The 54,853-nt window shown below is 65.4% G+C and carries 62 protein-coding genes and 2 pseudogenes (2 of these 64 only partly in view); 54 read left to right on the top strand and 10 right to left on the bottom strand.

Going from position 1 to position 54,853, the window contains the following annotated elements; genetic code table 11:
• Positions 1-1,436 carry the 3' end of a DEAD/DEAH box helicase gene (locus tag AUL31_RS17120; RefSeq protein WP_050475054.1) on the top strand. It extends 1,978 nt beyond the left edge of the window, so only the last 1,436 of its 3,414 coding nucleotides appear in the window; its start codon lies off the left edge, out of view; it ends in the stop codon at positions 1,434-1,436.
• 94 nt (positions 1,437-1,530) lie between these two features.
• On the opposite strand, the gene AUL31_RS17115 is transcribed toward AUL31_RS17120, so the two are convergent.
• Positions 1,531-1,893, bottom strand: a complete 363-nt coding sequence (locus tag AUL31_RS17115; protein WP_039194905.1) for a hypothetical protein — start codon at positions 1,891-1,893, stop codon at positions 1,531-1,533.
• 20 nt (positions 1,894-1,913) lie between these two features.
• The gene (locus tag AUL31_RS17110) at positions 1,914-2,603 is read right to left on the bottom strand and encodes an SOS response-associated peptidase (RefSeq protein ID WP_039194724.1); all 690 of its coding nucleotides are present in this window, start codon (positions 2,601-2,603) and stop codon (positions 1,914-1,916) included.
• A 163-nt stretch (positions 2,604-2,766) separates the two neighbouring features.
• On the opposite strand from AUL31_RS17110, the gene AUL31_RS17105 reads away from it, so the two are divergent.
• Genes AUL31_RS17105 through AUL31_RS17095 form a run of 3 tightly spaced genes read left to right on the top strand, consistent with a single transcriptional unit; the run spans position 2,767 to position 8,142 of the window.
• The gene (locus tag AUL31_RS17105; RefSeq protein ID WP_039194725.1) at positions 2,767-3,528 is read left to right on the top strand and encodes an ImuA family protein; all 762 of its coding nucleotides are present in this window, start codon (positions 2,767-2,769) and stop codon (positions 3,526-3,528) included.
• Positions 3,443-4,966 (top strand): Y-family DNA polymerase, encoded by a 1,524-nt coding sequence (locus AUL31_RS17100; protein ID WP_039194726.1) that lies wholly within the window; start codon positions 3,443-3,445, stop codon positions 4,964-4,966. The genes AUL31_RS17105 and AUL31_RS17100 overlap by 86 nt, the downstream gene beginning before the upstream one ends.
• Positions 4,963-8,142 carry an error-prone DNA polymerase gene (locus AUL31_RS17095; RefSeq protein ID WP_039194727.1) on the top strand — a complete coding sequence of 1,060 codons (3,180 nt, stop codon included), beginning with the start codon at positions 4,963-4,965 and terminating at the stop codon, positions 8,140-8,142. The genes AUL31_RS17100 and AUL31_RS17095 overlap by 4 nt, the downstream gene beginning before the upstream one ends.
• Positions 8,143-8,206: 64 nt before the next feature.
• Here AUL31_RS17095 and AUL31_RS17090 read toward each other — a convergent pair whose 3' ends face one another.
• From AUL31_RS17090 to AUL31_RS17075, 5 genes are all read right to left on the bottom strand, one after another.
• Positions 8,207-9,094, bottom strand: a complete 888-nt coding sequence (locus AUL31_RS17090) for an AbiU2 domain-containing protein (RefSeq protein WP_199259163.1) — start codon at positions 9,092-9,094, stop codon at positions 8,207-8,209.
• 725 nt (positions 9,095-9,819) lie between these two features.
• Entirely contained in the window at positions 9,820-9,987 is a 168-nt protein-coding gene (locus AUL31_RS20410) for a hypothetical protein (protein WP_094513308.1), read from the bottom strand.
• A 67-nt stretch (positions 9,988-10,054) separates the two neighbouring features.
• Complete coding sequence (locus AUL31_RS17085; RefSeq protein WP_039194731.1) at positions 10,055-10,447, bottom strand: hypothetical protein; 393 nt, start codon at positions 10,445-10,447, stop codon at positions 10,055-10,057.
• Positions 10,448-10,517: 70 nt separating this feature from the next.
• A complete protein-coding gene (gene groL, locus AUL31_RS17080; RefSeq protein ID WP_039194732.1) occupies positions 10,518-12,152 on the bottom strand; it encodes a chaperonin GroEL in 1,635 nt (544 codons plus the stop codon).
• A 42-nt stretch (positions 12,153-12,194) separates the two neighbouring features.
• Positions 12,195-12,512, bottom strand: a complete 318-nt coding sequence (locus AUL31_RS17075) for a co-chaperone GroES (RefSeq protein WP_050475053.1) — start codon at positions 12,510-12,512, stop codon at positions 12,195-12,197.
• 505 nt (positions 12,513-13,017) lie between these two features.
• On the opposite strand from AUL31_RS17075, the gene AUL31_RS17070 reads away from it, so the two are divergent.
• The 14 genes and pseudogenes from AUL31_RS17070 (at position 13,018) to AUL31_RS17010 (ending at position 25,505) form a co-directional block, all read left to right on the top strand.
• Entirely contained in the window at positions 13,018-13,281 is a 264-nt protein-coding gene (locus AUL31_RS17070; RefSeq protein ID WP_039194734.1) for a hypothetical protein, read from the top strand.
• Positions 13,278-13,580, top strand: a complete 303-nt coding sequence (locus tag AUL31_RS20845; RefSeq protein WP_039194736.1) for a hypothetical protein — start codon at positions 13,278-13,280, stop codon at positions 13,578-13,580. Before AUL31_RS17070 ends, AUL31_RS20845 begins: the two co-directional genes overlap by 4 nt.
• Positions 13,573-13,719 (top strand): hypothetical protein, encoded by a 147-nt coding sequence (locus tag AUL31_RS20550; protein ID WP_167387076.1) that lies wholly within the window; start codon positions 13,573-13,575, stop codon positions 13,717-13,719. Before AUL31_RS20845 ends, AUL31_RS20550 begins: the two co-directional genes overlap by 8 nt.
• Positions 13,720-13,755: 36 nt before the next feature.
• Positions 13,756-13,998: a hypothetical protein gene (locus tag AUL31_RS17060; RefSeq protein WP_039194737.1), complete on the top strand. Its 243-nt coding sequence runs from the start codon at positions 13,756-13,758 to the stop codon at positions 13,996-13,998.
• Positions 13,995-14,324 carry a hypothetical protein gene (locus AUL31_RS17055; RefSeq protein ID WP_039194738.1) on the top strand — a complete coding sequence of 110 codons (330 nt, stop codon included), beginning with the start codon at positions 13,995-13,997 and terminating at the stop codon, positions 14,322-14,324. Before AUL31_RS17060 ends, AUL31_RS17055 begins: the two co-directional genes overlap by 4 nt.
• Positions 14,321-14,596, top strand: a complete 276-nt coding sequence (locus tag AUL31_RS17050; protein WP_009452373.1) for a DUF1488 family protein — start codon at positions 14,321-14,323, stop codon at positions 14,594-14,596. Before AUL31_RS17055 ends, AUL31_RS17050 begins: the two co-directional genes overlap by 4 nt.
• A gap of 12 nt (positions 14,597-14,608) precedes the next feature.
• The gene (locus AUL31_RS17045) at positions 14,609-15,442 is read left to right on the top strand and encodes a transglutaminase-like domain-containing protein (protein ID WP_039194740.1); all 834 of its coding nucleotides are present in this window, start codon (positions 14,609-14,611) and stop codon (positions 15,440-15,442) included.
• Positions 15,443-15,911: 469 nt separating this feature from the next.
• On the top strand, positions 15,912-17,330 hold the full coding sequence (locus AUL31_RS17040) for an IS1182 family transposase (RefSeq protein ID WP_039194741.1): 1,419 nt from the start codon (positions 15,912-15,914) through the stop codon (positions 17,328-17,330).
• 175 nt (positions 17,331-17,505) lie between these two features.
• A pseudogene (locus AUL31_RS17035) lies at positions 17,506-18,240 on the top strand (ArdC family protein); the annotation flags it as partial.
• Positions 18,241-18,506: 266 nt separating this feature from the next.
• Positions 18,507-19,925, top strand: coding sequence for a tyrosine-type recombinase/integrase (locus AUL31_RS17030; protein ID WP_012112823.1), 1,419 nt, complete (start codon positions 18,507-18,509; stop codon positions 19,923-19,925).
• Complete coding sequence (locus AUL31_RS17025; protein WP_012112822.1) at positions 19,922-21,763, top strand: hypothetical protein; 1,842 nt, start codon at positions 19,922-19,924, stop codon at positions 21,761-21,763. The genes AUL31_RS17030 and AUL31_RS17025 overlap by 4 nt, the downstream gene beginning before the upstream one ends.
• Complete coding sequence (locus AUL31_RS17020) at positions 21,760-23,925, top strand: hypothetical protein (protein WP_012112821.1); 2,166 nt, start codon at positions 21,760-21,762, stop codon at positions 23,923-23,925. Before AUL31_RS17025 ends, AUL31_RS17020 begins: the two co-directional genes overlap by 4 nt.
• The gene (locus tag AUL31_RS17015; RefSeq protein WP_012112820.1) at positions 23,922-24,362 is read left to right on the top strand and encodes a hypothetical protein; all 441 of its coding nucleotides are present in this window, start codon (positions 23,922-23,924) and stop codon (positions 24,360-24,362) included. The genes AUL31_RS17020 and AUL31_RS17015 overlap by 4 nt, the downstream gene beginning before the upstream one ends.
• A 216-nt stretch (positions 24,363-24,578) precedes the next feature.
• On the top strand, positions 24,579-25,505 hold the full coding sequence (locus AUL31_RS17010) for an ArdC family protein (RefSeq protein WP_012112819.1): 927 nt from the start codon (positions 24,579-24,581) through the stop codon (positions 25,503-25,505).
• Between the two features lie 16 nt (positions 25,506-25,521).
• Here the strand turns inward: AUL31_RS17010 and AUL31_RS17005 are convergent, their stop codons facing one another.
• A complete protein-coding gene (locus tag AUL31_RS17005) occupies positions 25,522-25,950 on the bottom strand; it encodes a MerR family transcriptional regulator (protein ID WP_012112818.1) in 429 nt (142 codons plus the stop codon).
• A gap of 86 nt (positions 25,951-26,036) precedes the next feature.
• Between AUL31_RS17005 and AUL31_RS17000 the strand changes: the two genes are divergently transcribed.
• From AUL31_RS17000 to AUL31_RS16920, 18 genes and pseudogenes are all read left to right on the top strand, one after another.
• Positions 26,037-26,462, top strand: a complete 426-nt coding sequence (locus tag AUL31_RS17000) for a mercuric transporter MerT family protein (protein ID WP_039194744.1) — start codon at positions 26,037-26,039, stop codon at positions 26,460-26,462.
• 21 nt (positions 26,463-26,483) lie between these two features.
• Positions 26,484-26,780 (top strand): heavy-metal-associated domain-containing protein, encoded by a 297-nt coding sequence (locus tag AUL31_RS16995; RefSeq protein ID WP_012112816.1) that lies wholly within the window; start codon positions 26,484-26,486, stop codon positions 26,778-26,780.
• A gap of 1 nt (position 26,781) precedes the next feature.
• Entirely contained in the window at positions 26,782-27,030 is a 249-nt protein-coding gene (locus AUL31_RS16990; RefSeq protein ID WP_036742955.1) for a hypothetical protein, read from the top strand.
• On the top strand, positions 27,027-29,330 hold the full coding sequence (gene merBA, locus AUL31_RS16985; protein ID WP_012112815.1) for a bifunctional organomercurial lyase/mercury(II) reductase MerBA: 2,304 nt from the start codon (positions 27,027-27,029) through the stop codon (positions 29,328-29,330). The genes AUL31_RS16990 and merBA overlap by 4 nt, the downstream gene beginning before the upstream one ends.
• Positions 29,315-30,724 carry a dihydrolipoyl dehydrogenase family protein gene (locus tag AUL31_RS16980; RefSeq protein ID WP_285292715.1) on the top strand — a complete coding sequence of 470 codons (1,410 nt, stop codon included), beginning with the start codon at positions 29,315-29,317 and terminating at the stop codon, positions 30,722-30,724. Before merBA ends, AUL31_RS16980 begins: the two co-directional genes overlap by 16 nt.
• Positions 30,725-30,956: 232 nt before the next feature.
• Positions 30,957-31,187 (top strand): annotated as a pseudogene (locus AUL31_RS16975) (zincin-like metallopeptidase domain-containing protein); the annotation flags it as partial.
• Positions 31,184-31,579 carry a DUF2958 domain-containing protein gene (locus AUL31_RS16970; RefSeq protein WP_039194750.1) on the top strand — a complete coding sequence of 132 codons (396 nt, stop codon included), beginning with the start codon at positions 31,184-31,186 and terminating at the stop codon, positions 31,577-31,579. The pseudogene AUL31_RS16975 and the gene AUL31_RS16970, both read left to right, overlap by 4 nt.
• Positions 31,580-31,702: 123 nt before the next feature.
• Positions 31,703-33,853, top strand: coding sequence for a ParB/RepB/Spo0J family partition protein (locus tag AUL31_RS16965; RefSeq protein ID WP_039194752.1), 2,151 nt, complete (start codon positions 31,703-31,705; stop codon positions 33,851-33,853).
• A gap of 98 nt (positions 33,854-33,951) precedes the next feature.
• The gene (locus AUL31_RS16960; protein ID WP_012092595.1) at positions 33,952-34,428 is read left to right on the top strand and encodes a hypothetical protein; all 477 of its coding nucleotides are present in this window, start codon (positions 33,952-33,954) and stop codon (positions 34,426-34,428) included.
• A gap of 71 nt (positions 34,429-34,499) precedes the next feature.
• Positions 34,500-34,766 carry a DUF6117 family protein gene (locus AUL31_RS16955; protein WP_012092596.1) on the top strand — a complete coding sequence of 89 codons (267 nt, stop codon included), beginning with the start codon at positions 34,500-34,502 and terminating at the stop codon, positions 34,764-34,766.
• On the top strand, positions 34,763-35,059 hold the full coding sequence (locus AUL31_RS16950) for a hypothetical protein (protein ID WP_012092597.1): 297 nt from the start codon (positions 34,763-34,765) through the stop codon (positions 35,057-35,059). Before AUL31_RS16955 ends, AUL31_RS16950 begins: the two co-directional genes overlap by 4 nt.
• Before the next feature lie 424 nt (positions 35,060-35,483).
• Positions 35,484-35,648 carry a hypothetical protein gene (locus AUL31_RS20405; RefSeq protein WP_166507195.1) on the top strand — a complete coding sequence of 55 codons (165 nt, stop codon included), beginning with the start codon at positions 35,484-35,486 and terminating at the stop codon, positions 35,646-35,648.
• Between the two features lie 210 nt (positions 35,649-35,858).
• A complete protein-coding gene (locus AUL31_RS16945; protein ID WP_012092608.1) occupies positions 35,859-36,347 on the top strand; it encodes a DUF6878 family protein in 489 nt (162 codons plus the stop codon).
• Between the two features lie 10 nt (positions 36,348-36,357).
• The gene (locus AUL31_RS16940) at positions 36,358-36,738 is read left to right on the top strand and encodes a DUF6915 family protein (RefSeq protein WP_012092609.1); all 381 of its coding nucleotides are present in this window, start codon (positions 36,358-36,360) and stop codon (positions 36,736-36,738) included.
• A gap of 39 nt (positions 36,739-36,777) precedes the next feature.
• Positions 36,778-37,146, top strand: coding sequence for a thermonuclease family protein (locus tag AUL31_RS16935; RefSeq protein WP_012092610.1), 369 nt, complete (start codon positions 36,778-36,780; stop codon positions 37,144-37,146).
• 131 nt (positions 37,147-37,277) lie between these two features.
• Entirely contained in the window at positions 37,278-37,835 is a 558-nt protein-coding gene (locus AUL31_RS16930; protein WP_039194755.1) for a hypothetical protein, read from the top strand.
• Between the two features lie 66 nt (positions 37,836-37,901).
• Positions 37,902-38,318: a hypothetical protein gene (locus tag AUL31_RS16925; protein WP_012092612.1), complete on the top strand. Its 417-nt coding sequence runs from the start codon at positions 37,902-37,904 to the stop codon at positions 38,316-38,318.
• Entirely contained in the window at positions 38,311-38,955 is a 645-nt protein-coding gene (locus AUL31_RS16920; RefSeq protein WP_039194756.1) for an antitoxin, read from the top strand. The genes AUL31_RS16925 and AUL31_RS16920 overlap by 8 nt, the downstream gene beginning before the upstream one ends.
• Positions 38,956-38,972: 17 nt before the next feature.
• Here the strand turns inward: AUL31_RS16920 and AUL31_RS16915 are convergent, their stop codons facing one another.
• Both AUL31_RS16915 and AUL31_RS16910 read right to left on the bottom strand, forming a co-directional pair.
• Positions 38,973-39,356, bottom strand: a complete 384-nt coding sequence (locus tag AUL31_RS16915) for a type II toxin-antitoxin system VapC family toxin (RefSeq protein ID WP_012092614.1) — start codon at positions 39,354-39,356, stop codon at positions 38,973-38,975.
• Positions 39,353-39,610, bottom strand: coding sequence for a type II toxin-antitoxin system Phd/YefM family antitoxin (locus AUL31_RS16910; RefSeq protein ID WP_028034381.1), 258 nt, complete (start codon positions 39,608-39,610; stop codon positions 39,353-39,355). Before AUL31_RS16910 ends, AUL31_RS16915 begins: the two co-directional genes overlap by 4 nt.
• 161 nt (positions 39,611-39,771) lie before the next feature.
• Between AUL31_RS16910 and AUL31_RS16905 the strand changes: the two genes are divergently transcribed.
• The 18 genes from AUL31_RS16905 to AUL31_RS16825 form a co-directional block, all read left to right on the top strand.
• Positions 39,772-40,194 (top strand): antirestriction protein, encoded by a 423-nt coding sequence (locus tag AUL31_RS16905; RefSeq protein ID WP_012092616.1) that lies wholly within the window; start codon positions 39,772-39,774, stop codon positions 40,192-40,194.
• A gap of 158 nt (positions 40,195-40,352) precedes the next feature.
• Positions 40,353-44,708: a strawberry notch-like NTP hydrolase domain-containing protein gene (locus AUL31_RS16900; RefSeq protein WP_060609304.1), complete on the top strand. Its 4,356-nt coding sequence runs from the start codon at positions 40,353-40,355 to the stop codon at positions 44,706-44,708.
• On the top strand, positions 44,708-45,751 hold the full coding sequence (locus AUL31_RS16895) for a DUF7146 domain-containing protein (RefSeq protein WP_039194763.1): 1,044 nt from the start codon (positions 44,708-44,710) through the stop codon (positions 45,749-45,751). Before AUL31_RS16900 ends, AUL31_RS16895 begins: the two co-directional genes overlap by 1 nt.
• A gap of 338 nt (positions 45,752-46,089) precedes the next feature.
• A complete protein-coding gene (locus AUL31_RS16890; RefSeq protein ID WP_012092619.1) occupies positions 46,090-47,025 on the top strand; it encodes a DUF2493 domain-containing protein in 936 nt (311 codons plus the stop codon).
• A 160-nt stretch (positions 47,026-47,185) separates the two neighbouring features.
• Positions 47,186-47,602 carry a hypothetical protein gene (locus AUL31_RS16885; protein WP_039194765.1) on the top strand — a complete coding sequence of 139 codons (417 nt, stop codon included), beginning with the start codon at positions 47,186-47,188 and terminating at the stop codon, positions 47,600-47,602.
• A gap of 703 nt (positions 47,603-48,305) precedes the next feature.
• Complete coding sequence (locus AUL31_RS16880; RefSeq protein WP_012092621.1) at positions 48,306-48,707, top strand: single-stranded DNA-binding protein; 402 nt, start codon at positions 48,306-48,308, stop codon at positions 48,705-48,707.
• Positions 48,708-48,939: 232 nt separating this feature from the next.
• Positions 48,940-49,191: a helix-turn-helix domain-containing protein gene (locus tag AUL31_RS16875; protein ID WP_012092622.1), complete on the top strand. Its 252-nt coding sequence runs from the start codon at positions 48,940-48,942 to the stop codon at positions 49,189-49,191.
• Positions 49,192-49,287: 96 nt separating this feature from the next.
• A complete protein-coding gene (locus tag AUL31_RS16870; protein WP_039194909.1) occupies positions 49,288-49,563 on the top strand; it encodes a DNA -binding domain-containing protein in 276 nt (91 codons plus the stop codon).
• A gap of 112 nt (positions 49,564-49,675) precedes the next feature.
• Complete coding sequence (locus AUL31_RS20745; RefSeq protein ID WP_073469400.1) at positions 49,676-49,984, top strand: transcriptional regulator domain-containing protein; 309 nt, start codon at positions 49,676-49,678, stop codon at positions 49,982-49,984.
• Positions 49,938-50,447: a DUF2285 domain-containing protein gene (locus AUL31_RS16865; protein ID WP_197057540.1), complete on the top strand. Its 510-nt coding sequence runs from the start codon at positions 49,938-49,940 to the stop codon at positions 50,445-50,447. Before AUL31_RS20745 ends, AUL31_RS16865 begins: the two co-directional genes overlap by 47 nt.
• A 139-nt stretch (positions 50,448-50,586) precedes the next feature.
• Positions 50,587-50,868, top strand: coding sequence for a helix-turn-helix transcriptional regulator (locus AUL31_RS16860; protein ID WP_039194768.1), 282 nt, complete (start codon positions 50,587-50,589; stop codon positions 50,866-50,868).
• An 18-nt stretch (positions 50,869-50,886) separates the two neighbouring features.
• The gene (locus AUL31_RS16855) at positions 50,887-52,062 is read left to right on the top strand and encodes a replication initiator protein A (protein WP_039194769.1); all 1,176 of its coding nucleotides are present in this window, start codon (positions 50,887-50,889) and stop codon (positions 52,060-52,062) included.
• Positions 52,059-52,712 (top strand): ParA family partition ATPase, encoded by a 654-nt coding sequence (gene parA / locus AUL31_RS16850; RefSeq protein WP_012092628.1) that lies wholly within the window; start codon positions 52,059-52,061, stop codon positions 52,710-52,712. Before AUL31_RS16855 ends, parA begins: the two co-directional genes overlap by 4 nt.
• Positions 52,709-53,452 (top strand): DNA-methyltransferase, encoded by a 744-nt coding sequence (locus AUL31_RS16845; protein ID WP_039194770.1) that lies wholly within the window; start codon positions 52,709-52,711, stop codon positions 53,450-53,452. Before parA ends, AUL31_RS16845 begins: the two co-directional genes overlap by 4 nt.
• Positions 53,449-53,703: a hypothetical protein gene (locus tag AUL31_RS16840; protein ID WP_039194771.1), complete on the top strand. Its 255-nt coding sequence runs from the start codon at positions 53,449-53,451 to the stop codon at positions 53,701-53,703. Before AUL31_RS16845 ends, AUL31_RS16840 begins: the two co-directional genes overlap by 4 nt.
• Positions 53,700-54,185: a DUF2840 domain-containing protein gene (locus tag AUL31_RS16835; protein ID WP_012092631.1), complete on the top strand. Its 486-nt coding sequence runs from the start codon at positions 53,700-53,702 to the stop codon at positions 54,183-54,185. Before AUL31_RS16840 ends, AUL31_RS16835 begins: the two co-directional genes overlap by 4 nt.
• Positions 54,182-54,727, top strand: a complete 546-nt coding sequence (locus AUL31_RS16830) for a S26 family signal peptidase (protein ID WP_012092632.1) — start codon at positions 54,182-54,184, stop codon at positions 54,725-54,727. The genes AUL31_RS16835 and AUL31_RS16830 overlap by 4 nt, the downstream gene beginning before the upstream one ends.
• Before the next feature lie 68 nt (positions 54,728-54,795).
• On the top strand, positions 54,796-54,853 hold the 5' end (the start) of the coding sequence (locus AUL31_RS16825; RefSeq protein ID WP_012092633.1) for a DUF736 domain-containing protein. 278 nt of this gene lie beyond the right edge of the window; only the first 58 of its 336 coding nucleotides appear in the window; its start codon is at positions 54,796-54,798; the stop codon falls past the right edge of the window.

Genomic DNA, 54,853 nt, shown 5'->3' with positions numbered 1-54,853 from the left:
TGTATCGCGCGGGAACTCCCCTCACCGGCGAGGAATTTGCGAACGTCGCGGGGCGCGCCGGACGCGCCTTCGTCGATCTCGAAGGGCTTGTGATCCACGTAATGTTCGAACCGCTGCGTTGGCGCAGGCAGGCATGGCGCGAGCTTGTGAACGCATCAAGGGCCCGGACGCTTGAGAGCGGGCTTATTCAGATCGCCAGCGAAATTCTCAATCGTCTGGCGCGCAGCGGGACGCTAAGTCGAGACGACGCCTTTGAGTATCTCGCCAACAACCGAGATGCCTGGAACATCCATGTCGACGAGGAAGACGACGAGCCTTTCGAGCTTCTGCTAGAGAAACTCGATCACGCGATCCTTGGTCTTGTCGAAGCGCTGGATGCTGATGATGCGGACTTGCCGCGGCTCATCGACGAGTCGCTGAACGGTTCGCTTTGGGCGCGGCAGCTTGCCCGCCGTGGCGATGACCTGCGTGAGCGCCAGCTTGAATTGTTCAGGGCGCGCTCGGGGCTGATCTGGTCGCAGACGAACGCCGATCAAAGGCGCGGTCATTTTGCGATGGGTGTTGGGCTTGAGTCCGGATTGACACTCGACGCGATGGCCGACGAGCTCGCCGTGTTGCTCGACCAAGCCGACGAGGCAGCGTTGCCCGGCGATAGCGAGGTGCTCGTTGCATCGCTTACCACGCTTGCGGAGCGCTTACTCGCTATCCGCCCCTTTGTTCCTGACGATCCTCTGCCGGGCAATTGGCGCGAGATCCTGGCCGCGTGGGTTTCCGGAACGCCAGTGCACGAGATCGGGCCGGACAACATGCGTTTCATCGAGGACGTATTTACGTATCGGCTCGTCTGGGCGCTGGAGGCACTTCGTACCCGAAGGGTTGCGCTTGGCTGGCAACCCGAGATCATTGCCGGCACAGCCGCTGCCTGTCTTGAGGCCGGGCTGCCGCGCTACACGATGGCGATGCTTGTGCGCGCCGGACTTCCTTCAAGAGCCGCGGCCCTCGCCGCAATTAATGATCAGGATCCGATTTTCATCGATAACGATGGTCTCGTTGTCTGGCTCGAAACCAATGAAGTTGTCGCGATGACAGATGCCGGAGACTGGCCAACGCCAGCGACCAACGACATTTGGAAAGCATTCAGGGCCGAGATGCTGAACCGCATCAGCCAGCGTTGGACCTCGCGCGACTGGCGTATAAATATCGAACCGGCGACGCGGCAGATCGTTCCGGTTCCGGCCAGTCCATATCGGGTCGAGGTCGACGAAACAGACAATGCCGTGTGGGTTCTTACGCCTGACTTCAAAGTGGTAGCCATGCTTGGGCAAAGTATGGTTGACGCCGCTCCAAGTGTGCTGACTGCTCGCTTTGATGAAGGCAGCCCTCAGGCGATCATTCGCCGGCATGGTCGCTCCCACGCGTCTTGGTCTGAGCCCTAAGCGCGCGAATGCTTCAAGGATTACGGAGGGCCGCTTTGGGAAATCGCGCTGCGGCTATCACCTCAGCCGTCCCACCGACAGTCCGTACGATCGGCTAGCTGGGCCTTCCCGCGAGGCGCTCGTCGATGACCGGCTCGTCCCAGTGGCGCGCAACATCGAGCCACTTGTCGATCAACGCCTGAAACTGCGGCTCGGCGAAGCAGGTCTGGAACGTGTAGAGCCGATTGACCACCTGGCGCATCAGGTCGCGCATCTCGTCATCGTCGAACCTCGACACGGTTCTCCAGGGAATGCGATTGCCGTCGGCGTCGATGACGAAGACATCGGAATAGTCGCCGGTCTTCGTGACCGGGACCGGGCCGGCATGCAGGTCCTCCAGCATGCTGTTGCGGACGCAGATCATCGCCATCGCCTTGGCGAGCGTCGCCGCTAACTGTTCTTCTTCCTTCCGGCCCATGTTCGTCCTCCGGATCATTGTCAGATGCCCGGCAACATGCCATCGGCGGCTGTATTGGCTGGCGTTTCCAGGATCACCAACCGATCATCGGGCAGCGGCCGCTGCAGCGTCTTGGCTTCGTTCCAGTCGGCGGTCAGCCAGGTCTCGACTTCTTCGTGGCTCGTCAGAATGACGGGCATGGCCTTCGGATGGATCGGCTTCACCACGCCATTGGCCTCGGTCGTCAGGAAGGCGAACAGTTGATGATCGCCCGGACGCGGGGTCCGGTTCGAGCCGCGGGTTCCGCGCCACGGCGTCCAGATTCCCGCGAAGAAGAACAGGGGCTGGGTCTCATCGAGGGCGAACCAGTGCAGCGGTTTGCGCTTCGTGACTGGATCGGGCTTTTGCCCATATTCGGAAAAGGCGGTGGCCGGGACCACGCAGCGATTCTCGAGCCCGAGCCATTTGCGCCAGTGAGGGCTGGCCGTGTTGCGGATATTGGTGACGCCGGTGTCCGGCGCGTCGCGGGATTTCAGATATTCGACGGGCGTGGGCATACCCCAGGTCAATGAGGCCAGTTCCCGCCCGCCGTCGGTGTTGCGCACCACCGGCGCCGGCCGGTCGGGATAGACGTCCATCGACGGTTCGAGATTGCCGATACTGTCATGGGTGGCTGCCACGAAATCCCGGATCGCCTGCTGATTGGTCGTAATGCGATAGAGATTGCACATCGCCCCGCCACTCTCCTTGCGAATACTTTACGTCACCATAGGGCATTGCACCCCGTCGATCACTTCCGGGATGGCCGAGATTGACTCTCGACCTGTAAGAGAACAAATAAAGAACATAGCAACGGAATCGACCAGTGCAAAGCCCCGGAGACGCCATCCTCATATGCCCAGCCGTGCCGACAGCCCAGCCATTGCCGACCTTCGGGCGCGCATCGCGCGGCTCGAAGGCGATGGCGCGCATCCGCACGAGGTGCTGCCCTTCGGGATCGCGCCGCTGGATCGCAAGCTGCCCGGTGGCGGGCTGGCGCTCGGATGCCTCCATGAAGTCGCCGGAGGCGGCAACGGGGCGGTGGATGGCGCGGCTGCGGCCTGTTTCACGGCCGGGATCGCCGCCCGCACCACCGGGCAGGTGCTCTGGTGCGTGGCGCTACAGGATCTCTTCGCACCGGGGCTGGAGCAGGCCGGACTGCCGCCCGGCCGGGTGATCTTCGTCGAAGCCGGAGACGACAAGGCCGTTCTGGCCTGTATGGAGGAAGGGCTGCGGCATGGCGGGCTGGGGGCGGTCGTGGGCGACGTCGCGCGCCTGCCGATGACCGCCTCGCGGCGGCTGCATCTGGCCGCGAAAGGCTCGGCGACGATCTGCATCGCGTTGCGCCGCTGGCGGCGACAGGCGGAGGCCAGCGATTTCGGGCAGCCGACGGCGGCGATGACCCGCTGGCGGATCTCGGCGCTGCCGTCCTCGTCCCTTCCAGTTCCCGGCGTCGGGCGGCCGCGCTGGCTGGTCGAGCTGATCCGGGCGCGGGCGGGCGAATGTCTCGATATCGAACTGGAGGCGTGCGATGGCTCGGGTCATCTCTGTCTTCCTGCCGAACTGGCCGACAGACCGGTTGCGGCGGAAGGCGGGCGACGCAGCGCCGCCCGGTGAGGCGCCGCTGGTCATCGCCGGAAGGGAGAAGAACCGCCGGGTGGTGACGGCGGCCGATCCGGCCGCGCGGGCGCTCGGCCTGCGCGCCGGAATGCCTGTCACCAAGGCCCAGGCGATGGTGCCCGGCCTCCACATCGAGCCCGCCGACCCGCGGGCCGACCTGGACAGCCTCGAACGCCTCGCGCTCTGGGTGCTGCAACGCTTCTCACCTATCGCCGCCGCCGACGCGCCGGACGGGATCGTCATCGACGCGACCGGCGCCGACCATCTGCATGGCGGTGAGGCGGCCATGCTGGAGGCGCTGACCGGGCGGCTTGTCATGTCCGGCGTCACCGCCCGCGCAGCCATCGCCGATAGCTGGGGCGCGGCCCATGCGCTGGCGCGCTACGCGGCCGATCCGCTGTTTGTCACTCCTCCCGGCGAAACCATCCCAGGACTCGCACCGCTGCCGCTGCAAGCCCTGCGCCTGCCACCCGCGATCGCGGCGGGGCTGAACGACCTCGGCTTTGTCCGCATCGGCGACCTGATCGGGCAGCCGCGCGCGCCTCTGACCCGGCGCTTCGGCCCGGAGCTCTGCCGGCGTCTCGATCAGGCCCTGGGCGAGATCGCCGAACCCATCGAACCGATCCGGCCCGAGGAGCTGGTCTCGGTTCGCCGCGTCTTCGCAGAGCCCATCGGCGCCGCCGAGACCATCGCGCGCTATATTCGCAAGCTGGTCATGGCGCTCTGCGAGGCGCTCGAGGGGCGGGGTCTTGGCGCGCGCCGTCTCGACCTGCTCTGCCACCGGGTCGACAACCGGATCGAGACGGTGCGCATCGGCCTGGCCATGCCGGTGCGGGATTCCGCGCGCCTGACCCGGCTTCTCTGCGACAGGATCGAGACCATCGCGCCGGGCTTCGGCATCGAGATCATGTCGCTGACCGCCACCCTTGCCGAACCCCTGCCTTTGCGGCAGGCGGCCAGCAGCCTGATCGAGGAGGGCGCGCCGGATCTGTCCGGCCTGATCGACACGCTGGCCAATCGGGTCGGCGCGCGGGCGGTCTATCGTTTCGCGCCGGTGGCGAGCGATGTGCCCGAGCGCTCGGTCCGTCGTCTGCCGGCACTCGCCGAGGATACGGGTGCGGGCTGGCCCGACCATTGGCCGCGCCCTTCGCGGCTGCTCTCCCGGCCGGAGCCGATCGAGACCATGGCGCTCCTGCCGGACCATCCGCCGAACTGGTTCTCCTGGAAGGGCGTGCGTCGCCGGGTCCGACGGGCCGACGGACCGGAGCGCATCTTCGGGGAATGGTGGAAGCGCGATGCCGAGCTGATCGCGGTGCGGGACTATTTCCGGGTCGAGGACGATGCCGGCGAACGCTTCTGGATCTTCCGCTCCGGCGATGGCGAGGATGCCGCCACCGGCTCGCATCGCTGGTTCCTGCACGGGATTTTCGGATGAGCGCGCCCGCCTACGCCGAATTGCAGGTGACGTCGAATTTCTCCTTCCTGCGCGGAGCCTCCGCGGCCGAGGAGCTGCTCGCTGCCGCCGCGGCGATGGGGATCGAGGCCATGGCCGTGACCGATCGCAACACGCTGGCCGGTATCGTGCGCGCCCATGAGGCGGCGAAGGAGGCGGGCGTGCGGCTGATCGTCGGCTGCCGCCTCGATCTCGTCTGCGGCATGTCGGCGCTGGTCTATCCGACCGACCGGGCGGCCTGGTCGCGGCTCTGCCGACTCCTGTCGCTGGGCAAGGGGCGGGCGGGCAAGGCGCGCTGTCATCTCGAATGGGACGATCTCACCGCCTATGGCGAAGGGCTGATCGCGGTCCTCGTGCCGGACCTTGCCGACGAGACCTGCGGTTTGCGCCTGAGGCGCCTGCGCGACTCTTTCGGCGATCGCGCCTATCTCGGCCTGACGCTGCGGCGGCGGCCCAATGACCAGATGCGCCTCTGGGAGCTGTCGACGCTCGCCGCGCGGATCGGCGTGCCCACCGTGGTGACCAATGACGTGCTCTTCCACGAACCCGGCCGCCGCATCCTGCAGGATGTCGTCACCGCGATCCGCCACAATGTCACCGTCGATGCGCTCGGCGCCCGGCGCGAGCGCCATGCCGACCGCTATCTGAAGCCGCCCGCCGAAATGCACCGGCTCTTCGCGCGCTGGCCCGAGGCTTTGGCCCGGACGCGTGAGATCGCGGATCGCTGCCGCTTCTCGCTCGACGAGCTGCGCTATCAATATCCCGAAGAGCGCGACGACCAGGCGCTGACCCCGCAGGAAACCCTGGAGCGGCTGACCTGGGAGGGCGCCGCACACCGCTATCCCGAGGGCGTGCCCGAGGAGGTGACCGCCGCGCTGGAGCATGAGCTGGCCCTGATCGGCAAGCTCGATTACGCGCCCTACTTCCTCACGGTGAACAGCATCGTCCGCTTCGCCCGGTCGCGCGGCATCCTCTGCCAGGGGCGCGGATCGGCGGCGAACTCGGCCGTCTGCTATGTGCTCGGCATCACCGCGATCGATCCCGGCCGCAACGATCTCCTGTTCGAGCGCTTCGTCTCCGAGGAGCGCCGCGAGCCGCCCGATATCGACGTGGATTTCGAGCATGAGCGGCGCGAGGAGGTGATCCAGTGGGTCTATGAGCATTACGGCCGCGAGCGCGCCGCTCTGACCGCCACCGTCATCCGCTATCGCTCCAAGGGCGCGCTGCGGGACGTGGGCAAGGCCCTGGGGCTTCCCGAAGACCTGATCCAGACGCTGTCCGGCCAGCTCTGGGGCGGGTCCGAGGCTGGTGTCACCGAGCAGCAGCTCCGCGATCTCAACCTCAATCCGGAGGATCGCCGGTTGCGCCTGACGCTCGAACTGGCCGCCCAGCTTCGCGGCGCGCCGCGGCATCTGTCGCAGCATCCGGGCGGTTTCGTGCTGACCCATGACCGGCTCGACGATCTCGTGCCCATCGAGCCCGCGGCGATGGAGGGGCGCCAGATCATCGAATGGGACAAGGACGATATCGACGCGCTGCGCTTCATGAAGGTCGATGTCCTGGCGCTCGGCATGCTGAGTTGCATGCGCCGGGGGCTGGACCTGTTGGCCGAGCACAAGGATATCCACCTCGATCTGGCGTCGATCCCGGCCGAGGATCCGCGCACCTATGCGATGATCCGCAAAGCCGATACGCTCGGCACCTTCCAGATCGAGAGCCGGGCGCAGATGTCGATGCTGCCGCGCTTGAAACCCCGGACCTATTACGACCTGGTGGTGCAGGTCGCGATCGTGCGGCCGGGGCCGATCCAGGGCGATATGGTTCATCCCTATCTGCGCCGGCGCGAGGGCCTGGAAGAGGTCGATTATCCCCGGCCCGAGCTGGAGAAGGTGCTGGGAAAGACGCTCGGCGTGCCGCTGTTCCAGGAACAGGCGATGCGCGTCGCCATCGAATGCGCGGGCTTTACCGCGGGCGAGGCCGATCTCCTGCGCAAGAGCATGGCGACCTTCAAACATACCGGCGGCGTCTCGAAGTTCCGCGACCGGCTGATCTCGGGGATGATCGCGCGCGGCTATGAGGAGCCGTTCGCGGCCCGGACCTTCCAGCAGCTCGAAGGCTTCGGCTCCTATGGTTTTCCCGAAAGCCATGCGGCGAGCTTCGCGCTGATCGCTTATGCCTCGGCCTGGCTCAAATGCTGGCACCCGGATGTCTTCTGCGCCGCGCTCCTCAACGCCCAGCCCATGGGCTTTTATGCGCCGGCCCAGATCGTGCGCGACGCCCGCGAGCATGGGGTGGAGGTCCGCCCGGTCTGCATCAATGCCTCCCGCTGGGATTGCACGCTGGAGCCGACCGGCGACGAAAGCCGTCTCGCGGTCCGTCTTGGACTGCGAATGGTCAAGGGCCTCGCCAATGCCCATGCCGCCGCCATCGTGGCGGCGCGGGGCGATGAGAATTTCACCTCGATCGCCGATCTCTGGCGGCGGGCCGGCGTTCCCGTCGCGGCGCTCGATCAGATCGCCGCGGCCGATGGATTCCGTCCGGCTTTCGGCCTCGCCCGGCGCGAGGCGCAATGGGCCATCAAGGGGCTGCGCGACGAGGAACTGCCGCTCTTCGCCGCCGCCTCGGACCGTGAGGGGCGGACCGTTCCGGAACTCGACGAGCCTGCGATCGCGCTGAGAGCGATGCCCGCCGGTCGCGAGGTGGTCGAGGATTACGGGCATATCGGCCTGTCGCTGCGCCGCCATCCGGTCTCCTTCCTGCGCGAGGACCTGGCGAAGCGCCGGATCGTCAGCTGCGCCGAGGCGATGGCGGCGCGCGACCGGCGCTGGCTGGAGGCGGCAGGGATCGTCCTGGTGCGCCAACGCCCCGGCTCGGCTAATGGCGTCATGTTCGTCACGCTCGAGGACGAGACCGGCATCGCCAATCTCGTCGTGTGGCAAAAGGTCTTCGAGCGCTATCGGCGGGTCATTCTCTCATCGAGCATGATCGCCGTGAGGGGCCGCGTTCAGCGCGAGGGCGAGGTCGTGCATCTTGTCGCCCATCGGATCGTCGATCTGTCGCGGGATCTGGCGAGTGTCGGGCAGCGCGAGGCGGCTGCGGCCGAGAAGCAGGGGCCGGTGGCCGGCGGCATCAGGGTGAAGGCGCGGGATTTCCGGTAAAGCCGGTGGCTTTGACAGAAGGCGGTATCGGTTCGAACCAAGGAATCGGCTTGCCTCTCGGGGATCACAGATCTTCTGGCCCGATCGACCATTCTGCGATTTCTCTATCGATCAATCGCCATTGTTCTGCAAGGTCGGCAAGGTCGGCGGTGTCTACAACAGGATGATCGAGGCCCTCGAATTGGTCACCGAGATATGTGGCGAGGCCCGCACCGCCTTCGTTGGCGAACCACACTCCGACCAGATCCGCGATTTCCTTCAACTGCCTGAGAGTCTTTTCAGCATCGCGAATGTCGAAATCACCAAGCTCCCTGTCCTGCCGACTTTGCTTGTTCCCGGCATGGGCAACATGCGAGTTAACGTGCTCGGCAATTCGATCAAGGCGGGCAAGCCGAGTTTCGATCTTCTCGAAGACCGTGTCCGAGATCAGATTGCTCGGGTTACGCTCTGACGCAGAAACGCCGCTCAAAACATCGAAATGCCGATGCGCGGCCTCACTTTTCATGAGCTCTGGATCGCCCCACACCGGACGCCCCTTCGCGGCGACGAGGTGGTCATGTTGTTCTTGATGCAGGCGATCGAGATCGTATTGCGCGTCAAGCACTTTCTCGACGTAGATTCTCCTGGTCAACCAGTTTTGGCTCGCTTTCACGTCGTTGACGACAGATCGGATCGAGTAAACTCCCTTGGGGCCTTTTATCGGGGCCTTATCGAGAAGTCGGCGAGTGCCGAGAAGCAGGCTTGACCAGTATCCCTCGGAAACGAGATTGAACATCATCTGGTTAAGCGGGGGTCTCGAGCCTCTCTTCTCATTTGCAAGACGGACGATCCGAACCGTCGTGCGAAAGGCGGCGTAGTTCCAGAGCAGATCCTGAATGGCTCTGTGGATGCCCGTTGTCTCGTCGCGAAAAGCATCCCGCCACGCGGCGATGTGCTGGTCATGCTGCGTCATTAGTTTTCCAAGCCTGAGCGCCAAACTCACCTCATCATACCGGGAGACGCCAACACCGGCGACGGCTATTCGCTTCTGATTCTTCCTTCGCGCGGGCTCGTTTTATTGTTCCCGCGAATAAACGCGCATCTTGCCGTGGGCCTGAAGGGGGAAGGCCTTCCCCCCTGGCCGGCACTATCGTTGCCGGCGCACCCCCTTCAGCGGGGAGACCCCCAGGCTGTGCTAAAACCCACCAATCGTGCGAGCGCAGCGAATGATTTTGCCCGCTCTATGGAATATGAGCGTTTGGCTGCTTAAGACCTCTTTGTCATCATCGGCTATGAGATCGCAAAATCCCGAAAGCTGCCGTTGAGCCGCTGCGGCTGACCGCTGCTTGGCCCTTATTGGTCCGCCTCGGAGGAACTATTCCGCACCCAAGTCGGACAGCCTCGGCATGTCAGCCTGCTCCTTCCCTTAATGCCTCTGCGATCAGCAGAGCAAGCTCCCCAGGCGGCTGGATACCGGAGATACGCTGATCGCATCCCCATGCCCATCCATCATCCCAACGTCGGATCGGTGAAGCTGGCTTGCACTTCACTCAATAGGTGATGCTAGTCAGAACCACGTAAAGGATCGTGGCGGCCAAGCCACCGACCATCAGTATCAGGAGCCAGAGGGACGGTTCCGTTCTTATTCGATCAAGATATCGCATCGGATGCTGCCTTTTCGAGTAGAGCACATGCATCTCAGATCAGCCTGTTGTCCTCGGCCTTCTGGCGGGCGCGGCGGCGGGTGCCGTCGGTATCCGATTTGCGGTGCCGTTCAGCCGCCGCCTTGCGGATCTGCTCGAAGCGATTTTCTTCGACCTGCTTGAGCGTCGGATGCGTATCTGTCTTCTTCACAAACGAGATCATTGCTGAAGTTCCTTCCTGTGGCGGGTGGAAACGCCCTGGCGCCTGCCTGAGCGCTTTAAACGGGGTATTATGCGCCAAGCCCGGTGACACAGCCTTGGACTCCAAGCCGGTCGGCAGTCGTCTGCCCCGGCATCGTCGCCCAGCCGCCGGCTTCCACGAACTGACGCTTCTTGTAGCTGTCGGGTATCGCCTTGAACTCGGCAAGTTTCGCCGCCGCATCTGGGGCCGCGTTGAACCTTTCGACGCATATGGCGGATGCCAGCTCCCCGCGCGCCGTGTCGCCGGCCGCTTTCGCCATGGTCTGCGAAGTGCCGCCAGTGACCCAGCCGCCCCAGCTGAATCCTATAACGATCGTTGCGATCATCGCCGCGATGCATGCCCAGACCAGAATGGTCTTTGAAGGCTGATAGTCTTCCCAGCGGCGGGAGAGAGATGGTTTGGTCGTGCTTTGTGTGGCCATGGAGATTCCTTCCAGGTTGGAATGCAGATTGCTTTGTCTGGGCGTCGGCCGAACGGTTCAGGCACTGTTCTCAGTATCCCATTCCGCCCATGCCGCCGTTGCCGGCCGACGGGGTGGATTCCTTCGCGCGAATGTCGGCGATCATCGCCTCGGCGGTGATCAGGAGCGCTGCGATCGAGCCGGCGTTCTGCAGGGCGGTTCTGACGACCTTGGCGGGGTCGACGATACCGGCCTCGATCATGTCGACATAGGTTTCGGTCTGGGCGTCGAAGCCCTGGTTGTGGTCCTTGCTGTCCGTGAGCTTGCTGACCACGATCGAGCCTTCGACGCCGGCATTCTCGGCGATCTGCCGGACCGGCGCTTCGAGCGCCCGACGCACGATCGAAATGCCTGCGGTTATATCGGCGTTGGCGCCTGTCAGAGAGGCCAGCACGGTCCTGACGCGCAGCAGCGCCACACCGCCGCCGGGCACGATGCCTTCCTCGACCGCAGCTCGGGTGGCGTTGAGCGCATCGTCGATGCGGTCTTTCTTCTCCTTGACCTCGGTCTCGGTCGCGCCGCCGACGCGGATCACCGCGACGCCTCCGGCGAGTTTGGCCAGCCGCTCCTGGAGCTTCTCCTTGTCGTAGTCCGAGGTCGTTTCCTCGATCTGCGCCTTGATCTGGGCAATACGAGCGGCGATGCCGGCCTTGTCGCCGGAACCGTCGATGATCGTTGTCGTGTCCTTGTCTACGACAACACGCTTGGCGCTGCCGAGCATGTCGAGCGTGACATTTTCCAGCTTGATGCCGAGATCGTCGGAGATCACCTGGCCGGCGGTCAGCACGGCGATGTCCTCGAGCATGGCCTTGCGGCGGTCGCCAAAGCCCGGAGCTTTCACGGCCGCGACCTTCAGGCCGCCGCGCAACTTGTTGACGACCAGCGTGGCGAGCGCCTCGCCCTCGACGTCCTCGGAGATGATCAGCAGCGGCTTGCCGCTTTGCACCACCGCCTCCAGGATCGGCAGCATGGCTTGAAGATTACCGAGCTTCTTCTCGTGGATGAGGATGTAGGGGTCATCCAGTTCCACGCGCATCTTTTCGGCGTTGGTGACGAAGTATGGAGAGAGGTAGCCGCGATCGAACTGCATGCCTTCGACCACGTCGAGCTCGGTTTCGGCGGTCCTGGCTTCCTCGACGGTGATCACACCCTCGTTGCCGACCTTGTCCATCGCACTCGCAATCATCCCGCCGATGGTGCCATCGCCATTGGCGGCGATCGTGCCGACCTGCGCGATCTCAGCCGACGACTTGACCTTCCTGGCCCGCGCCTGGATTTCCTTGACGACGGCCGCGACGCCAATGTCGATGCCGCGCTTCAGGTCCATCGGGTTCATCCCGGCGGCGACCAGCTTGGCGCCCTCGCGCAGGATGGAGGCCGCGAGCACCGTCGCCGTCGTGGTTCCGTCGCCGGCGAGGTCGTTGGTCTTGGAGGCCACCTCGCGCACCATCTGCGCGCCCATGTTCTCGAACTTGTCTTCGAGTTCGATCTCCCTGGCGACGGTGACGCCGTCCTTGGTGATGCGCGGCGCGCCATAGGCCTTGTCGATGACGACGTTGCGTCCCTTTGGCCCGAGCGTCACCTTGACGGCGTTGTTCAGCAGTTCGACGCCGCGCAGCATGCGGTCGCGGGCTTCGCCGGCGAATTTGATTTCCTTGGCAGACATGATGTTCGTCCAGTTCGGGCTTGATTATCAGGTATCGGCCGGTCAGGCGGCTTTGCTGGCGGCCGCCGTTGTCTTCTCGACGATGCCCATGATGTCGGATTCCTTCATGATCAGGAGATCCTCGCCGTCGAGCTTGACCTCGGTGCCGGACCATTTGCCGAACAGGATGAGGTCGCCCGCCTTGACGTCGAGTGGAACCAGCTTGCCGGCTTCGTCGCGCGAACCCGGGCCGACGGCGATCACCTCGCCTTCCTGCGGCTTTTCCTTCGCGGTATCGGGAATGATGATCCCGCCTTTGGATTTGAGATCGCCTTCCGCCCGTCGGATGACGACGCGGTCGTGGAGGGGCCGGAATTTCATGGGGTTCTTTCTGAGGCCGGCGCATAGGGCGACCACCTCGGATAGATAGCGACTTTGGCACTCGAATGATAGGAGTGCTAAACGTATTTCGTTGAAAAGGTGGAATTGCGAAAATTTATATCACTTCTACCAATGCGATGTTTGTTGTTTTCAATACGTATTTCCTGCCTTTTTAAGGATTTTTATTTTTATGGAAGAGCCATTTATTCAATTCTAGATAAATAATAGCGACCCGCTCCTTGTTTACCGGGTGGGGACAGCCCATATATAAAACTCGTTGATTTGGCCGACTTGGCTTTTTGCGGTGTCAGAGACCCGCCATTCACCACCGAATTCTCGATAGCGAATGCATCACGCGCCGACCTGGCGCGCATATCGCTCTGTTCGAACCTTGGAATGAACGCGCCGCTGACCACGGATGTACTGGCAGCACGGAAGTTCGTTCCGGTTCGAATGGGAATGATGCAGGAGGCGCGTTTGCGTGCTCCTGCGGAGGTATCGACCCATGACAACGCGCACCACGCAGAAAATCGTCCGGTTCTCCGCACCCTTCATGCTGTCCGGCTTCGACGCTGCGCAGCCTGCCGGCGACTATCGCGTGGACCAGGATGAGGAACTGCTGGAGGGATCCTCCCGCCTTGCCTGGAGACGTGTAGGCGCCTTCATCCACCTGCCCGCCATCGGCATTGATGGCCACACGTATCAGATGGCGCCGATAGATCCCGCCGATCTCGACGCCGCCCTCGAAAAGGATCACCAACAGCCATGATATCAACCAACCCAATCCGGCGCACGAACCGTCCCGCCCGCCACGAGGCTCCTGCTCATCTCTTCGCGATCGGACAGGCTGTCCGGCTCAAGGGCGGTTTCGTGAGGCCGGCATTACCCGCCGATATCTACCGCATAACCGGCAGACTGCCGGCACGGGGAGATTCACTGCAATATCGCATCCGCAACGACGACGAACGCCATGAGCGAGTGACGACGCAGGACAGCCTCGAGCCGGTCGACATGTCGCAATCCGGTAATGGCGCAACCCTCATCGAAAGGACGTTCGGACATGGCTAAAGGCCAGAAACGAAGCAATCGCGAGATCAGAAAGCCGAAACAGGAGAAGGCCCCGCCAAAGCCTGAAAGCACCTTCGGCAACCAGATCAAGTTTGCCGCCAATGATGCCAATGCTTCCCAAGGCAAAGGCAAGCACTGAGGCAGTGCTGCTCCGGCTGAAAGAGCAAGTAGCGCCATGAAAGTTGTCATCGAGTTCTACCGCACGCGGGAGACGGATGACGCCCATGCTGTCGTGGGCCGAGAGGCGGTGGAAGCCGTCGATCTCGCCAACGCCATTGAGATTGCGCAACTGCTTTCGCAGACGCTCGATATGCCTCAACGGCCCGACGCCATCGCGATCACCGACTTATCCGGTAACGCGCTATTTTCCGGCATCATTGATGCCGACGTGACCACTAGAGAAAGGCCACGATCATGACCCGATACATAGATGAAATCGAACGGGAGCGGCACGACCGCGCGATCGGCGTCTGGGACAATGAAGGCGGTGCATCCGCCCGCGCACCAGGCGACGAACAATATGGCCGCCGGATCGAAGCCGACCGGTCCTGGACCATCTACCATGTCTTCACCGGCGTTCCAGCCAGCCGCGAAGGGCAGGAGATGATCGGCCTTAGCCACTCGGCCGCAACCGACGGGATGCTTTCCCTCAATCGTCGGAATGATGTGCGACGCAAGGAGCACATGAACGGGTTTATGCGTGTACCACTGCTGCTGCAAACGGCAAGGGCAGATCAACGATGACCCTTGAATTCCTGAACCCCAGCCGCAGCTTCGACGAAGTGCGCAACGCCATTCGCTTTATCGGGCACGACGGCATGTTCGAAGTGCCGTTCTTTGTCGAAGTGGAAGCGCTCGCCAGGTCCCCTGCTGAATTGCGCAGCACTGAGGTGTCGGAAGAGATGTATCTCTCGACCTTCGATGCGACGCGCAGTTCGATCCACGATGTCGCCCGCGAGGCCTACTCGCATCGTCGCCAAACCTCCTATACGCTGACCGCTGCCGATTTCCGGTAAAGACACCACTCAATGCTGATCCGCTACGGGTATGAGATCACACTGACCTGCCAGCAGCCGACAGCCTTGGTGTGTCTGCTGTCGGTGCACGAGGATCGCGCGGCTGACATACGGGTGCCGGAGACGACGTTCACCACACCCGATGTGCACGTATCGACCTACCGCGATCTCTTCGGCAACAAATGCCGGCGGCTGGTCGCGCCTGCGGGCGACCTGACGATGTGGGGTGATGCCACGATCGAGGACGACGGCAGGCCGGACGGGATTGTGCCGGGTGCCCGGGAACTGCCGGTGCCGGACTTGCCGGACGATTGCCTCGTCTACCTCATGGGCAGCCGCTACTGCGAAACCGACCGTCTCAGCCAGACCGCTTGGGACCTGTTCGGCAAGATGCCGCCCGGTTGGAGCCGGGTGCAGGCGATCTGCGATTTCGTCCACAACCACATCCGCTTCGACTACATGCAGGCTCGATCTACGCGGACGGCTTTCGAGGCGTTCCATGAGCGCGTTGGCGTTTGTCGCGATTTCGCGCATCTTGCGGTCACGTTCTGCCGATGCCTCAACATCCCCGCTCGCTATATCAACGGCCATCTCGGTGACATCGGCGTGCCGGTCGTCGATCCGATGGATTTCAGCGCCTGGATCGAAGTGTTCCTCGATGGCGAATGGTACACCTTCGATCCGCGCAACAACGTCCCGCGGATCGGCAGGATCGTGGTGGCGCGCGGCCGCGACGCAGCCGACATACCGCTCGTCAACTCCTTCGGCCCGCATGTTCTGAAGGCGTTCCGAGTATGGACTTACGAGGTATCGGGCTTGCAACAGGCGCAAGAGCATCGCGAGTAAGGCGCCTTGGGACCGGACACCAAGGCTACAGGCGATACGGCAAGGCATACCGGAAGCGCCGCAGACCTTTTCGAAGATAACCCACTTTAGTCAGGCACCCGCCATGGTCCGCTGACTGTGACCGGTTCCCGACGTTAGGTTGGCGCGATTCCAATCCCTTGAGCCGGTGCGGCCGCGACCTAATGTTCCATCCTCGTAATACCCACTTTCAGCAAACGGAAAAGTCGGGCCTGTGGCTGACGTCAGGCGCATCCAGTCGAAGTGCGAAGACTGTTTGAATGACAGCTTTCGCAGGTTCGTCGCCCAAAGTGCCGAAAGCAGGAAGCCACCTTTTCTCGGAAGTTTGGAGGGTCAGCGAGGTGCCGCGATCCTGCCTCTGGGTAGTTATTCGAGACCCAATACAAAGCCTTTCCCTATGAGCAAACAAGTGTAGAATCAGACTCTCCTGATCTGCTTTGCCGAGGTGTCTATGAGCTTCATTGAGGGAATAGCGCGAGATCAGGCCAATCTGCTTCCCCCATGTGTCGATGACTATGTTGGGCCTGACGCGCTCGTCCGCGTCGTCGATGCTTTCGTCGACAGTCTGGATATGATTGAGCTTGGCTTCACACGCGCCATTGCGGCCTCGACCGGACGACCAGGCTATCATCCCAGCGACATGCTCCGGCTGTATATCTGGGGCTACCTCAATCAAGCCCGTTCATCGCGACATCTGGAGCGCTCCTGCAAGCGCGACCTTGAAGCAATGTGGCTGATGCGGCAACTCGCGCCGGACTATCGGACCATTGCCGCCTTCCGGCACGACTATCCCGACGCGATCGTCGCCGCCAGCGCCGCGTTCGTGCTGTTCTGTCGCGAGCAGAATTTGGTAGGCGGCCGGTCGGTCGCACTCGACGGCACCAAGATGCGAGCGGTCGCCAGTCCAAAGAACATCGCCGGGGCGGAGCGGCTCGCGCGCGATATCGCGCATACCGAAAAAGAGATCGCCTATTATCTCGACCGCCTGGACATAATCGACGAGACCGTCGCGCGGGGCTTTGATGATCAACCACTGCACCGCGAAGGCTTCAAGTCCGCCATTGCCTCCCTGCAGCGTCGGAAGGACCGGCTGGCCAGGCGACAGCAGGAACTCGATCGACGGGTCGAGAAGGTGCTCGTGTTTGGCGAGCCGGAGGCCAAACCGATGGGATATGCCCACGCGCCGAAGCTTCCCTCGTACAATCTGCAAAGCGTCGTCGATGTTGCGAGTGGTCTGATCGTCCACCATGACGTCTACAATGACGCGAACGACAGCCACCTTCTTCATCCGATGTCAGTCGCGGCTAAGGCCGTGCTGGAGGTAGATCAGCTCCAGGTGTTGACCGACGGCGGCTACTCAAACGCCGAAGAAGTCGCCCGTTGCGAACGCGAGAACATTGAGGTCGCTGCGCCGATCAAGCGCGGCGCGATGAATTCCGAACATTTTCGACCGGTACAGTTCCTCTACGACGAGGACAGCGACACGGTCCGTTGCCCCGGCGGGCAAACTCTACGCCCGTCCGGAATCCATACTCGCAATCGGGCGATGCGCTACCGTACCTCGGCCTGCGCGACCTGTGCGTTGAAGCCGAGATGCACGCCGGGAGCCCAGCGCACAATTCACCGGCTTGTCGATCAAGGTGCCCTCGATCGCATGGAGGCCCGAATCCATGCCAATCCCAGCTTGATGACGATCAGGCGATGCACGGTCGAGCATCCATTCGGCACCATAAAGCGAATGTCGGGTGGCGGAAGGTTCCTAACTAGAGGACTTAGGGCGGTAAAGGCGGAGGCGGCGCTGTCGATCCTAGCCTTCAACATCCTACACGCCGCGAACACATTCGGAACGAGGGTTGTTACCCCGAGCTGACGCGAGGCGGCGCTTCGCTTCGGCTCCACCTGGCAGGCGCTGCGGCTCCGACGGCTGACGTTTTGGCACAGCCTGCCCCGCAACGCCCCCTGAGAGGGAGAGTGCGGACGGGTTTTCCGTGACGGGTTGAGGGCTGGAGGAGTGGCCTCCGGCGCCCGTCGCGGAGATCATCCCGATGGCCAGAAAGGACCGCGCTCGCCCAGGCGGCGCCCGCAGCAATCTCTATGACGACATCACCGACAAGATCATCGCCGAGCTGGAGGAAGGGCGGCTGCCCTGGGTCCAGCCCTGGGGGACGGCGGCGGCGAAGGCGCCGCTCGCCATGCCGAGGAATGCCGCGACCGCGCGGCAATATTCCGGGATCAATGTCCTCATCCTCTGGGGCGCAGTGGTCCAGCACGGCTATCCGACCCAGCATTGGCTCACCTTCCGGCAAGCACTCTCGCTGGGCGGAAATGTCCGCAAGGGCGAGCGCGGCACCACCGTCGTCTATGCCGACCGCTTCACGCCGGAGGACGAGAAGCGCCGCGCCCAGGAGTCGGGCGAAGAAGCCAGCAGCATTCCGTTCCTGAAGCGCTTCACCGTGTTCAACGCGGCGCAATGCGAGGGCCTGCCCGAGGACATCGCCTTCGAGGCCCCGCCACCGCCGCCCGGCATGATCGAGCCGAAGGTCGAGGCGCTGATCGAGGCGACCGGGATCGATTTCCGCATCGGCGGGGATCGCGCCTTCTATGTTCCGGCGCTCGACTACGTGCAGGTGCCGCCTCCGGCCGCCTATTTCGAGCCGATCAACTGGCACAGGACGGCGCTCCACGAGATGGGGCATGCCACAGGCCATGCCTCGCGCTTGGGGCGGGATTTTTCGGGCAGCTTCGGCACGAAGAAATACGCCTTCGAGGAGCTGGTCGCCTTATCCTGACTCTGTGATCCTGTCTCAGAATCATGCATTGGAGGCGCCTCACCACGGCTCCGGTGAAGCTCTTCAGACGTCCGGGTCAAGCGTTCCCGCAGCGTAGCGAGGACAACGCTTGACGCGGCGGCGGCACGACAAGCTGTTCATGGGGTGCAGGCTAAGTCCTGCACCCCTGCCACGCGGCGAGCGGGAGAGCGCGAGGGGAACCCCTCGCATTCTAAACAATGAAGTTGCGCCGAAGGCGCTCCGCTTGGGTATCGTGCGTGCATTTGTATTTTACCGATCTTGACACTATTTCGCGTCCGCTTTTCCTTGATGACCTTGCAGTGAGCCTCGCGCCCGGTGCGCTCGACGCGGTCGAGCGCACCGGGCTGATTCACGGCATGCCGTTCATCCTGATGGATGACGGCAGCTACGATCTCGCTCTCAACCGGTTCTTTCGTGCCTGTCCTGCTATGGGAGCGCGATCGCCGAACACGTGGCGCTCCTACGCCCGCGACATTCTCGTCTGGGCGCGCTTTCTTGTCGAACGGCGCGGCGGCAAGACGGTCTGGCAGGCCGGCCGCGACGATGTCCTGGCCTTTCACCGGGCGCGTCGGCTGTCGGCAGCTCCCTACCGCATCTCGGCTGCGAGCTGGAACCGGAGCGTTGCCGCGCTCGACAAGCTCTATCGCTGGGCTGTCGAGGAAGGAATCATTGCGATCTCGCCCTTCAGCTACGGCGCCACCCTTCGCAGGGCCGGCGGTAGCCGCGCAGTGCTCGCTGTGACGACGAACCGTGCCCGCGAGCGCGCCGCGCGGCGCCACGATACCCGTTACATCGATCTTGGCCGCTACCTGCTGTTCCGCGAGGTGGGATTGCGCGGCCGGCTTCCCGACGGCTCGGAGGACGCGACGTGGCGCGGCCGCAACGGCGAGCGCAATGCGTTGTTTGCCGAGCTTCTCGTCACGACCGGCCTGCGGCTGACAGAGGCCGGCAGTCTGCTGCTGAGTGAGCTGCCGCGCCTGACCGATCCCGAATCGCGCTCGGTGCCGTTCGATCTCCCCGGTCCGATCGCCAAGGGCGGACGACCACGGCGCATCCGCGTTCCCCGCCGGGTACTGAGATTGATCGGCGACTATGTCGATCTCGAGCGCACGGTCTCTGCCGCGCGCTCAGAGCCTTCGGTGTCCGATCCGCTCTGGCTGATGCTGGAGGACGGGAAGGCAACAGACGCGGCGGGCAAGCGTGTCCGGCTCGACCGTCTGACGCTGGGCGAACGCCGCCGCGTGCTGGTCGGCACGCCCGGCCAGGCGCAGCATGCCTTGCTCTGGCTGACTGAAGGCGGCAAGCCCGTGCCCTCGGCGACTTGGGAAGCTGCCTTTCGGCGGGCCTGCACCCGCTGCCGCCGTTTCGGCATCGAGGTCGAGGTGACGCCACACACGCTGCGGCACACCTTCGCCGTCAACATGCTCTCCATGCTGATCCGCGAGCAGATCGGATCCGTGTTCGATCCGCAGGACCAGCACGGCGCAGCCTATCGGCGGATTCTCGGCGATCCTCTGCAGAAGCTCCAGCACCTGCTGGGGCATGCGAGTATCACCAGCACCTACATCTATCTCGACAGCCTCGCCGAGGCGCAGGAGCTGGTCGAGGCCGCCGCGGATCGCTGGGCCGAAGACACGGCTGGCGGCGCGGCATGACCGCCGCGGCGGCTCCATCGGTGCGGCGGCCGGGTCGCCGCGCCCTCTTTCCCGAGGCGCTGCCCGATCCCGAGGGCGAGGCCGCCGCTGCGATCGCATCGCTGCGCTTTACCGTCACGCTGGCGGATCGCAGCAAGACGATCGACCTGACGATGCTCGCCGGCCGCAAGGCATTGGCGCGGACCTTTGCCGGCGCGCTCTGGCGCGCCTGCCAGGTCGGTGGTCCGGCCGGCTCGATCTCGACGGCCTACGCCTATGCCAATGCGCTCAAGACATTTTGGCGCTATCTCGATTCCGCCGGATCGCACGTCGCCCGTCTCTCCGACGTCAGTGCCGTCTGCATCGACGGCTTCGATTCCTGGATGGAGGGGAGCGGCCTGCATCCCAATCACCGCCTGCACCGCATGAGCAAGGTGCTCAACCTGCTGCGGCTTGCCGAGGCCGCGGAGCCCAGCCACCTGCCGCCCGATGCCTCACGCCGGCTGATGTACACGAGCGATCGGCCCGGCGTGCGCGCCAGGCCGCGCGATGCCTATGGCGATGATGTCGCCGCGGCATTGCGGAAGGCGGCGCGCACCGATCTCGCCGCCATCATCCGCCGCTTGGGCGAGGCCGATCGTATTCCGGCGGTCGAGGATTCCGATCGGAGCAAGGCGCTGGCAGCAACCCACAAACAGGTAATGGAAGTGATCGACGCGGAAGGCGTCATCGGGCACAGGCACCCTCTCTTCAAGCGACTCTACACGCTCCGCCGCGAGAGTGGCCTGCCGAACGATCGCCTGATCCACGATCTGCATGGCCGCCGGCATCTCATCGCCGCCGATCTCGTGCCGCTCATCGTGCTTATCTCGCTCGACACCGGCATGGAGATCGAAGCGATCAAGGGCTTGCGAGCGGACTGCCTGAAGAACCCGGCGGGCGGCTATGTCGAGATCGAGTATTGCAAGCGTCGGGCGCGCGGCGCCGAGTGGAAGCGGCTGCGTGTGCGCGACGGCGGTTCCTCGACGCCGGGCGGCTTGATCCGCAAGGCGCTGCAGTGGACCGGTCCGGCGAGAAGCCGGCTCGGCGCCGACACGCTCTGGGCGCACTGTGCCTGGGGCCGCCTGACCCCTCGGGTGCTCAGCATGAAGGAGCTCGCGGCTTCATGGACGCGCCGGCACGGCATCCTTGATGAGCGGGGCCAACGCCTTCGCCTCAATCTGACGCGCCTGCGCAAGACGCATAAGGCGGCATGGTACCGGCGCACGGGCGGCCAGCTCGACCGCTTCGCCGTCGGCCACACTGTCGCGGTCGCGGCCGACCACTACGCCGACATTCCCGCGCTTCGTCATCTGCACGAGGCGACAATTGCCGACGCCATGACCGATGCGCTCGACGCCGCGTTCCCCCCCTGTGTCCTGTCGTCGGAGGAGGAAGCGGCCGTCCAGACCGATCCCGACAAGGCGACCGGCCTTCCCGTTGTCGGCGCCGCCGCGGTCAAGGCGCTGTTCGGCGGCGAGCAGGACGTCTGGCTCGCCAGTTGCGGCGGCTTCTACAACAGCCCGTTCGGCTCGGAGGGAGAGGCCTGTCCGTCCCCCTTCTGGGGGTGTCTCGAATGCAGCAATGCCGTGGTCACCGCCCGCAAGGTGCCCGCGCTCCTGGCCTTCCTCAACTTCATCCGGGCGCAGCGGCAGGTGCTGAGCGAAGCCGACTGGATCGCCAAGTTCGGCCGGGTTCACGGACGCATCGCCGAACAGATTCTGCCCCGGTTCGCCGACGCCGAGATCGAGGAAGCCCGTCGGATTGGGTCATCGGACCCCGCGCTCCTCTACCTGCCGCCCGAAGCGAGAGCGCCATGATGCCGGCACCGATCAAGCTGCCGCAGCACGCGTCGCTGCCTTCGGCCATTTATGGCAACGACGAGCCCGTGCTTGCCGGCGTGGCGGTCAGGGACGATGCCGACCGCACGCGACTTCCGCGCTTCGGTGACGATCTTTGGGACCTGGGCGCCGCCATTTTCCGGGTGAACGCCCGCTACAGCAATTACCGGCTGAACCTCGCCCGCATCGCCGATCCCGTCACGCGGCGGCTGGCGAAGGAGTACGTGATCGCCCGCCTGCGCATCCATGTGCCGGGATATCGGGCGCCCTGCGGCGCGACCTCGGCGATCCGCCTGCTGCGCTACATCCAGCATTTCGCCGCGTTCCTCCGCGCAAGGACTGGCGCCGTCGATCTCAGCCGGATCGATCAGGCGCTGCTCGACGCCTATCTGGCGTATGCCCGTGACGGCGGACGGCGAACGCCTCACGAGACGGTGAAGTATGTCGAGGTGCCGATCGACCTGCATCACCTGGCGCCATGGCTAACCGGCGGCGGCATCGGTTTCCTGCCGTGGCGTGGACGTGCGGCGCACCGCGTTGCCGGCCGGCCGCCAGCGCCCGCCGAGAACGCCACGCCGCGCATTCCCGAGCCGGTCATCGGCGCCATGCTGCGCTGGGCGCTCAAGTATGTCGAGGTCTATGCGCCCGATATCCTCGCGGCGCGGGCCGAGCTTGACGCTCTCGAAGCCCGCTGCGCCCGATTGATGGCGCGGGACGCGCGGGCCGGACGGGCCGTGGCCAAGAACTATCGCGCCCGCGTGGCCAAGTGGCTCGACGTGCGCCGGGCCATGGGCCGAGGCGTGCCGATCTGGGAGCACGCGCCCAATGTGGCCCGCCGCATCGACCCGCTCACCGGCGAAGAGACCCCGCCCTACAATCTCCATCTGATGCGCCTTCACGCCGGCGCTCCGCAGAGCGGCCGCATCAGCCAGTCCGAGCCGACTGCACGACTGATCGAGAAGGCAGCCGCCGAGCTCGGAACCGAGATCGGCGGGCTCGATACGCCGATCTCGATCGATCCGGACACCGGACTGCCATGGCGCGAGCGCTTCGACGGCCTCAGCCTCGCCCGCGAAGAACGGATGTTGCAGGGCGCCTGCTATCTCGTCTGCGCCTACCTCACCGGCATGCGCGACAGCGAGGTGCAGGCGATGCAGCCGGGTTGCGTGTCGCCGGTGCGCAGCGCCGACGGCCTGGTCGAGCGGTACCGGCTGCGCAGCACGGTGTACAAGCGCCATGGCGCGCGCGGCGTCACGGCCGACTGGATCACGATCGAGCCCGTCGCTCGCGCCGTCGCGGTGATGGAGGTTCTCTCGGCACGCAATCGCCGAGAGAAGGAACTGTCATCCTTGTGGGTGGCGCTGAAGGACTGGCCCTGGAGCAACGATCATCTCGGGATGGGTGCAACGCCGACACTCAACCTTTTCCGCGAGGGCCTCGACACGCGCTCGGAGGCCGCGCCGGCGATTCCGCGCATCGGCGACGAGCCTTGGAAGTTTACGACCCGGCAGCTCCGACGCACGATCGCCTGGTACATCGCCAACCGGCCGTTCGGCACGGTCGCCGGCAAGATCCAGTACAAGCACGCCTCGGTCGCCATGTTCGAAGGCTATGCCGGATCGGCGCAGGCCGACTTCCGCTTGGCGATCGAGCGCGAACGTGCACTCGGCCAGCTCGACGACATTGTCGCCCATTACGAGGCCTATCTTCGCCGTGAAGGCCCGGCGGGACCGGGTGCTGCGCGACTGCGACGCGAGTTCGGCCGCGTGCAGGAGGAACTTGGCGATCTTCCCGGCCGGATCTTGGACCGCAAGCGGCTGCGCACCATGGTTGCCCATCTCGGGCGGACCCTGCATGTCGGTTTCCTCAACGACTGCCTGTTCGATGCAGCGACCGCGCTCTGCCTCACCGGCGCGCCAGATGCCGAGCGGACGGCGCCGGCCCTATCGCGCTGCAGCCCCGACCGGTGCCCGAACGCCTGCCTGACCGCCCGGCACCGCGAACCGTGGCAGGCCTCGATCGTCGAGGGCGAAGCGCTTCTGGCCGACCGGCGTCTATCGCCGCTGCAGCGCACGGCGATCCTGCGGGACAACGAGCGCAAGTGCCGGCTGATCGCGCCTCTCATGGACGGTGACGCATGACCGCGCTCGGGCCGAAGAGCCAAGCGGCGCTAAGGGCTGCCATGAAGCGGTTGCTCGACGGCCGCCCTGAACGCACCGACGGGGCGCTGACCGTCGCCAACCTGGCGCGCGAGGCCGGCGTCAGCCGAGCGACGGCGAACCGGGCCGGCGATCTTCTCGCCGAGCTCCGCGCGGCCGAAGCCCGCCTGCGGCGATCGTCGCCCAGGGCCCTCAAGGAACGCATCCATGCTCTGGAAGCGGAACTACGCGCCGTGCGTGGTGCCGAGATGGCGGAGCTGCGGGCGCTCACCCGGACGCTCGCGCAGCACATCCAGATGCTGACGTTGCAGCTCGCCGAGCGAGATGCCGTCATCGAAGGTCTGCGAGCGGAGCTGTCTCGATCCGTGGACGCCAGGGTCGTCCCGTTGCGGCGTCCGCCTCTGGACGGCACCGGCTGACAGCCGCGCTTCATCCTGACCGGTCCAGGCGCCGCTCGCCGGTCATGGCTGCCTCCCGTGCTCGCCCGTCGAGGCAGGGCTCGGGTTGTGGCAGACGCTGCCGGCCCATCAACCCTGTTCCGCACCAGCACCGAGAACAGGGTGTGACGGCCCGGCTTCCCGCGTCTGCCCCTGCCGCCTCGCCCTCGACGGAGAGGGCGAACACAGGAGGCAGCCATGACCACCGATCGCACACCCCAGCCCCGGAACGACATCTACGAGCGTGTCACCAGCCAGATCATCGCCGCCATCGAGGCCGGCGCCGACCAGTACCGGATGCCCTGGCACCACGACGGATCGGCCATCACTACGCCCGTCAACGTCGCCTCGCGCAAGGCCTATCGTGGCGTCAACGTCATCGCACTCTGGGCCGCCGCGCACGCCGCCGGCTTTCCCGCCGGCATCTGGGGCACCTATCGCCAGTGGCAGGCGCTCGGCGCCCAGGTCCGCAAGGGCGAGCGCGGGCACCTCGTCGTGTTCTGGAAGACCGTCGATCGCCACGGCAAGGCAGACGTACAGGACGGCGACGAGGATCGCGACGAGCCCGCCCGGCGCATGTTCGCCCGCGGCTACACGGTCTTCAACTGCGCGCAGGTCGACGGCTACACGCCGCCCGAGATACCGGTGCTACCCGAGGCCGAGCGCATCGAGCGGGCCGAACGGTTCTGCGCAGCGCTCGGCATCGACATCCGCCACGGCGGATCGCAGGCCTGTTACCGCCCATCCACCGACCACGTGCAGATGCCCGACTTCGCCTGCTTCCGCGATGCCGCAGCCTATTACGCCGTGCTGCTCCACGAATGCGGGCACGCCTCCGGCGCCAGGCATCGCCTCGACCGTGATCTCTCCGGACGGTTCGGCTCGGCCGCCTATGCTATGGAGGAATGCACGGTCGAGCTCCTGAGCGCCATGATCTGCGCCGACCTCCATCTCAGCGTCGAGCCGCGGCCCGACCACGCCAGCTATATCGCCTCCTGGCTCGAGGTGCTTCGCTCCGACAAGCGCGCGATCTTCACCGCCGCAGCCAAGGCGCAGCAGATCGCCGACTGGCTGCACGCCCAGCAGGGCAACGCTTGCCGGAACGACGTCAGGGGCGCCGCATAGGCGCTCCTCGACCCGATCAGTTGACAGTTCGCTCCCGGAACAGCGCCTCAATCAGCGGACATTCCGGCCGCGTGCCGTCGGCGCATTGCGCGACGACGTCCTTGAGCACCCGCTCCATGCGCTTCAGGTCAGCGATCTTCGCCCGCACATCGTCGAGATGCGCGGCGGCGACCGCGCTTGCCTCGGCGCAGGGCTGGTCGCGTTCGTCGACCAGGCGCAACAGCTCGCGGATTTCGTCGAGTGAGAAGCCGAGCTCGCGTGCCCGCAGCACAAAGCGAAGGCGCCGCTCGTGCGTCGTGTCGTAGCTGCGGTAGCCGGCCGCCGTGCGCGGTGGCTCGGGCAGGAGCCCGACCTTCTCGTAGTAGCGCACAGTCTCCAGATTGCTGCCCGTCCGCCGGGCGAGCTCAGCCCGCTGCAGGCCCTTCACGCCAGCGTGATCGCGCATCGCAAAAATCCCTCTTGACCCTGTAGTTGCTACAGACCGCATGGTACTGCGCAATGAGGATTTCGGCAAGGAAAGCGAGATCGGACATGGATATATCGCGACCCAGCACGGCGGGCATGACGTCCGCCACGACCGACGTGCTCGCGTCGGACCGAGCCGAAGTCGGACGGCAGCGCCTGGTCGCCGTCGGCGGCATTCTCGGCGCGCTTGCCGCCTCCTCGTGCTGCATCGTCCCGCTCATCCTGTTTAGCCTAGGCATTGGTGGCGCCTGGATCGGCAATCTGACGGCGCTCGCGCCCTACAAGCCGCTCTTCGTCGCCGGGACGACGGGCGTTCTCGGCTACGGCTTCTATCTCGTCTACTGGAAGCCGAGGCGGGCCTGCGCCGAGGATGCTGCCTGCGCGCGCCCGATCCCCAGCCGCATTGTCCAGATCGCGCTCTGGTTTGCGACGGTGCTCGTCGCGGCCGCCTTCGCATTCGACTACGTCGCCCCGCTGCTGCTTTCCGCCTGACACCAAGAGGAGACCCGTCCCATGAAGAAGAGTTTGAGTGCTCTTGCTTTGATCATGTCGGTGATGACCGCGCCTGCCGTGTTCGCTACCGAACGCACAGTCACCTTCGCCATCGACAACATGACCTGCGCCTCCTGCCCCTACATCGTGAAGACCTCGATGGCGGCGGTCCCCGGGGTCTCGACGGTGGCCGTCTCGTTCGAAGCCAAGACCGCGACCGTGACCTTCGACGACGCGCAGACGACCCCGGATGCCATCGCGGCCGCCAGCATGAATGCCGGCTATCCGGCCCGCCCGACGCAGGAGCAAGGCAGTTGACATGCATGACCGCGCCCTGATCCGCACCGGCGCCGCAGGCGCCATTGTCGTTGCGATCTGCTGCGCGGCGCCACTCCTTGCCGTGCCCCCGCCGCTGGCCGGCCTCGGCGCGTGGTTGACGGGTTCGGGTCTGGTCGTGCTTTCCCTGATCGCCGCGGGCCTCGGGCTTGTCGCCTGCGGCATCCATCATCGCCGTGCAAAGGTCGTCTGTTCCAACACGAAGATTCTGAATGAAGGCCTGAAGCCATGAACGATTGCTGCACATCCTCCGCGTCCCGCGACAAGGCGACGGTTTCTACATCCGCAACGGTGCCGAGCTTGGCCGTGCGGCCGGGTGTGACGTTTCCGGACTGGTCGGTGGTTTCGTCACCCGTGGTGAAGGAGGCCCTGCTGGCCATGGTCGGCTCCGACCATGTGCTCAACCGCTGGAGCGGCTACGAGGCGGCCACGGATCGCGTGCGCGTTGCGTTGCTACAGCTCTACGCCGAACACGGGCGAGCCCCGACCCCAAGCGCGCTTGCCAAGCGTGCGGGGCTGAGCGAGGAAGCCGTCCGTGCGCTGCTCGAAGAGCTCCGCCGTCGCGACCTCGTCGTACTCGATGGCGACATGATTGTCGGCGCGTATCCCTTCACCGACCGCGACACCGGCCACCGGGTCACACTGGACGGACGCACTCTTACTGCGATGTGCGCGGTCGACGCGCTCGGCATCGGCGCTATGACCGACCAAGACATCTCGATCGTCTCGCGCTGCCGCCACTGCGGCGCGCCGGTCCGGATCACCACGCAGGAACGGGGCCGGGCTCTGGCCGACGTTGAGCCGACGACGGCCGTCGTATGGCTCAGCGTCCATTACGAAGGCGGATGCGCTGCGAACTCGCTGTGCACTGCAACATCCTTCTTCTGTTCCGACGATCACCTCGCCGCGTGGCGCCGGCAGCGTCCTGCAGACGAGCCGGGATTCCGGCTGTCGATCGAGGAAGCTCTCGAAGCAGGTCGGGCGATCTTCGGGCCCAGCCTTGCCGGAATCGGCACAATCGCCGGCCACGGCAACAACGCGGCCGAGACACAAGGTGAGCCTCAATCGTCGGGCGATACGGCATCGCCGGACAGGCCCGTGACGCATCGGCGCCTTGGCACGAATGGCCGCAACAATGGTTCCTACGACCTTGCCATCATCGGCGCCGGCTCGGCCGGCTTCTCGGCCGCGATCACGGCAGCCGATCAGGGCGCCCAGGTGGCCCTCATCGGCAGCGGCACCATCGGCGGCACCTGCGTCAATATCGGTTGCGTGCCGTCGAAGACGCTGATCCGCGCCGCCGAGACGCTCCACAATGCCCGAGCCGCGGCACGTTTCGCCGGCATCACGGCCGAGGCCGAACTGACCGACTGGGGCGGAACCGTCCGTCAGAAGGACGCGCTGGTTTCGGAGCTACGTCAGGCCAAGTACGCCGACCTGCTCCCGGCTTACAACGGCATCGCCTATCGCGAAGGGCCGGCGCGCATCGTGGACGGCGGCGTCCAGGTGGACGGCACGTTTGTCTCAGCCGGCAAGATCATCATCGCGACCGGCGCGCGACCGGCCGTCCCTGTCATCCCCGGCATCGAGACCGTGCCATACCTGACGAGCACGACGGCGCTTGATCTCGAGGCGCTGCCCCGATCTCTGCTCGTGATCGGCGGCGGCTATATCGGGGCCGAACTCGCCCAGATGTTCGCCCGCGCCGGCGTCGAGGTGACGCTGGTGTGCCGCTCGCGTCTCCTTCCGGAGGCCGAACCCGAAATCGGCACGGCGCTGACGGGGTATTTCATGGACGAGAGCATCGCGGTGATTTCCGGCATCACGTACCGGACGATCCGCAAGACCGCGGACGGTGTTGCACTCACTGTCCATCGCGACGGCAAGGACGTCACGATCGACGCCGATCAGGTGCTCGTGGCGACGGGCCGCGCGCCCAATATCGAAGGTCTCGGGCTCGCCGAGCATGGGATCGCTCTCTCGCCGAAGGGCGGCATCTTCGTCGATGACCGCATGCGCACGACAAGATCGGGCGTGTACGCTGCCGGCGACGTCACCGGTCACGATCAGTTCGTCTACATGGCCGCCTACGGTGCCAAGCTCGCGGCGAAGAACGCCCTCAACGGCGACAGCCTGCGCTACGACAACAGTGCCATGCCGGCCATCGTCTTCACCGATCCGCAGGTGGCGAGCGTCGGGCTGACAGAGGCGGCTGCGCGGACCGCCGGCCACGCCGTCCGTGTCTCCACGATCGGTCTCGACCAGGTGCCGCGCGCGATTGCCGCCCGAGACACACGCGGGCTCATCAAGCTCGTCGCCGACGCTGGCAGCGGCCGGCTGCTCGGGGCGCATATCCTCGCACCGGAGGGAGCCGACAGCATCCAGACGGCGGCCCTGGCAATCCGGCACGGCCTCACCGTCGACGACCTCGCGGATACGCTCTTTCCGTATCTCACCACCGTTGAGGGCCTGAAGCTCGCGGCTCTTGCCTTCGACAAGGACGTGGCGAAGCTCTCATGCTGCGCCGGCTGAGCCGTGAAGGCTCGGATGTCGAACGTGACAATGTTGGAGGAGATCTAGTGGCGAAGAGATATGACCTTGCGATCATCGGCACGGGAACGGCTGCGATCGTAACAGCACACAGGGTTCGTGCGGCTGGCTGGAGCGTCGCCGTCGCGGACTTCCGGCCCTTCGGGGGCACCTGCGCCTTGCGCGGTTGCGATCCGAAGAAGATGATGGTCGGCGGCGCCGAGGCGGCTGATCACGCCTGGCGCATGAGCGGACGTGGAATCGAAGGGGACGCGACGCTCGATTGGACGGGACTGATGGCCTTCAAGCGCAGCTTCACCGATCCGGTACCGCAGAAGCGTGAGAAAGCCTTTGCCGACAAAGGGATTCACGCCTTCCACGGTCACGTTCGCTTTATCGGCCCGAATGCGCTCGAGTTCGGAGGAGAGAGGATCGAGGCGGACCGTATCGTGATCGCCGCCGGCGCCGAGGCCGTGCCGCTCGGCATTCCGGGCGAGCAGCACCTGATCACCAATGAAGGCTTCCTGGAACTGGAGAGCCTGCCTGAACGCATCGTCCTTGTCGGCGGCGGTTATATCGCGGCCGAGTTTTCGCACATCGCGGCGCGCGCCGGAGCACAGGTCACAATTCTTCAGCACGGGAAGCGAATGCTCAAGCAATTCGACCCCGATCTCGTCGGCTGGCTGATGGACAAGTTCAGCGAGCGCGGCATCAATGTCCGCACACAGGCAGGGGTGACCGCCATTGAGAAGGTATCAGACGGCTATCGCGTCCGGGCGGACTGTCCTGACGGCGAACTCGATATGGACGCACATCTGGTCGTCCATGCCGCGGGTCGGGCGCCGGCGCTCGCGACGCTCGATCTCGATGCCGGGAGCGTAAAGCACCATAACGGGCGGCTGGCGTTGAACGGATTTTTGCAAAGCGTCTCCAACCCCGCGGTCTACGCAGCAGGTGATGCCGCCGGCCTAGGACCGCCGCTCACTCCGGTATCAAGCCATGACGCGAAGGTAGTCTCGGCGAACCTGCTCAACGGCAACACGGTCAGGCCTGAATACACAGGCGTTCCGAGTGTCGCCTTCACCATCCCGCCGATCGCAGCCGTCGGCATGAGCGAAGCCAAGGCGCGTGAGAAAGGCCTGAACGTTCGCGTAAAGACCGAGCGCGTGGACGGCTGGTTCACCGCACGCCAGCAGGCCGAGACGGTGTATGGCTTCAAAACGTTGGTCGACGCGGACACTGACCGCATCCTCGGCGCCCATCTTGTCGGTCCGCACGCTGACGAAGTGATCAACATCTTTGCACTGGCGATCAGGCAAGGGCTGACGGCAGAGCAGTTGAAGACCACCATGTTCGCATATCCCAGCGGCGCGTCAGATATCGGCGAGATGCTTTGAGCGTAAGTGAGGTGGTCGACCGGTACGGCCGCGGAGCAGTCTGCACGAAAGAAATCCCTTCACCAGTCGCATTCGGTTCGCTGAGCAGTCGTAAAAACCACGAACCGCAATGCGAAGAGCAGCCCTCCAGATACTCCCGAGTGTCTCACCCGTTCTAAAACCGCGCAACGCCGCCAGATCGGCTGGTTTCGGCTGATGAAAGTCCGCTGAGACAGCTTGACTGTTCAGATAAGTCGCCGAGATGAACGCGGCCTTCTGCTGCGCCTCGCTCGGCATCGTGCCGACCGTGCGCCACGCCGACTACATCGGCTCCTGGCTGGAGGTGCTGCGCGAGGATAACCGCGCCATCGTCCGCGCCGCTTCGCAGGCGAGCAAGGCGGCCGACTGGCTGCTGTCGCATCTGCCCGACGAGGACGGCGCTGAATCGGTTGCGGCCTCGACCGAGCGGAGGGTGGCGGCATGATCCTCCTGACCCGTACCCAGCGTGCGCAGCTCCTCGCCAATGGCCGGCAGCGCGGCGCCGATCACGTCCCCGTCGTCAAATTCTTCAATCCCTTCGGCGCGGGCGTCTGGCTCGCCACCGAGCTGGATCAGGGCGGCGACATCATGTTCGGCCTGGCCGATATCGGCTACCCCGAACTCGGCTCGTGGAGCCTGGAAGAGCTGCGTGGGGTCCGGTTGCCCTTCGGCATGGGGATCGAGCGGGATCTGCTCTTCACCGGGGATTTCCCGATCTCGGTCTGGGCGGAGGCTGCGTGGGAAACCGGCAGCATCCAGGCGGCGGAACGAGCCCTCTACCGCGCCGGTGCGGCATTCACCCGCACATCCACAGATACGGAAAGCCGGGAATCCTGATTTCCGGTTGCCGGCTTTGTGGCCTGGCGTCGCACTCTTCAGAGGAAGAGGGCGGCGCTTCGCTTCGTGACGGGTTGGAGGTCGAGAGAGTGGCTCCCGGCCGCCCGTCGCGGAGAAATCACCATGGCCAAAGCTGCCAGGAAGAAGCCCGTCGCCCCGATGATCGTCTTTTCACGGGCGCGCGACATTCCGTTCAACCGGATCAGGCTGTCGGACAGCAATGTTCGCGAGGCTGACGTCGAGGCGGGTCTGGACGAACTTACCCATGACATCGACCGGCGCGAGGATCTCGTGCAGGGCCTCAACGTTCGCGCCATCCTCGACGCGGACGGCGTTGAGACCGGCGATTTCGAGACCCCGGCCGGCGGCCGCCGCTACAGGTCCATCGCGCGCCTCGTCGAAGCCGGTCGCTTCCCGGCCGATGGCCTCGTCCCCTGCATCGTCAAGAAGGCCGATGCCAAGACCTCGGCAGTCGACGACTCGCTGGCCGAGAACCTGCTGCGCCTCGCCCTGCATCCGCTCGACCAGTTCAAGGCGTTCAAGCGGATGTTCGACATGGGCATGTCGAAGGAGGAGATCGCCGACGCCTGGCGGACCACGCCGCGCTACATCATGCAGCGCCTTCGTCTCGCGACGGTCGCGCCGGCGCTGCACGACGCCTATGCGCGGAATGAGATGACGCTGGCGATGCTGGAAGCCTTCACCGTCAATCCCGACCACGAGCGCCAGCAGCAGGTCTGGGAGCGGATCAGCACGTCGTGGCAGAAAGAGCCCTGGCACATCCGCAGCCTGCTGACCGAGACCACGGTTCCGGCTGCCGACAAGCGCGCCCGCTTCATCGGCATCGACGCCTATGAGGCGGCGGGCGGCCCGGTGCTGCGCGATCTCTTCTCCGACGAGAACGGCGGTTGGTTGCAGGACGTCACGCTGCTCGACCGCCTGGTTGACGAGAAGCTGCGCACTGTCGCCGACGAGATCGCCGGACAGGGCTGGAAGTGGATCGACGCGGCAGTCGAACTTCCCTACGGCTACGCCAACGGCCTGCGCAGGCTGGTCGGTGTGACCCAGGAGCTGACCGACGAGGAGCGCACCGCCCGCGAGGCGCTGCGCGACGAGTATGACGAACTCGAAGCGCAGTATGCAGAAGCCGACGACCTGCCCGATGAGATCGACCAGCGGCTCGGGGAGATCGAAGCCGAGTTGGAAGGCTTCGAGAACCGGCCCGTCACCTTCGCGCCGGAAGACATCGCCCGTGCCGGTGTTTTCGTCAGCATCGACCGCGATGGCGAGTTGATCGTCAGTCCCGGTTATGTCCGCCCCGAGGACGAACAACCCGAGAGCGTCGATGGTGAGGATGCGGGCGAAGGTGCCGACCCGTCCGATCCCGATGCGGTGCAGCGCGCGGTTATCACCGTCGGCGGCGAGCCGGTCCCGGACGGCGATGAAGAGGAGGACGATGCCGTCAAGCCGCTGCCCGAGCGGCTGGTGACCGACCTGACCGCCTGGCGGACGCTGGCGTTGCGCAATGCGCTTGCCGAGAATCCGCGCGTCGCCATGACGGCGCTGCTGCACAAGCTGGTTCTCGATACTTTCGAGCGCACCGCCACCTCGGGAACCAGCCTCTATGCCGCCGTGCGTCACATCTATCTTCCCACGGATGCGACCGGGCTCGCTGACAGCGCCGCCGCGAAGATGATCGACGAGCGCGCGGACGCCTGGCGGGGCGACATCCCCGCTGGCGATGACGACCGGCTCTGGGACTGGATCGACGGTCTCGACGATGCCAGCCGCCTGGCGCTGCTCGCCCATTGCGTCAGTTTCGGGGTCAACGCGCTTTACGAGCGGCCCAACCCCTATTCGGGGAATGGCATCTCGCAGCACGGTCTCGACCGCCGCATGGCCGAGGCCGAACGGCTGGCACAGGCCACCGGCCTCGATCTCGTCGAAGCGGGCTGGAGGCCCACGGTCGAGAACTACCTGGGTCGCGTGACCAAGACCCGCATCATCGAGGCGGTGCGCGAGGGCGCCGGCGATCGCGCGGCCGATCTCATCGCGCATCTCAAGAAGGGCGATATGGCGAAGGAGGCCGAACGGCTCCTGGCCGATACCGGCTGGCTGCCGGAGCCGCTGCGCCCCGCCATCGAGGCGCAGGCCGTGGATGGCGCGACCGATCAGGACGAGGACAGCGTGGCGCTGCCCGACTTCCTCGCCGGTGGCCATGAGGACACGGCCGAGGCCGCCGACGATCCAGAGGCCCTCGTCGCCGCCGAGTGACGCGCAGCAGCGGGGCGGCCTCCGCCGCCCCGCATTCCATCCCTTCCATCTGAAGGCCCGGCATCTCGCCGGGCCGCTTTCGTTTCAGGAGCAAGATCATGTCCGCTTCCCTCATTTTCGACATTGCGCCTCTCGGCTCGCTCGTGGCCTATAGCGACGGCCAGCCGAAACCGCCCGCACGTTTCACCAAGAAGCTCGCCGCGTGGAAATCCCGCAACGGGGCCGGTCGCCTCGTGCGCAAGGAACCGGGCCGCGAGCGCCCGACCTACACGACGCCGCCGTCCTTCACCCTGCATGAGGGTGATTTCGGCGAAGGCGGCATCATCCTCATCACCATCATGCGCAGCTACGGCATCGACAGCGATCTGAGCTTCCGGGTTGTCGAACGCCCGAAGATCGGTCAGGTCCGTGTTGTGCAGGATGTCGGAGAGAACGTCGAATTGCTGCACCTCGCGGAGAACCACGAGGCGGCCGAACTCTGGCTAGCCAGGAACGGCTACAGCCGCGCGCGCCTCGAGGAGATCACCGCCGACGAGGCAGGCGCCGATGCCGTCGAGGGTCGAGCTGCCGCGTGACCATCGCCGATCCCGTTCATCCGGCCCGCTTGTCCCGTGACGGCGGGCCTTCTTCGTTTCAGGAGAACACAATGGCCATTCCCGATCCCGTTCGAACGAACTTCGACACTCTGCTTCGTGCTGCCGATGACGGCAATCTCGCCCTTATGGAATGCCTCGACGCCGCGACCCGTGAGACACGCTATGTCCTGTGCGCGGTCGGCCGCGACGGGGGTGATTACGTCTTCACGCCGTTCGGCCATCTCGCAAGCGGCAACCCCTATGACGCCTATCTGCCGCCGGATCCCGACGATCCTGCCGGCTTTGTCGAGAAGGCCGAAGATGGGGGCGCATCATGATGACGGTCGATGAAATCTTCGCCGATGACCGCCGCAATCCGCCATCGGAGCGCTCGCTTCCCTGGGAGGAAACCCGCAACGGCGTCACCGTCATCGTGGAACCGAAACCGCATTGGGCCGAGGACATGCGCGCCTTCCGGCTCGATGCCCGCGAATACTGCCGCTATGCCGACTGGACGGCCCATGGCGCCCGGACGCGCTTTTTCGGTCATATCGACACCTCCGGCGACGATGTGATGATGAAGGCCCGCGCCATGATCGCCCGCGAAATCGCCGATGGGTTCTGGGACTGACCGGCCCTGAAAGCCGAACCTTGCACACGGGGCTATCGGGTATCGCTGCACAAGCAGCGATGGATCGAGTTCGAGCTTCACCATTGCGCCAACTCCTTGGTGTTGTGGGGGCAACGGGTTCCGTCCCCGGCCTGAAACACACCCTGAATATCCGCCGGCAACGAGGCTGGCGCAGCAAAGCATCTGCGACGGGTTTCCGGCACCGGCTCGACGCAAAGCACCATCCCCCGCTTCCATTCGCTAACCTTGGTCCGACCGTCTCTTTGCATTCAACCCCGGTGGGGTCGGCTTACGCGCGCGTGCCGCCCTCGGGGATTCGGAAAGAATCCGAACGCCCGAGGGTGATTGCAGATCCGGTCAGACACTTCGGGCGCCTGTCGCGCGGGGGATGGTCCCCCGCCTCCAAAGACAGGAGCCGGAACCCATGTCCTACGCAGATGCCACCGCTTTCGCCGCCAGCCTCGCCACCACGCTGATGGTCGTGATCGTCGTGTTCCAGGCCGGGGACGGCACCCACGGCGCCATGCCCGCCGACGAGTTCGACGGCGACGAAGAGATGGTGAAGCTCGAACTCGATCCCTTCGGCTGAGGCGCGAAAGCGCCTCCGCCCGACGGCCCGGCCCGCGTCAGGCGCAGCCGGGCCTTGTGCCATGCGCAGGCTGCGCATCGCCAGCGGCGGTGCCGAGGCCTCGCCTCGGCTCTGGAAAGGGAGAGTTGGGCCGGGATCGGGGCGAGCCTGGCGGAAGGAGAGGAGAGCGCCGCCGGGCCATATCATCCCGCTCTCCTGGAGGATCATCCAATGACCGATACCGACAAACCAGCCACGCCGGAATTCGACATGGCCGCCAGCGTCGCGCGCTTCTTCGCCGAGCGCGATGAGCGCAACCGTCGCGCTGAAGCGGTCCGTCCCGACAACAAGACGGCGCTGTTCGATGCGCTGGCCGCCGCAGGCATCACTCTCGTGACCGTCACCTTCGACGGTTCTGGCGACAGCGGCCAGATCGAGGACATCACCGCGCAATCGGACGACCGGACCGTGGACCTGCCGCAGGGCGAGATCACCATTGCCACGGTGGCATGGGGAACCGACAAGGTGACCGCAATCTCAATGGGCGTTGAGGCGGCCATCGAACAGCTCGCCTATGACTTCCTCTCGGAAACCCATGGCGGCTGGGAGAACAATGATGGCGCCTATGGCGAGTTCAGCTTCGATGTGGCGGCGCGCACCATCACGCTCGACTACAACGAGCGCTACACCGCCACCGAATTCTACAGTCACGAGTTCTGAGGGGGCGGAAATGGCACATCCCTATCATCATGCGCTCTCGTCGGTGAAGAAATGGGGCGGCACGGTCGAGGATTACTTGCCCATCCATAGCTGGTTCGATGCCAGCAAGGAGATCCTGGCCGATTTTCGTCATCGCGCGCTTCGCCACCATGCCGAGGGCATCTTCATGGCCGAGACCATTTTCGGGGCGACGATCACCCTGTCCACCGGCAGGGTGATCCCGGCCCGATGGGTCGGGGAGCAGCATGTCCGCGAGGATCTGGGCCGTATCCCGTCCTTCGCCGATTGGGCGCGGGCAATCCACCCGGCGCCTTGGATGGGGCGGACGCAGCGGATCGAGGCGGAGGTCGATCCGCATTGCGTCAATGGCCGACTTCAGGAAGAAGTCTGAGCAGTCGCGTCAGCCTCCCCCTTATGAAAGCCTCTTGCCATGCTCAGCCATATCGTCATCTCCGTCCTGCTCTGCACGGCTTCCTGCGAACCGGCGGAAATCCGCGTCTGGGACGGTGACTCGATCCGGCTGGGTATGGGACAGCAGTCCGAAGCTGTTCGGATATTCAACATCGACGCTCCCGAAATGGAGGGCCGCTGCATCCATGAAACCGACCTTGCCCGGCAAGCGAAGATCAGGCTGGCGGAAATCCTGCAAGGTCGGCGGGTCGAAATCCTGCGTCAGGGGACCGACCGCTATGGCCGGACCCTGGCGGCGATACGCGTCGAAGGCCGCGATGTCGGCGATATTCTCGTCGATGAAGGGCTGGCGAGAACCTGGGCCGGGCGGCGTGAGCCCTGGTGCTGATCGCCGGATCGTCCCGCCGAGGTGCGGGACGATCCACCGTCGGGACGGGAGAGTAAGAGTGCGGGCCGGTTGGCCGTGACGGATTGTGAGGCGGGAGAGGGGCTTCCGCCGTCCGTCGCGGAGCATTCCCCATGAGCCTTTCCCACCACACCACTTTCGCCTCGATCGGCGAAATTGTCGCGCGACAGATCCTGCCCCGGCTGCGTCATGCCCAGAAGCTGCCGCTGCGCATCTCCTGCATCGGTATCGCCAGCGATGACGAAAGCGATGACGTCGGCGGCTTCGACCGCACGCTCGTCATCGGCCAGTGCCAATCCCCCGAAGAGGCGCTGATCATCGCCAGCCAGCGCGTTGCGCGCGGTGATTTCCGCGTTGGACAGGGCGATGCGCTGCGCTTTCGCCCCCGCGTCATGGTCATTCAGGACAACGAACTGGGCCTTGTCCTTGCCGGTGAGGTCCGGGCCGGGATCGTGCTCTGGCAGCATCCGGTCGCCTCCGACGCCGAGGCTCGCCGCACCGTCACGGAGGCCAGCCGTCTGCGGGGCATGGCCTTCACGGCATCCGGGCGCGGCGATGCGGTATCGGCTCGTGATCTCCGCCACCGCGCCAGCCTGCTCGAGGCGCGGCTGGTCGATCCCTTCTGGCGCGAGACGACTGCCGATCTGCTGCGGCTGCCACAAGCTGCCTGACCTGTCGCCCCTTTCCATCCACTAGGCCCGGCCCCGCGCCGGGCCTTCTCGTTTCAGGAGCCTGACATGGCCGACTACTTCACCCATTTCTCCTGCCTGCTCGACGTGGGCAGCCCCGAGAACGCCGCCCGCGCGCTTGATCTCTACAACGCGCTGGCGCGCGAAAACGCCGCCGAAGATCCGCCCTCGGACGGCTTCATGCTTTCGATCCAGCCCGAACATGGCGGCACCCAGCTCTGGATGCGCGATGACGGCACCGGCGATCCCGAGCATGTCATCCAGTTCGTCAAACGCTGTGCCGCCGCGTTCGGCCTGACCGGGCTATGGGGGATGCAATACGCCAATACCTGCTCACGTCCGAGAATCGACGGGTTCGGGGGCGGCGCGCATGTCCTCGACCTCGCCACCGGCGAGACGGTGGACTGGATCTACACCGACGGTTGGCTTTCCACCGTTCTGGACGGGGGCGACCCCAATGCCTGACGTCATCGAAACCACGGTCTATCGGCTCGACGAGCTTTCCGAAGCCGCGAAAGACAATGCCCGCGCCTGGTATCGCGAGGGCGGCTTCGACTACGATTGGTACGATGCCGTCTATGAGGATTTCCGGCGGATCGCGGACATCCTCGGCATCCGCATCAAGACCCGCACCGTCCGCCTCATGGGCGGCGGCGTGCGACAAGAGCCTTGCATCTGGTTTACGGGCTTCTGGTCGCAGGGCGATGGCGCCGCGTTCGAAGGCCACTATTCCTATCGCAAAGGCACGGCGGCGGAAATCCGTACCTATGCGCCGAAGGATGTGGAGCTGCACCGCATCGCGGATGCCCTGCACCAGGCGCAACGCCGCAACTTCTACCAGTTGACCGCCGAGGCGACCCATCGGGGGCGATACTATCACGAATACTGCATGGCGATCTCGGTCACCCGCGACAGCCCGACCTGGCAGGACATGACCGCCGATGCCGAGGAGACCGTCATGGAGGCATTGCGCGATCTCGCCCGTTGGCTTTATCGCCAGCTTGAGCGCGAATACGACTACCTGACTTCGGATGAGGCGGTCGATGAGGCCATCGTTGCCAACGAATACAGCTTCACAGTTGATGGAAAGCGCTTCGGCTGAAACCCTTCTGCGCTGCCTCACAGAACCGACAGCAGGTCCGTCCGTGAGAAGTCGTCGCCGACGAAGAGCAACGGGCAGCCGCGTTCGCTGGCGACCTCATAGGCGAAGCAATCCCCGTAGTTGAGTCCGGCGGGATGAACGCCCTTGCCCCAGCGGGCATAGGCTTCGGCGATCCTGCGTGCCGAGGCTTCAGTGACGGAGACCACCTCGAACCCAAGGCCCTCGACCAGGGCGGCGATCTCTTCACCGACATTGCGCCGCCCGGCGACGATCAGCGCCTCGGCCACTGTTCCGGCCGAGATCAGCAGGCCGTCTGCCGCCTCGATCGCCACCATGCAGGTCTCGGCCTGCGGCTCGTCCAGCACGATGGCCATCAGCGCCGAGGTATCGACGGCGATCATGCCGGCATCCCGTCATCCCCGTAGAGGAAATCCTGGCTGCGCGCGGCAGCCGCGCCGGGCAATGCCTTGCCCCGCGCCGTGGCCCGGACCCGCTCCATCAGCGCGCGCCGGCCTTTCGGGGTCGCCACCACGGCAACCGGCACGAGGCGGGCGACCTCGTGGCCCCGCCGCGTCAGGATCACCTCGTCGCCGGCTTCGGCCCGCTTCACCAGTTCGGTGAGCTGCCCCTTCGCCTCGGTGACAGAAACCCTCATCGCATATCACTCCAGATGTTCTCCGCTATTCTGCACAAGATGGTCCAGATAATGGTCCACTTCAAGCCCCCAGAGCGAAAGGACGGCCGGGAACAGGTGCCCCCGGACGGGTTGAGAGAGGGTCGTCCGGCAGGTGCCCCTTTCCCTCTCGGAGACCGATCATGGCTTTGCCCGAACTTGCTTCCCAATCCGCAATCCGCGTCCCCGACGAGCGCCGCATGGACTTCCTGCCGCGCCTTTTTGGCCGGCGCCTGCTCATCATCGGCGAGCATACCGTCTTTCGCTTCATGGAGATACTCAGCCCCGGCGATTACGGCGGCGGGCTCTGGGATTTCTACGAACGCGCCGGCCAGCCGCTCTATCTCGCGCCGACCTCAAAGCCCCGTTGCCGCCTGTTCTGCGAAGGCAACGGCTTCGAGGGCGAGGTCTCAAGCGATGCCGCCGGGATCATCGCCACGCTCTTCGCCTTCTCGCATCTTTCCTTCCGCTACGATGACGACGAACTCGCCGAGGGCTATGGTCGCCTCTACGAGCATGCCGCCGATCACGCGGAGGCGGCGGCGATTTTCCAGGCCATCGACTGAAACCCACAAGCGCCCAGCCTGACGGTCGGGCGCTTGTTTCATGCCTGCTTTCGCCACGGCTTCAGAGCGAGAGATGGGCCGGAAGGGGTTTGAGCCGGTGCGGTCGAGAGAGAGCGCTGCCCGGCTTGATCCTGACTTGCTCTCCCGAGGAATCCCCGATGAACATGATTTCCGCATCCGCGGCGGCATCCGCCACCGCGCCGCTTCCGTTCGACCATGACGCTGAGACCGCGGCCTGCGTTTTCACCGCTGCCGGTCTGCTGCTGCCGCATCTGGAACGCGGTCAGCGTGTCGACGCCGCCACGCTGCGCGGCGCCATGGAGGCCGCCTTCGGCACGTCCGATGCCACCGGCGCTTGGGACTGGAAGACCGCCTATGATGCCTGCGAGGCGGCGACCGTCCTCTTCCTGCGCAAATACGGCAATGCACTTTTCCGCAAAGCCGGGTCTCCGTCGGCAATCCTGCCGCAGCTTACGAAAATTGCCGGGCTCCTGCCGACCCACACCCGGCGTTCCGAGGAAGCGCAGACCTTCCAGCAGTTCTCCACCCCGATCCCTCTCGGCTTCGCTGCGGTGACGGCGGCGGCGATCACGCACGCCGACCGCGTGCTGGAGCCCTCGGCCGGCACCGGGCTCCTCGCCATCCTGGCCGAGATCGCCGGCGGTGCGCTGCTCGTCAACGAACTGGCCGAGGTCCGCGCCGGCCTGCTTTCCTCCCTCTTTCCGGCCCTGTCCGTCACCCGCTTCGACGCCGCCCAGATCGACGATCATCTCGATCCCGGCCTGATCCCGACAGTGGTGCTGATGAACCCGCCGTTCTCGGTCATGGCCCATGTCGAGGGCCGCGTGGCTGATGCCGCCTTCCGCCATGTCGCCTCGACGCTGGCGCGCCTTGCGCCCGGCGGGCGGCTCGTCACCATCACCGGCGCGAGCTTCGCCCCCGACAATCCGGCCTGGACGGCTAACTGGAAACGGCTGCAGGAGCGCGGCCGCGTGGTCTTCTCGGCCGTCATCGATGGATCGGTCTATGCCAAGCACGGCACCACCATCGACACGCGGCTGACCGTCATCGACAAGCTGCCCGCCGAAGACCCGGCGGTGTTCCCGGCAGCGCCCGGTGTGGCGTCGGATGTTGCCACCCTGATGGGCTGGCTGGCGGAGCAGCTTCCGGCCAGGCTTCCCGTCGATCCCGGCCTGGCCGTGCCGGTGGCACGACCGACCGCGCCGCGCACCGTGCGCGGCTATGTCAACCGCGCCGCGCGATCCGCGCCCGACGCGCCCCTTGCGGAACCGGAGGCCGTGCCGGTCGCCTACGAGATCGTGGATTGGGAACCGGCCGAGGGCGGCCGCCTCTCCGACGCGATCTACGAGGAATACGGTCTTCAGACCATCCGCATCGCCGGGGCGCAGGCGCATCCGACCCAGCTCGTGCAGTCGGCCTCGATGGCGAGCATCGCGCCGCCGAAGCCGAGCTATCGTCCGGTGCTGCCCAAAGACATTCTCGGCAGGCTGTCCGAGGCGCAGTTGGAGACGGTGATCTATGCCGGCGAGGCCCATATGGGATTCCTCGCCGGGGCTTGGACGGTGGACGACACGCTCGACAATCTTGCTGCCACGCCGGAGGACGCCAAGGGCGCCGTCCGCTTCCGCCAAGGGTTCATGGTCGGCGATGGCACCGGCGTCGGCAAGGGCCGGGAATCCGCAGCGATCATCCTCGACAACTGGATGCAGGGGCGGCGCAAGGCGGTCTGGATCTCGAAGTCCGACAAGCTGCTGGAGGATGCGCAGCGCGACTGGTCGGCGCTTGGCATGGAGCGGCTGCTGGTCACGCCGCTGTCGCGATTCCCGCAAGGCGCAAAGATCACCCTGAACGAAGGCATCCTATTTCTAACCTATGCCACGCTGCGCTCCGACGACCGCGGAGAAAGGATTTCCAGGGTCAGGCAGATCGTCGAATGGTTGGGTTCCGACTTCGATGGAGTGGTGATTTTCGACGAGGCGCACGCAATGGCCAATGCCGCAGGAGGCAAGGGAGAACGCGGCGATGTCGCCGCCAGCCAGCAGGGCCGTGCCGGGCTGCGCCTCCAGCACGCCCTGCCGCAGGCCCGCGTGGTCTATGTCTCGGCCACCGGCGCCACCACCGTCCACAATCTCGCCTATGCGCAGCGGCTCGGTCTCTGGGGCGGCGAGGATTTCCCATTCTCGACCAGGGCGGAGTTCGTCGAGGCGATCGAGGCCGGCGGCGTCGCGGCGATGGAGGTGCTGGCGCGCGACCTGCGGGCGCTTGGCCTCTACACCGCCCGCTCGCTGTCCTTCAAAGGCGTGGAATACGAGTTGCTCGACCACGAACTGACCCCTGAACAGGTCCGCATCTACGACAGCTATGCCGATGCCTTCGCCATCATCCATAACAATCTCGATGCGGCGATGCAGGCCGCCAACATCACCGGCGGCGAGGGCGGGTCCGGCACGCTGAACCGGCAGGCCAAGTCCGCCGCCCGCTCGGCCTTTGAGAGCGCCAAGCAGAGGTTCTTCGGGCACCTGTTGACGTCGATGAAAACCCCGACGCTGATCCGGTCCATCACGGCCGATCTGGAAGCGGGACATTCTTCCGTCATCCAGATCGTCTCGACCGGCGAGGCGCTGATGGAACGGCGGCTGGCAGAGATCCCCACCGAGGAATGGGGCGATCTGAAAATGGACCTGTCGCCGCGCGAGTATGTCCTAGACTACCTCGCTCATTCCTTCCCGGTGCAGCTTTATGAGCCGTTCACGGATTCGGAGGGCAACCTGTCGTCGCGCCCGGTCTATCGTGATGGCCAGGTGGTCGAGAGCCGCGAGGCCGCGGCCCGGCGCGACGAGATGATCGCCAACCTCGCCAGCTTGCCGCCGGTTCCCGGCGCGCTCGACCAGATCATCCAGCATTTCGGCACCGACACGGTGGCGGAGGTCACGGGCCGCTCGCGTCGTATCGTCCGCAAGCGCGGCGGCGGCGTTACCATCGACCGGCTCGTCGTGGAAAGTCGCGCCGGTTCGGCCAACCTGGCCGAGACGCAAGCCTTCATGGACGATCAGAAGCGGGTGCTGGTGTTCTCCGATGCCGGCGGCACCGGGCGCAGCTATCACGCCGAACTGTCAGCGAAGAACACCCGGCTGCGCGTCCATTACCTGCTCGAAGCCGGCTGGAAGGCGGACGCCGCCATCCAGGGCCTTGGCCGGACGCATCGCACCAATCAGGCGCAGCCGCCGCTGTTCCGGCCGATCTCGACCAATGTGAAAGCCGAGAAGCGCTTCCTCAGCACGATTGCCCGCCGCCTCGACACTTTGGGCGCGATCACGCGCGGCCAGCGCCAGACCGGCGGCCAGGGCCTGTTCCGGCCCGAGGACAATCTGGAAAGTCCCTACGCCCGCGACGCGCTGCGCCAGCTCTATCTCCTGCTGGTGCGCGGCAAGGTCGAGGGATGTTCGCTCGAACGCTTCGAATCCGCCACCGGGTTGAAACTGATGGACGCGAACGGCATCAAGGACGAGCTGCCCGCCATCACGACTTTCTTGAACCGGCTGCTGGCGCTGACCGTCGAGCTTCAGGGCGTTCTCTTCAGCGCTTTCGAGCAGCTTCTGACCGCGCGGATCGAGGGCGCCATCGCGTCCGGCATCTATGACGCTGGGCTGGAGACGCTGCGCGCCGAGAGCTTCACCGTCACCGACCGTCAGGTGATCTACACCCATCCCCGCACCGGGGCCGAGACCAGCCTGCTGACGATCACCGAACGCAAGCGCAACCGGCCCGTCATGCTCGATGCCGCCCTAGCGGAACTCGACGATCCGCGCGCGAAGCTCCTGATCAACGGGCGCTCAGGCCGCGCGGCGGTGCAAATCCCCACCACCAGCGTCATGCTGGACGATGGCGAGATCGAGCGCCGCGTCAGGCTGATCCGGCCGATGGAAGCACACAATATCCCCATCAGGATGATGGGCGAGACCCATTGGGTCGAGGCCGACCGGGACGCATTCGCTGCGGCCTGGAATGCGGAACTTGCGGAGGTGCCGGAGTTCGCAGACAGCACCCTGCATATGGTGACGGGCTTGCTGCTGCCGATCTGGAAACGGCTGCCGAACGAGTCCACCCGCGTCTATCGCCTCCAGTCTGACGCGGGCGAGCGCATCATCGGCCGCAAGGTCTCCCCGGCCTGGGCCGCGAACGCGACCACGACCGGCATCGCGAAGGTCACGCCGAAGGATGCTTTCGCGGCGCTGATGGAAGGCCGGACGATCCTCGATCTCTCCGAGGGCCTCCAGCTTCGCCGGGTCCGCGTCATGGGGGTGAACCGCATCGAGCTTTCCGGCTTCACCGACACCATGCGCCAGCGTCTCACGGCATACGGCCTCTTCCACGAGATCATCTCCTGGAAGCTGCGCATGTTCGTGCCAGTCGATGCCAGCGGACCCGCCGTGCTGGCCAAGCTCTTCGACCGCTGGCCGGTCGAGCGCATCGGTGAACGGGAGGCAGCCTGATGCCGCGTCACGACGCCTCCGAACTGGCGACCCGTCTCGGCCGAGAGGCCGAGGCGGTCTGCCGCCACTATCTCTCGTCCGGCCACCGCGCCGGGCGATATTGGCTGGTCGGCGATGTGCAGAACACTCCTGGCCGCTCGATGTTCGTGCGCCTGACCGGCCCGGGTTCCGGCAAGGGCGCGGCGGGGAAATGGACCGACATGGCCACCGGGGAGCATGGCGATCTGCTCGACGTCATCCGCGAGGCGCTTGGCCTTGTCGACTTCAAGGAAGTGGCCGAGGAAGCGCGCCGTTTCCTTGCCCTCCCGCATCCTGAACCGGAGAAGACGAGGACGCCGACCGGCAGCACATCCAGCAGCGTGCCCGGTTCGCCTGAAGCGTCGCGCCGCCTCTTCGCCATGGCGCAGCCGATCCACGGCACCCTTGCGGCGATCTACCTCAACGGGCGGGCGATCACCTCCCTCTCGGACACCACCGCGCTGCGCTACCATCCGAGGTGCTACTATAGACCCGACGAGTCTTCACCCACCGAGATCCGGCCGGCACTCGTTGCCGCCGTCACCGATCTTGCGGGCCAGCAGACCGGCGCGCATCGCACCTGGCTCGCCCCGGACGGTTCCGGCAAGGCGGCTGTCGAAACACCGCGGCGGGCGATGGGCGTCCTTCTCGGGCACGCTGTCCGCTTCGGAACCGCCGCTGAGGTTCTCGCCGCCGGCGAGGGCATCGAGACCGTGCTGTCGCCCCGTCAGGTTCTGCCCCGCATGCCGATGCTGGCGGCGCTTTCGGCCGCTCACCTCGCTGCCATCCTGTTCCCGCCGTCGCTGCGCCGGCTCTATGTCGTCAGGGATCGCGACCCGGCCGGGGACGGTGCAAGAGACGGCCTGGCCGCCAGAGCAGAGAGCCTCGGGATCGAGGCGATGTCGCTCACGCCGCTCAACGGCGATTTCAACGATGATCTGCGACGCCACGGCGCCGATGCCCTCCGGGCGCGTCTGAAGGATCAGCTTCATCCTGAAGACGTCCGCCGGTTCATGGAGAGGTGAGGTCGTGATCGGTCCCGGAGGCGCGGCCCAGCGTCATCCTCTGCCGGTTTCAGTCTTTCGCCATCGGCAGGTGCATCCATCGTCGGAGAGTCCCGCGCCCACGGCCTTCGGAGAGGGCGATCGGCGCACAAACGGGCCGGGCAGGCAATGGCCGGGTTTGGACTATTTTCCGCCGGCGGGGACGAACCCCGCCTTTGCATCGCGAAAGTCAAAATAGCCCACCCCCGGCCATCAAGGCCCTCGCGGAGCGGGCGAGGGCTGCCAACCCGTCCCGCCCGTGCGCTTCGACGCCTGCGAAGGCCGCGATGGGCGCGGTCTCCAGACGAAGGACGCTCCCGATGACGAACGAAACCTATTCCGCAGGCGACGAGCCGGTCCACACCTCCTCCCAGACCGATCACACCCTCACCGAACTCCAGCTCTACGGCTGGCGCCCGTTCCAGGACGAACCCGATCCGAGGCCGCTGCCCGAGGGCAACACCGTCGCCGCCGCCGTCACCGACATCTTCGACGCCCTCGTCGCGACGCTCGGCGACACCCGCTTAGAGCCCGACCTCGAAGAGCTGCTCTGGGGGACCGTCAATCTCTTCCACCGCGCCACCGGCCGGGTGGAGCGCGATCTCGACGACAACGAGCAGGCGCAGCGCCGGCTTCAGCGGGAACAGGACGGCAGCGAGGTCAAGTCGGTCGAACTCGAACGCCTCACGGCCGAGGGGCAGACCCTGATCGAACGGCGCGCCAGCATGGAACTCTTCCGCGACCTCGCGGCCGAGGCTTTCGAGCACCACACCGGCAGTGCCTGGCGGCCGCGCAGCGGCTCGATGGTCAACCATCGCAACCTGACCGCCGCGATGATCGACAGCCGCGACTTCCTTGCCGCGAAGCGCCGGGCCGAGACCGAGGTGATGCTGCCCGCCGGCCCGAAGGTTGCCGTGACTGGCGGCGCGGACTTCAACGATCACCGCCTGATCTGGGCGAAGCTCGATCAGGTCCATGCCAAGCACCCCGAGATGGTGCTGCTGCACGGCGGGTCGCCGAAGGGAGCCGAACTGATCGCTTCCCGTTGGGCAGATCACCGCAAGGTGCCCCAGGTCGCCTTCCGGCCCGACTGGACCAAGCACGCCAAGGCGGCGCCGTTCAAGCGAAACGATGCCATGCTGGACGTGCTGCCGGTCGGCGTCCTCGTCTTCCCCGGCACCGGGATTCAGGAGAATCTCGCCGACAAGGCCCGCAAGCTCGGCATCCCGGTCATGAAGTTCGACGGCGGCGCGTAAGCGCCGCCGCCTGGCGGCTTTCGGCCGCCGATACTTGACAAGATGCAAGGCCGCGCCTTTGATGGAACATCCTTGCAGAACCGGCGAAGCAGCATAGTCGCAGGCGGAGCGCATCTCCCGGCAGCCTGTCGTGATCCCCAACCGTTCTCTGGAGGTTTCCATGACGCTGATCCTGCTCGCCATCTCGCTCACCATCGCGGCCTGCGTGATCGCCTGGAATCTCGCGATCTATGCCTTGCCCGTCATGGCAGCCATCACGGCCGCGCAATATGCCTGGGGCGCGGGCGCCGGGGTCGTGATGTCCGGCCTCATGGCCATCGGCGCCGCCGTGCTCTCGATCGCGCTTGTGATCGTGACTCTTGGCTTCGCGAAGAACCCGGCCCTGCGGCTCATTGCGCTCGCTCTCTTCGCCGTGCCCGCCGTCATCGCCGGCTATGCCCTTGTCTATGGCATCACCAAGAACGCCATCGACTCGGGGCTGGTTCTCAACCTGTTCGGCGGCATGGGCGGTCTCGTCATCGGCATCTCGGCCATCGTCAATCTGAACGCCCTCGGCGAGTCGGTGTTCTCGCGCTGAAACGGCAGACGCGATCAGCCACTTCTGAGGAAGGCCGGCAGCTTGCGCCGCCGAGCCCCGGTCGTTTCGCCCAAGACGGAAAAGCAGTTCGTCGCAGCATGTCACCATCGCACCCGGTCTGCTTCTCGCGGCGCTTGAAATGGTCTGCGGTGCGAACCGTGGTCCCGTGCGGTCGATGCCCCGCTGCATCGGTCCACGTCGTTTCGTGGGGCCTTCGCGAACACCTTCCTTGTCCCTTCACGATGCTGAGGGACCGAGCCTTTGGCCGATGAAGCAGGGCGGCGCCATACCGGACCCGAGAACCCGATAGCCTGTCCGATCACATCGCGGATGACATGGCCTTCCGGCGGCGGACACGACGGTGACCGGCAAAGACGGTTGAAGGAGTGCCATGCCGGTGGTCTCGGTTCGCATGGGGGCCTGCCTGGTCGCTGTCGCCAGCAAGGACGATGGTTCTGCTGTGCGTCCCCGATCTGCTTTCGAAAGCACCATCCCTCCGCCTGACTGATCCCCTAAGTCCGTTCGGCTTCCACCAGCAACCCCCGCGGCTCCCAGCCGTGTTGCCGCGCAAACGCGGCTGCCCGCCCCACCTGGGGCCTTGGGGGCAAGCTGCAGCAAGGGCGGCAGTTGCAGGAGTCTTCCGACGGCCTTGGCCGGGTCTCGTCGGAGGGACGGTCCCTCCGAGGAGCAACGGAGACCTACAATGCAGAACATCGTCATCCTCGCCGGCAACATCGGCCAGGCCCCCGAAACCCGCACCACCCAGGGCGGCACCGGCATCACCCACTTCACCCTGGCCACCTCGCGCCCCCGCTATTCGGAAGGCCGCGTCCTGCGCGACGAGAACGGCTATCGGGTCCAGGACACCGAATGGCACCGCATCACCTGCTTCAACGGCCTCGGCAAGACGGTCCAGCAGCATTGCGACAAGGGCATGAAGGTTCTGGTTCGCGGCCGCATCCACTACACGAAATGGACCGATGCCGCCGGGGTCGATCGCTACGGCTGCGAGATCATCGCCGAGACGGTCGATTTCCTGAGCCGGGCGAAGCAGACCCAGAACGACGACGGCAAGTTCATCGACGACGATGACATTCCGTTCTGATCGGGAACCCGAGGCCCGGCGGCGCAAGCCGCCGGGTTTCCCTCCTGCTTCACCGGATCGCGCCCGCCGCTTCTGGCAAGGTCCAGCGACCGAATCAGACGGGCATGGACGGGAGCGTCGTCTCTCTATCCTTGATAATTGCACCTGAATTTCGGCTGGTGCTCACAGCGAGAACGACTATTATAGCCGTAGTTCTGGAGTGCGTGCGTATCCCGGTGGGAGGTGATCATGTATGATCACCGCTCGCCAATCTCGGGCTGCGCGCGCGTTACTGGGATGGACACAGGAGACGCTCGCCGACAAGGCCCAGGTCGCATTGACCGCACTCAAACGCCTCGAATCCCAAAGCGGGCTCGAGGTGTTCGAGTCCACCCGCGACCAGGTGCGCCGCGCTCTCGAAGCGGCCGGGATCGTTTTCTTGTCGACGGATAAGGGCGAGGGCGTGTTGCTGCAACACGATACGGTCAACACCGACAAACGGTGAAACAGCGGCCAGCGTGATGTCAGGTTCTCGTCAAAAGGAATGGCTGTCTTCCGCCGAAGATGGTTAACAAATACGTTACCCAAACGTGAGCGAATGATGGGACGCCCGACACAGACTTTCCTCGACAAGCCACCGTCCAGCCAGACGCTGACGTCCTATGATCGCGAGCATATGAAACTCTACATGCGCCTGCTCGATGCCGAGCGTGATGGCGCCGATTGGCGCGAAGCTGTGCAGGTTCTCTTTGGCCTCGATCCCGAACATGACCCCGAGCATTGCCGGTCCATCCATGACGCTCACCTCGCCCGCGCGCACTGGATGACCGAACACGGCTACCGCGAGCTGGTCCGCGAAAGCCAGCGCAATTCCTGACGCGTGATGCGTGCCGCGCATCACCTGTTGACCATCGCCTGACTTCCTCAATTCAACGCGTGCGGGAATCCTGACCCTTCTCAATTCGTTTGAGTAGACCCGGGAGGCCGCGATGACCCCTGACGCATCGACTTGGCGTTCGTCGGCGCAATACGACCATCTGGATGAACTGACGGCATCCGATCTGGCCTGGGAATGGCTGCGCCGCAATGACGATTATGACGCAGATTTTGAAGCCTCAATTGCCGACCATGGAGACCCCCAACCGCTGACCGAACGGATCCGGCAGCGATGGGGGTTGCGATTTCCCTGTCGATCCGTTGGTCCCGCCACCCGATGCGCCGGTCTTTTGGCTCCCGGCGGAGGACACAAGTGTGGTGGTGCTGACCGGGGTCCCTTCGGAACTTGGCGACAGCGCTGACGTCACTCCGCAGAACTGGCGCATCGACTACGCGGTCGAGAATGCAGGTGCGGAGTTTCACTTTCCGCTCGGCAACGGGCAGAAGCTCCAGATTTTCGACGGTGCCATCAAGGGGGACGCGATCGCGGTCGCCATCGTCCCTCTCAGCCTCGCCGGTTTCGACCGGATCGAGGCCATTCAACGCTTCCTTTCGGCCCTGCATGGTCGCGCGATCCCGCCGGATACGCGCCTGACACGCCAGCAACGCGCACGCCTCCGACGGATGCTGCGGGCCTTCGATGGCCATCGGGCCGGCGTCACGCAGCAGGAGATCGCGCGGGTTCTTCTGAACACCGGCCGGCTTGAGCGGGACGAATGGCAGGCGTCCTCGGCCCGTCATGCCATCAAGGCACTCCTGCGCGACGCCCGTTCCATGGTCGCCGGCGGTTATCGGAAACTCCTTCGTCATCGCCGCCCACGATAACGCGATCCTTTGCCCTGATGGTGGGCGATTTCGATACCCCCCAACTTCGCCCTGCAACTCGCCGCTCTTCCTGCGCCACCGTGGTCATTGCCCGCCGCTGATCCGCAGCGGCCGCTTGCAACCCCACGGAGGCCCGATCATGCCACATGAACCCGTCGTCCTGCCGCCGCGTTTTCTACGGACCAAGGAGGCCGCGACCTTTCTCAGCCTCTCGGCCCGGACCCTCGAAAAGCACCGCACCTACGGAACCGGGCCTGCCTATCGCAAGCTCGGCGGCCGTGTGGTCTATGCCATCGACGATCTCGAGGCCTGGACCGAGCGCGGCGCGGTGACCTCCACCTCCGATCCGCGTGGCTCAGTGCTGCCCGCCAAGCGTCAGTCGCTTCCGTCCGGCCCGCAGGCCGGTCGTTACGCCCGCTGATCGCAGCCGGTTCCCTTCATGACGGTGCGACGCCGATCCCTTTCTGAGCGCGGGCAGCTCGACCTGTTCCGGGCGCTCCCCGGCGACTTCGCGCCACGAGACGCGCAGGATCTCATGGCCTATCCCTTCTTCTCCCTCGCCAAGTCGAAGCGCATCGCGCCCATCGACTTCGCTGCCGGCAGCGTGACCATCCGGGTCGAGGCGGTTCCCGATCATGGCATGGCCACGATCTGGGACGCCGACATCCTGATCTGGGCCGCGAGCCAGATCGTCGAAGCCCGCGATGCCGGGCTTCGCACCTCCCGGCTGATGGCCGCCACGCCCTATGAGATTCTCACCTATGTCGGGCGCGGCACGTCGCTTCGCGACTACCAGCGGCTGAAGGCGGCGCTCGACCGGCTGCAATCGACCACGATTTCCACCTCGATCCGCCAGCCGACCGAAGGCCGCCGTCATCGTTTCTCGTGGATCAACGAATGGCAGGAGCGCACCGACCGCAACGGCCGACCCGACGGCATCGAGATGATCGTGCCGGACTGGTTCTACCAAGCCGTCCTCGACGATGCGCTCGTGCTGACCATCGACCGGACCTATTTCGATCTCACCGGCGGCCTCGACCGCTGGCTCTACCGCCTGGTGCGCAAGCACGGCGGCCGCCAGCGCGATGGCTGGCGGTTCGATTTCCGTCACCTTCACCAGAAATCCGGCAGCCTGTCGCCGTTCAAGCGCTTCGCCTTCGAGCTGCGCGACATCATCCGGCGCCAGCCTCTGCCGGGCTATTCGCTGTTTCTCGAAGCTGAGGTTGGCGGGCGGATGCTGCTGGCCTTCGAGCCGGTCGCGCCCTGTGGAAAACCTGTGGATGGCCTCGTGCTATCAGGAACCCGGACTATCGTGCTATCGGGAACCGGAGGCTCGTGCTATCAGGAACCGAAACCGGGCTTAACACCCGGAACCCATTCAGGAAATCGCGCCCTTAACTTAGAGTCTAACAAAGAGTCTAACTTTGAAGAGCGCGCGCGCGATGTGGAAAACCTCATCCGCGACACCGCCAGAAGCCTTGGTAGAGCCGCTAAGAAGAGGGCATCCGACGCCCCGGCATCGCCTCGACCGGCATCTGATCGAGGCGCAACCGAGGCTCCTGAATCTGCAGAAAGACCCCGCCTGCCTCTCGATCTGCCGGGGGGGTGCAAATGATCATCGCGCTCCTCAACCAGAAGGGCGGTGTCGGCAAGACGACGCTGGCGCTGCATCTTGCCGGTGAACTGGCTCAGGGTGGCAAGCGCGTCACCCTGATCGACGCCGATCCGCAAGGCTCCGCCCTCGACTGGTCGCAACAACGCGCGCGTGAGGGCCTGCCACGCGCCTTCGGCACCGTTGGCCTGGCCCGCGACACGCTGCATCGCGAAGCGCCCGAACTCGCCCGCGATGTCGATCGCATCGTCATCGACGGGCCACCGCGCGTCGCCGGCCTCATGCGCTCCGCGCTGCTCGCCGCCGATCTCGTGCTGATCCCGGTGCAGCCATCGCCGTTCGACGGCTGGGCTTCGGCGGAGATGCTCGCCCTCCTGGCGGAGGCGCGCATCTACCGGCCCCAGCTCGTTGCCCGCTTCGTGCTCAACCGCTGCGGTGCCCGCACCGTCATCGCCCGCGAGACCGCCGAGACGCTGGCGGACCACGATCCTCCCGTGCTCACCAGCGCCATCGGCCAGCGCGTCGTCTTCGCCGACGCCGCGCAGACCGGGCGGCTCGTCCGCGAGATCGGGCGCCGATCACCCGCCGCGCGCGAGATTGCCGCCCTGGCCGCCGAGATCGGCCTGCTGGGGATCGGGAGGGTATCGGCATGACGATCCTTACCGGCGACTGCCGCGAAGAAATGCCCTGGCACGCACCCTACGACATGATCATCGCCGATCCGCCCTATGGCGACACTTCGCTCGCCTGGGATCGGCGCGTCGAGGGCTGGGTCGTGCTGGCGCGCGCCGCCCTCAGGCCGACCGGCTCGCTCTGGGTCTTCGGCTCGCTGCGCAGCTTCATGGCGACCGCCGACCGCTTCACTGACGCCGGCTTGCGGATCGCGCAGGAGATCGTCTGGGAAAAGCAGAACGGCACCGGCTTTCATGCCGACCGCTTCAAGCGGGTGCATGAACTGGCCGTCCAGTTCTATCCCGCCGAGACCGCTTGGCGTGACATCTACAACGACGTCCAGACCACGCCCGACGCGACGGCCCGCACGGTGCGGCGCAAGCAGCGCCCGCCCCATACCGGCCAGATCGACGCCGGCCATTATGTCAGCCATGACGGCGGGCCGCGCCTCATGCGCTCGGTCATCTACCTGCGCAACTGCCACGGCCGCGCCATCCATCCGACCGAAAAGCCGTCGGCGCTCCTGGAGATCCTGATCCGCACGAGCTGCCCCGAAGGCGGCCTGGTCGGCGACTGGTTCGCCGGTTCCGGCGCGGTCGGGGAAGCCTGCCGGCTTTCCGGCCGGCGCTATCTCGGCTGCGAGATCGACCCCGACATGGCCGAGTGCGCGCGGGCGCGCATCGCCACCGTGCTGCCATTCCATGACGGAATTTCGTCATGACGGCGCGCACCGAGAAGCGCAGCTTCGCTACGCGCCCGGCCGATCCCGATAGCTGGATCAAGGCCGGCGACGCGCCGCCAAAGCGCACGGATACCGCCGACGCCTATTCGGCGCGGCTGACCGTGGACATCACGCCGGCGCTGCGCGGCCGCATCAAGATCGCGGCCTTCCAGCGCGGCATCACCGTCGCCGACATGCTGCGCGACCTGCTGGCGCGCGAGTTTCCCGACATAGGGGGAGACCGCCCATGATCGGCATCGACGCCCATGACGGCGATCTGACCCGCGCGGAACTGACCTGGGTGGAAGGCAAGACCGAATACTGGATCAGATTCGGCCATGCGACTGGTGAGCAGATCCTCGATCGCAACCGGCGTGTTGTATTCTTCCATCCCGGCACGGTGTTTGCGTTCGTCCGCTGGGCGGCGAACGACCACGGCACGATCATTTCGCGCCTCGACATCCTGCGCGCGGTTGCGCCGGGCCAGTCCTATCAGACGCTGCCCTTCGTCCGTCCAGGCGGCGAAATCCTGCTGAAGATCGAAGGCTGGCCGAAGGTCGAGGCTGTCCTTCGCCATGTCGACGGGATCGAGGCCATAGGTGTCGATCCGGCCCAAGTCGATCCCGATCATTGGCGGCACGTCTCCCACTGGATAAACGCAGGCGAAGCGCCGCGTCCCTACACCGCGGAGCGTCATCAGGCATGGCTCTGGCGGCGGGAGATCGCCCCATGACGCGCTTTCGCTATGTCATGGTGACGACGGTTGCCACGCTCGGGATCGCCTTTGCCGGATTCGTTCCGACTGCGCCAAGGCTGGTCTGGAACGCATCGGCCAGCGTGCCGATCGGGTTCTATACTGTCGCACCCGACGACCGGATCGCGGTGCCCGATCTGGTCGCCGTCATCCCACCCGAACCCTTCGCCTCGTTTATGGTCGAGCGCGGCTACGTCGCACGCGACGTGCCGCTTCTGAAGCACGTTCTCGGCCTGCCCGGACAGCGCCTGTGCCGCGATGGCCGCGCCATTATCGTCGACGGCGTTCCGCTCGGCGAGGCGCGCGACCACGACAGCTTCGGCCGAGACCTGCCGGTCTGGCAGGGCTGTCGCGTCATCGCCGAGGGCGAAGTGTTCCTGATGAACCCGGACGTCGGCGACAGCCTCGACGGCCGCTATTTCGGCCCGTTCCCCGCCTCGGCGGTGATCGGCCACGCGATCCCGCTTTTCACCGACGAAGACGGCGAGGGCCGCTTTGTCTGGCGCGCGCCGATGCGGTGACAGCGCGTCCAGAGCGGGGCCGTTGAGCCGTCCCGCGTCTTCTCCACCGCATAGGAAAGGAGCCTTCCATGGCACAGATCGGCCAGTTTACCCGCACCCCGTCCGGCTATTCCGGGCGACTCCGCA

The organism is Aureimonas altamirensis, from assembly GCF_001463885.1.
Lineage (GTDB): Bacteria > Pseudomonadota > Alphaproteobacteria > Rhizobiales > Rhizobiaceae > Aureimonas > Aureimonas altamirensis.
Note: the sequence above shows the minus strand (reverse complement) of the source record. Positions and strands in the feature narration are given on the sequence as shown.

Coding starts and splice junctions, on each gene's coding strand:
- AUL31_RS17115 (WP_039194905.1), bottom strand. CDS start 1,893: ATGGGCCGGAAGGAAGAAGAACAGTTAGCGGCGACGCTCGCCAAGGCG.
- AUL31_RS17110 (WP_039194724.1), bottom strand. CDS start 2,603: ATGTGCAATCTCTATCGCATTACGACCAATCAGCAGGCGATCCGGGAT.
- AUL31_RS17105 (WP_039194725.1), top strand. CDS start 2,767: ATGCCCAGCCGTGCCGACAGCCCAGCCATTGCCGACCTTCGGGCGCGC.
- AUL31_RS17100 (WP_039194726.1), top strand. CDS start 3,443: ATGGCTCGGGTCATCTCTGTCTTCCTGCCGAACTGGCCGACAGACCGG.
- AUL31_RS17095 (WP_039194727.1), top strand. CDS start 4,963: ATGAGCGCGCCCGCCTACGCCGAATTGCAGGTGACGTCGAATTTCTCC.
- AUL31_RS17090 (WP_199259163.1), bottom strand. CDS start 9,094: ATGACGCAGCATGACCAGCACATCGCCGCGTGGCGGGATGCTTTTCGC.
- AUL31_RS20410 (WP_094513308.1), bottom strand. CDS start 9,987: ATGATCTCGTTTGTGAAGAAGACAGATACGCATCCGACGCTCAAGCAG.
- AUL31_RS17085 (WP_039194731.1), bottom strand. CDS start 10,447: ATGGCCACACAAAGCACGACCAAACCATCTCTCTCCCGCCGCTGGGAA.
- groL (WP_039194732.1), bottom strand. CDS start 12,152: ATGTCTGCCAAGGAAATCAAATTCGCCGGCGAAGCCCGCGACCGCATG.
- AUL31_RS17075 (WP_050475053.1), bottom strand. CDS start 12,512: ATGAAATTCCGGCCCCTCCACGACCGCGTCGTCATCCGACGGGCGGAA.
- AUL31_RS17070 (WP_039194734.1), top strand. CDS start 13,018: ATGACAACGCGCACCACGCAGAAAATCGTCCGGTTCTCCGCACCCTTC.
- AUL31_RS20845 (WP_039194736.1), top strand. CDS start 13,278: ATGATATCAACCAACCCAATCCGGCGCACGAACCGTCCCGCCCGCCAC.
- AUL31_RS20550 (WP_167387076.1), top strand. CDS start 13,573: ATGGCTAAAGGCCAGAAACGAAGCAATCGCGAGATCAGAAAGCCGAAA.
- AUL31_RS17060 (WP_039194737.1), top strand. CDS start 13,756: ATGAAAGTTGTCATCGAGTTCTACCGCACGCGGGAGACGGATGACGCC.
- AUL31_RS17055 (WP_039194738.1), top strand. CDS start 13,995: ATGACCCGATACATAGATGAAATCGAACGGGAGCGGCACGACCGCGCG.
- AUL31_RS17050 (WP_009452373.1), top strand. CDS start 14,321: ATGACCCTTGAATTCCTGAACCCCAGCCGCAGCTTCGACGAAGTGCGC.
- AUL31_RS17045 (WP_039194740.1), top strand. CDS start 14,609: ATGCTGATCCGCTACGGGTATGAGATCACACTGACCTGCCAGCAGCCG.
- AUL31_RS17040 (WP_039194741.1), top strand. CDS start 15,912: ATGAGCTTCATTGAGGGAATAGCGCGAGATCAGGCCAATCTGCTTCCC.
- AUL31_RS17025 (WP_012112822.1), top strand. CDS start 19,922: ATGACCGCCGCGGCGGCTCCATCGGTGCGGCGGCCGGGTCGCCGCGCC.
- AUL31_RS17020 (WP_012112821.1), top strand. CDS start 21,760: ATGATGCCGGCACCGATCAAGCTGCCGCAGCACGCGTCGCTGCCTTCG.
- AUL31_RS17015 (WP_012112820.1), top strand. CDS start 23,922: ATGACCGCGCTCGGGCCGAAGAGCCAAGCGGCGCTAAGGGCTGCCATG.
- AUL31_RS17010 (WP_012112819.1), top strand. CDS start 24,579: ATGACCACCGATCGCACACCCCAGCCCCGGAACGACATCTACGAGCGT.
- AUL31_RS17005 (WP_012112818.1), bottom strand. CDS start 25,950: ATGCGCGATCACGCTGGCGTGAAGGGCCTGCAGCGGGCTGAGCTCGCC.
- AUL31_RS17000 (WP_039194744.1), top strand. CDS start 26,037: ATGGATATATCGCGACCCAGCACGGCGGGCATGACGTCCGCCACGACC.
- AUL31_RS16995 (WP_012112816.1), top strand. CDS start 26,484: ATGAAGAAGAGTTTGAGTGCTCTTGCTTTGATCATGTCGGTGATGACC.
- AUL31_RS16990 (WP_036742955.1), top strand. CDS start 26,782: ATGCATGACCGCGCCCTGATCCGCACCGGCGCCGCAGGCGCCATTGTC.
- merBA (WP_012112815.1), top strand. CDS start 27,027: ATGAACGATTGCTGCACATCCTCCGCGTCCCGCGACAAGGCGACGGTT.
- AUL31_RS16980 (WP_285292715.1), top strand. CDS start 29,315: ATGCTGCGCCGGCTGAGCCGTGAAGGCTCGGATGTCGAACGTGACAAT.
- AUL31_RS16970 (WP_039194750.1), top strand. CDS start 31,184: ATGATCCTCCTGACCCGTACCCAGCGTGCGCAGCTCCTCGCCAATGGC.
- AUL31_RS16965 (WP_039194752.1), top strand. CDS start 31,703: ATGGCCAAAGCTGCCAGGAAGAAGCCCGTCGCCCCGATGATCGTCTTT.
- AUL31_RS16960 (WP_012092595.1), top strand. CDS start 33,952: ATGTCCGCTTCCCTCATTTTCGACATTGCGCCTCTCGGCTCGCTCGTG.
- AUL31_RS16955 (WP_012092596.1), top strand. CDS start 34,500: ATGGCCATTCCCGATCCCGTTCGAACGAACTTCGACACTCTGCTTCGT.
- AUL31_RS16950 (WP_012092597.1), top strand. CDS start 34,763: ATGATGACGGTCGATGAAATCTTCGCCGATGACCGCCGCAATCCGCCA.
- AUL31_RS20405 (WP_166507195.1), top strand. CDS start 35,484: ATGTCCTACGCAGATGCCACCGCTTTCGCCGCCAGCCTCGCCACCACG.
- AUL31_RS16945 (WP_012092608.1), top strand. CDS start 35,859: ATGACCGATACCGACAAACCAGCCACGCCGGAATTCGACATGGCCGCC.
- AUL31_RS16940 (WP_012092609.1), top strand. CDS start 36,358: ATGGCACATCCCTATCATCATGCGCTCTCGTCGGTGAAGAAATGGGGC.
- AUL31_RS16935 (WP_012092610.1), top strand. CDS start 36,778: ATGCTCAGCCATATCGTCATCTCCGTCCTGCTCTGCACGGCTTCCTGC.
- AUL31_RS16930 (WP_039194755.1), top strand. CDS start 37,278: ATGAGCCTTTCCCACCACACCACTTTCGCCTCGATCGGCGAAATTGTC.
- AUL31_RS16925 (WP_012092612.1), top strand. CDS start 37,902: ATGGCCGACTACTTCACCCATTTCTCCTGCCTGCTCGACGTGGGCAGC.
- AUL31_RS16920 (WP_039194756.1), top strand. CDS start 38,311: ATGCCTGACGTCATCGAAACCACGGTCTATCGGCTCGACGAGCTTTCC.
- AUL31_RS16915 (WP_012092614.1), bottom strand. CDS start 39,356: ATGATCGCCGTCGATACCTCGGCGCTGATGGCCATCGTGCTGGACGAG.
- AUL31_RS16910 (WP_028034381.1), bottom strand. CDS start 39,610: ATGAGGGTTTCTGTCACCGAGGCGAAGGGGCAGCTCACCGAACTGGTG.
- AUL31_RS16905 (WP_012092616.1), top strand. CDS start 39,772: ATGGCTTTGCCCGAACTTGCTTCCCAATCCGCAATCCGCGTCCCCGAC.
- AUL31_RS16900 (WP_060609304.1), top strand. CDS start 40,353: ATGAACATGATTTCCGCATCCGCGGCGGCATCCGCCACCGCGCCGCTT.
- AUL31_RS16895 (WP_039194763.1), top strand. CDS start 44,708: ATGCCGCGTCACGACGCCTCCGAACTGGCGACCCGTCTCGGCCGAGAG.
- AUL31_RS16890 (WP_012092619.1), top strand. CDS start 46,090: ATGACGAACGAAACCTATTCCGCAGGCGACGAGCCGGTCCACACCTCC.
- AUL31_RS16885 (WP_039194765.1), top strand. CDS start 47,186: ATGACGCTGATCCTGCTCGCCATCTCGCTCACCATCGCGGCCTGCGTG.
- AUL31_RS16880 (WP_012092621.1), top strand. CDS start 48,306: ATGCAGAACATCGTCATCCTCGCCGGCAACATCGGCCAGGCCCCCGAA.
- AUL31_RS16875 (WP_012092622.1), top strand. CDS start 48,940: ATGATCACCGCTCGCCAATCTCGGGCTGCGCGCGCGTTACTGGGATGG.
- AUL31_RS16870 (WP_039194909.1), top strand. CDS start 49,288: ATGGGACGCCCGACACAGACTTTCCTCGACAAGCCACCGTCCAGCCAG.
- AUL31_RS20745 (WP_073469400.1), top strand. CDS start 49,676: ATGACCCCTGACGCATCGACTTGGCGTTCGTCGGCGCAATACGACCAT.
- AUL31_RS16860 (WP_039194768.1), top strand. CDS start 50,587: ATGCCACATGAACCCGTCGTCCTGCCGCCGCGTTTTCTACGGACCAAG.
- AUL31_RS16855 (WP_039194769.1), top strand. CDS start 50,887: ATGACGGTGCGACGCCGATCCCTTTCTGAGCGCGGGCAGCTCGACCTG.
- parA (WP_012092628.1), top strand. CDS start 52,059: ATGATCATCGCGCTCCTCAACCAGAAGGGCGGTGTCGGCAAGACGACG.
- AUL31_RS16845 (WP_039194770.1), top strand. CDS start 52,709: ATGACGATCCTTACCGGCGACTGCCGCGAAGAAATGCCCTGGCACGCA.
- AUL31_RS16840 (WP_039194771.1), top strand. CDS start 53,449: ATGACGGCGCGCACCGAGAAGCGCAGCTTCGCTACGCGCCCGGCCGAT.
- AUL31_RS16835 (WP_012092631.1), top strand. CDS start 53,700: ATGATCGGCATCGACGCCCATGACGGCGATCTGACCCGCGCGGAACTG.
- AUL31_RS16830 (WP_012092632.1), top strand. CDS start 54,182: ATGACGCGCTTTCGCTATGTCATGGTGACGACGGTTGCCACGCTCGGG.